Origin of the sequence: Reyranella sp., assembly GCF_017305915.1 — a bacterium.
Taxonomy (GTDB): Bacteria; Pseudomonadota; Alphaproteobacteria; order Reyranellales; family Reyranellaceae; genus Reyranella.
Genome location: NZ_JAFKJN010000018.1, coordinates 1 through 54,194, shown reverse-complemented (window position 1 = coordinate 54,194; position 54,194 = coordinate 1). Strand labels below are relative to the sequence as shown.

Annotated in this window: 62 protein-coding genes and 1 pseudogene (1 of these 63 running past the window's edge); 42 read left to right on the top strand and 21 right to left on the bottom strand. The window is 67.6% G+C overall.

Going from position 1 to position 54,194, the window contains the following annotated elements:
• From metG to J0J01_RS17375, 4 genes are all read right to left on the bottom strand, one after another.
• On the bottom strand, positions 1-294 hold the beginning of the coding sequence (gene metG / locus J0J01_RS17390) for a methionine--tRNA ligase (RefSeq protein WP_296382805.1). 1,323 nt of this gene lie to the left of the window's left edge; 294 of the gene's 1,617 nt are visible here — the first part of the coding sequence; the start codon lies at positions 292-294; its stop codon lies beyond the left edge, outside the window.
• A gap of 424 nt (positions 295-718) precedes the next feature.
• On the bottom strand, positions 719-3,151 hold the full coding sequence (locus J0J01_RS17385; RefSeq protein WP_296382803.1) for a penicillin acylase family protein: 2,433 nt from the start codon (positions 3,149-3,151) through the stop codon (positions 719-721).
• A gap of 3 nt (positions 3,152-3,154) precedes the next feature.
• Positions 3,155-4,312, bottom strand: coding sequence for a CaiB/BaiF CoA-transferase family protein (locus J0J01_RS17380; protein WP_296382802.1), 1,158 nt, complete (start codon positions 4,310-4,312; stop codon positions 3,155-3,157).
• A 9-nt stretch (positions 4,313-4,321) separates the two neighbouring features.
• Positions 4,322-5,104, bottom strand: a complete 783-nt coding sequence (locus J0J01_RS17375; protein ID WP_296382799.1) for a DMT family transporter — start codon at positions 5,102-5,104, stop codon at positions 4,322-4,324.
• Here J0J01_RS17375 and J0J01_RS17370 point away from each other — a divergent pair.
• The gene (locus J0J01_RS17370) at positions 5,103-6,236 is read left to right on the top strand and encodes an alpha/beta fold hydrolase (protein WP_296382797.1); all 1,134 of its coding nucleotides are present in this window, start codon (positions 5,103-5,105) and stop codon (positions 6,234-6,236) included. The two genes, J0J01_RS17375 and J0J01_RS17370, sit on opposite strands and share 2 nt — an antisense overlap.
• Complete coding sequence (locus tag J0J01_RS17365; protein ID WP_296382795.1) at positions 6,233-7,255, top strand: alpha/beta fold hydrolase; 1,023 nt, start codon at positions 6,233-6,235, stop codon at positions 7,253-7,255. The genes J0J01_RS17370 and J0J01_RS17365 overlap by 4 nt, the downstream gene beginning before the upstream one ends.
• Here the strand turns inward: J0J01_RS17365 and J0J01_RS17360 are convergent.
• Entirely contained in the window at positions 7,174-8,094 is a 921-nt protein-coding gene (locus tag J0J01_RS17360; protein ID WP_296382793.1) for a LysR family transcriptional regulator, read from the bottom strand. The genes J0J01_RS17365 and J0J01_RS17360 overlap by 82 nt on opposite strands.
• Before the next feature lie 74 nt (positions 8,095-8,168).
• On the opposite strand from J0J01_RS17360, the gene J0J01_RS17355 reads away from it, so the two are divergent.
• Complete coding sequence (locus tag J0J01_RS17355) at positions 8,169-9,005, top strand: isocitrate lyase/phosphoenolpyruvate mutase family protein (protein WP_296382791.1); 837 nt, start codon at positions 8,169-8,171, stop codon at positions 9,003-9,005.
• Here the strand turns inward: J0J01_RS17355 and J0J01_RS17350 are convergent.
• From J0J01_RS17350 to J0J01_RS17335, 4 genes are read right to left on the bottom strand one after another with little or no spacing between them, the layout of a single operon-like run.
• On the bottom strand, positions 8,992-9,492 hold the full coding sequence (locus tag J0J01_RS17350) for an NUDIX domain-containing protein (RefSeq protein WP_296382789.1): 501 nt from the start codon (positions 9,490-9,492) through the stop codon (positions 8,992-8,994). The two genes, J0J01_RS17355 and J0J01_RS17350, sit on opposite strands and share 14 nt — an antisense overlap.
• A complete protein-coding gene (hemB, locus tag J0J01_RS17345) occupies positions 9,493-10,503 on the bottom strand; it encodes a porphobilinogen synthase (protein WP_296382787.1) in 1,011 nt (336 codons plus the stop codon).
• Between the two features lie 19 nt (positions 10,504-10,522).
• Positions 10,523-10,768: a hypothetical protein gene (locus J0J01_RS17340; protein WP_296382785.1), complete on the bottom strand. Its 246-nt coding sequence runs from the start codon at positions 10,766-10,768 to the stop codon at positions 10,523-10,525.
• A 3-nt stretch (positions 10,769-10,771) separates the two neighbouring features.
• Complete coding sequence (locus J0J01_RS17335; protein WP_296382783.1) at positions 10,772-11,155, bottom strand: hypothetical protein; 384 nt, start codon at positions 11,153-11,155, stop codon at positions 10,772-10,774.
• A gap of 59 nt (positions 11,156-11,214) precedes the next feature.
• Between J0J01_RS17335 and J0J01_RS17330 the strand changes: the two genes are divergently transcribed.
• The 5 genes from J0J01_RS17330 to J0J01_RS17310 are packed head-to-tail and all read left to right on the top strand — an operon-like array spanning position 11,215 to position 15,609.
• Positions 11,215-12,354 (top strand): acyl-CoA dehydrogenase family protein, encoded by a 1,140-nt coding sequence (locus tag J0J01_RS17330; RefSeq protein WP_296382781.1) that lies wholly within the window; start codon positions 11,215-11,217, stop codon positions 12,352-12,354.
• Between the two features lie 3 nt (positions 12,355-12,357).
• Entirely contained in the window at positions 12,358-13,425 is a 1,068-nt protein-coding gene (locus J0J01_RS17325) for an enoyl-CoA hydratase/isomerase family protein (RefSeq protein WP_296382779.1), read from the top strand.
• Positions 13,426-13,436: 11 nt separating this feature from the next.
• The gene (gene mmsB, locus J0J01_RS17320; RefSeq protein WP_296382776.1) at positions 13,437-14,318 is read left to right on the top strand and encodes a 3-hydroxyisobutyrate dehydrogenase; all 882 of its coding nucleotides are present in this window, start codon (positions 13,437-13,439) and stop codon (positions 14,316-14,318) included.
• Positions 14,315-14,995, top strand: coding sequence for a glutathione S-transferase N-terminal domain-containing protein (locus J0J01_RS17315; RefSeq protein WP_296382774.1), 681 nt, complete (start codon positions 14,315-14,317; stop codon positions 14,993-14,995). The genes mmsB and J0J01_RS17315 overlap by 4 nt, the downstream gene beginning before the upstream one ends.
• The gene (locus J0J01_RS17310) at positions 14,992-15,609 is read left to right on the top strand and encodes an HAD-IA family hydrolase (RefSeq protein WP_296382773.1); all 618 of its coding nucleotides are present in this window, start codon (positions 14,992-14,994) and stop codon (positions 15,607-15,609) included. Before J0J01_RS17315 ends, J0J01_RS17310 begins: the two co-directional genes overlap by 4 nt.
• Here the strand turns inward: J0J01_RS17310 and J0J01_RS17305 are convergent.
• The gene (locus tag J0J01_RS17305) at positions 15,593-16,357 is read right to left on the bottom strand and encodes an outer membrane beta-barrel protein (protein ID WP_296382771.1); all 765 of its coding nucleotides are present in this window, start codon (positions 16,355-16,357) and stop codon (positions 15,593-15,595) included. The genes J0J01_RS17310 and J0J01_RS17305 overlap by 17 nt on opposite strands.
• Before the next feature lie 138 nt (positions 16,358-16,495).
• Between J0J01_RS17305 and J0J01_RS17300 the strand changes: the two genes are divergently transcribed.
• The 4 genes from J0J01_RS17300 to J0J01_RS17285 are packed head-to-tail and all read left to right on the top strand — an operon-like array spanning position 16,496 to position 19,339.
• Positions 16,496-16,978 carry a MaoC family dehydratase gene (locus J0J01_RS17300; RefSeq protein ID WP_296382769.1) on the top strand — a complete coding sequence of 161 codons (483 nt, stop codon included), beginning with the start codon at positions 16,496-16,498 and terminating at the stop codon, positions 16,976-16,978.
• An 11-nt stretch (positions 16,979-16,989) separates the two neighbouring features.
• Positions 16,990-17,274 (top strand): putative quinol monooxygenase, encoded by a 285-nt coding sequence (locus J0J01_RS17295; protein ID WP_296382768.1) that lies wholly within the window; start codon positions 16,990-16,992, stop codon positions 17,272-17,274.
• 11 nt (positions 17,275-17,285) lie between these two features.
• A complete protein-coding gene (gene corA, locus J0J01_RS17290) occupies positions 17,286-18,353 on the top strand; it encodes a magnesium/cobalt transporter CorA (protein ID WP_296382766.1) in 1,068 nt (355 codons plus the stop codon).
• Positions 18,350-19,339: a glutathione S-transferase family protein gene (locus tag J0J01_RS17285; protein ID WP_296382764.1), complete on the top strand. Its 990-nt coding sequence runs from the start codon at positions 18,350-18,352 to the stop codon at positions 19,337-19,339. The genes corA and J0J01_RS17285 overlap by 4 nt, the downstream gene beginning before the upstream one ends.
• Here J0J01_RS17285 and J0J01_RS17280 read toward each other — a convergent pair.
• From J0J01_RS17280 to J0J01_RS17255, 6 genes are read right to left on the bottom strand one after another with little or no spacing between them, the layout of a single operon-like run.
• Positions 19,314-20,066, bottom strand: a complete 753-nt coding sequence (locus tag J0J01_RS17280) for a c-type cytochrome (RefSeq protein ID WP_296382762.1) — start codon at positions 20,064-20,066, stop codon at positions 19,314-19,316. The genes J0J01_RS17285 and J0J01_RS17280 overlap by 26 nt on opposite strands.
• Entirely contained in the window at positions 20,063-20,809 is a 747-nt protein-coding gene (locus tag J0J01_RS17275) for a sulfite exporter TauE/SafE family protein (RefSeq protein ID WP_296382760.1), read from the bottom strand. Before J0J01_RS17275 ends, J0J01_RS17280 begins: the two co-directional genes overlap by 4 nt.
• A 3-nt stretch (positions 20,810-20,812) precedes the next feature.
• A complete protein-coding gene (locus J0J01_RS17270) occupies positions 20,813-22,045 on the bottom strand; it encodes an acyl-CoA dehydrogenase (RefSeq protein ID WP_296382758.1) in 1,233 nt (410 codons plus the stop codon).
• A gap of 32 nt (positions 22,046-22,077) precedes the next feature.
• Entirely contained in the window at positions 22,078-22,881 is an 804-nt protein-coding gene (locus J0J01_RS17265; protein ID WP_296382756.1) for an ABC transporter ATP-binding protein, read from the bottom strand.
• 2 nt (positions 22,882-22,883) lie between these two features.
• On the bottom strand, positions 22,884-23,870 hold the full coding sequence (locus J0J01_RS17260; protein ID WP_296382754.1) for an ABC transporter substrate-binding protein: 987 nt from the start codon (positions 23,868-23,870) through the stop codon (positions 22,884-22,886).
• An 18-nt stretch (positions 23,871-23,888) separates the two neighbouring features.
• Positions 23,889-24,653, bottom strand: a complete 765-nt coding sequence (locus J0J01_RS17255; RefSeq protein WP_296382752.1) for an ABC transporter permease — start codon at positions 24,651-24,653, stop codon at positions 23,889-23,891.
• A 67-nt stretch (positions 24,654-24,720) separates the two neighbouring features.
• Here J0J01_RS17255 and J0J01_RS17250 point away from each other — a divergent pair, with 67 nt between their 5' ends.
• From J0J01_RS17250 to J0J01_RS17205, 10 genes are all read left to right on the top strand, one after another.
• A complete protein-coding gene (locus J0J01_RS17250) occupies positions 24,721-25,536 on the top strand; it encodes a sugar phosphate isomerase/epimerase family protein (RefSeq protein WP_296382750.1) in 816 nt (271 codons plus the stop codon).
• A complete protein-coding gene (locus tag J0J01_RS17245) occupies positions 25,533-26,960 on the top strand; it encodes a mandelate racemase (RefSeq protein WP_296382749.1) in 1,428 nt (475 codons plus the stop codon). Before J0J01_RS17250 ends, J0J01_RS17245 begins: the two co-directional genes overlap by 4 nt.
• Positions 26,957-27,985, top strand: a complete 1,029-nt coding sequence (locus J0J01_RS17240) for an NAD-dependent epimerase/dehydratase family protein (RefSeq protein WP_296382747.1) — start codon at positions 26,957-26,959, stop codon at positions 27,983-27,985. The genes J0J01_RS17245 and J0J01_RS17240 overlap by 4 nt, the downstream gene beginning before the upstream one ends.
• Complete coding sequence (locus J0J01_RS17235) at positions 27,972-28,814, top strand: hypothetical protein (RefSeq protein ID WP_296382745.1); 843 nt, start codon at positions 27,972-27,974, stop codon at positions 28,812-28,814. The genes J0J01_RS17240 and J0J01_RS17235 overlap by 14 nt, the downstream gene beginning before the upstream one ends.
• A gap of 9 nt (positions 28,815-28,823) precedes the next feature.
• Complete coding sequence (locus J0J01_RS17230; RefSeq protein ID WP_296382744.1) at positions 28,824-29,879, top strand: dihydrodipicolinate synthase family protein; 1,056 nt, start codon at positions 28,824-28,826, stop codon at positions 29,877-29,879.
• Between the two features lie 92 nt (positions 29,880-29,971).
• Complete coding sequence (locus J0J01_RS17225; RefSeq protein ID WP_296382741.1) at positions 29,972-31,057, top strand: amidase; 1,086 nt, start codon at positions 29,972-29,974, stop codon at positions 31,055-31,057.
• A complete protein-coding gene (locus J0J01_RS17220; RefSeq protein ID WP_296382739.1) occupies positions 31,054-31,890 on the top strand; it encodes an amidohydrolase family protein in 837 nt (278 codons plus the stop codon). Before J0J01_RS17225 ends, J0J01_RS17220 begins: the two co-directional genes overlap by 4 nt.
• A gap of 45 nt (positions 31,891-31,935) precedes the next feature.
• Positions 31,936-32,196 carry a type II toxin-antitoxin system ParD family antitoxin gene (locus J0J01_RS17215; RefSeq protein ID WP_296382738.1) on the top strand — a complete coding sequence of 87 codons (261 nt, stop codon included), beginning with the start codon at positions 31,936-31,938 and terminating at the stop codon, positions 32,194-32,196.
• Positions 32,193-32,399: a hypothetical protein gene (locus J0J01_RS17210; RefSeq protein ID WP_296382736.1), complete on the top strand. Its 207-nt coding sequence runs from the start codon at positions 32,193-32,195 to the stop codon at positions 32,397-32,399. Before J0J01_RS17215 ends, J0J01_RS17210 begins: the two co-directional genes overlap by 4 nt.
• Before the next feature lie 77 nt (positions 32,400-32,476).
• Positions 32,477-32,668 (top strand): hypothetical protein, encoded by a 192-nt coding sequence (locus J0J01_RS17205; protein ID WP_296382734.1) that lies wholly within the window; start codon positions 32,477-32,479, stop codon positions 32,666-32,668.
• A 6-nt stretch (positions 32,669-32,674) separates the two neighbouring features.
• On the opposite strand, the gene J0J01_RS17200 is transcribed toward J0J01_RS17205, so the two are convergent.
• The 5 genes from J0J01_RS17200 to J0J01_RS17180 all read right to left on the bottom strand — a co-directional run bounded on the left by J0J01_RS17200 (position 32,675) and on the right by J0J01_RS17180 (position 36,103).
• Positions 32,675-33,646, bottom strand: a complete 972-nt coding sequence (locus J0J01_RS17200) for a hypothetical protein (protein ID WP_296382731.1) — start codon at positions 33,644-33,646, stop codon at positions 32,675-32,677.
• Positions 33,647-33,656: 10 nt separating this feature from the next.
• Positions 33,657-34,697 (bottom strand): hypothetical protein, encoded by a 1,041-nt coding sequence (locus tag J0J01_RS17195; protein WP_296382730.1) that lies wholly within the window; start codon positions 34,695-34,697, stop codon positions 33,657-33,659.
• Positions 34,694-34,864: a hypothetical protein gene (locus tag J0J01_RS17190; protein WP_296382728.1), complete on the bottom strand. Its 171-nt coding sequence runs from the start codon at positions 34,862-34,864 to the stop codon at positions 34,694-34,696. Before J0J01_RS17190 ends, J0J01_RS17195 begins: the two co-directional genes overlap by 4 nt.
• A gap of 66 nt (positions 34,865-34,930) precedes the next feature.
• Positions 34,931-35,212 (bottom strand): hypothetical protein, encoded by a 282-nt coding sequence (locus J0J01_RS17185; protein ID WP_296382725.1) that lies wholly within the window; start codon positions 35,210-35,212, stop codon positions 34,931-34,933.
• Between the two features lie 12 nt (positions 35,213-35,224).
• The gene (locus J0J01_RS17180) at positions 35,225-36,103 is read right to left on the bottom strand and encodes an NAD(P)/FAD-dependent oxidoreductase (protein ID WP_296382724.1); all 879 of its coding nucleotides are present in this window, start codon (positions 36,101-36,103) and stop codon (positions 35,225-35,227) included.
• Between the two features lie 61 nt (positions 36,104-36,164).
• On the opposite strand from J0J01_RS17180, the gene J0J01_RS17175 reads away from it, so the two are divergent.
• The 20 genes and pseudogenes from J0J01_RS17175 (at position 36,165) to J0J01_RS17080 (ending at position 53,959) form a co-directional block, all read left to right on the top strand.
• On the top strand, positions 36,165-36,491 hold the full coding sequence (locus tag J0J01_RS17175) for a helix-turn-helix transcriptional regulator (protein ID WP_296382722.1): 327 nt from the start codon (positions 36,165-36,167) through the stop codon (positions 36,489-36,491).
• Positions 36,479-37,096, top strand: coding sequence for a hypothetical protein (locus J0J01_RS17170; RefSeq protein ID WP_296382720.1), 618 nt, complete (start codon positions 36,479-36,481; stop codon positions 37,094-37,096). Before J0J01_RS17175 ends, J0J01_RS17170 begins: the two co-directional genes overlap by 13 nt.
• Positions 37,093-37,686 carry a hypothetical protein gene (locus tag J0J01_RS17165; protein ID WP_296382719.1) on the top strand — a complete coding sequence of 198 codons (594 nt, stop codon included), beginning with the start codon at positions 37,093-37,095 and terminating at the stop codon, positions 37,684-37,686. Before J0J01_RS17170 ends, J0J01_RS17165 begins: the two co-directional genes overlap by 4 nt.
• A gap of 79 nt (positions 37,687-37,765) precedes the next feature.
• Positions 37,766-38,680 carry a branched-chain amino acid ABC transporter permease LivH gene (locus J0J01_RS17160; protein ID WP_296382717.1) on the top strand — a complete coding sequence of 305 codons (915 nt, stop codon included), beginning with the start codon at positions 37,766-37,768 and terminating at the stop codon, positions 38,678-38,680.
• The gene (livM, locus tag J0J01_RS17155; protein WP_296382714.1) at positions 38,680-40,089 is read left to right on the top strand and encodes a high-affinity branched-chain amino acid ABC transporter permease LivM; all 1,410 of its coding nucleotides are present in this window, start codon (positions 38,680-38,682) and stop codon (positions 40,087-40,089) included. The genes J0J01_RS17160 and livM overlap by 1 nt, the downstream gene beginning before the upstream one ends.
• A pseudogene (locus J0J01_RS17150) lies at positions 40,086-40,877 on the top strand (ABC transporter ATP-binding protein); the annotation flags it as partial. The gene livM and the pseudogene J0J01_RS17150, both read left to right, overlap by 4 nt.
• Positions 40,878-40,896: 19 nt before the next feature.
• On the top strand, positions 40,897-41,610 hold the full coding sequence (locus J0J01_RS17145; protein ID WP_296382710.1) for an ABC transporter ATP-binding protein: 714 nt from the start codon (positions 40,897-40,899) through the stop codon (positions 41,608-41,610).
• Positions 41,607-41,975 carry a DUF6867 family protein gene (locus J0J01_RS17140; RefSeq protein ID WP_296382708.1) on the top strand — a complete coding sequence of 123 codons (369 nt, stop codon included), beginning with the start codon at positions 41,607-41,609 and terminating at the stop codon, positions 41,973-41,975. The genes J0J01_RS17145 and J0J01_RS17140 overlap by 4 nt, the downstream gene beginning before the upstream one ends.
• A 50-nt stretch (positions 41,976-42,025) precedes the next feature.
• A complete protein-coding gene (locus J0J01_RS17135) occupies positions 42,026-43,138 on the top strand; it encodes a branched-chain amino acid ABC transporter substrate-binding protein (protein WP_296382705.1) in 1,113 nt (370 codons plus the stop codon).
• 238 nt (positions 43,139-43,376) lie between these two features.
• A complete protein-coding gene (rpiB, locus tag J0J01_RS17130) occupies positions 43,377-43,826 on the top strand; it encodes a ribose 5-phosphate isomerase B (RefSeq protein ID WP_296382703.1) in 450 nt (149 codons plus the stop codon).
• Positions 43,823-45,127: a serine hydroxymethyltransferase gene (gene glyA, locus J0J01_RS17125; RefSeq protein WP_296382701.1), complete on the top strand. Its 1,305-nt coding sequence runs from the start codon at positions 43,823-43,825 to the stop codon at positions 45,125-45,127. Before rpiB ends, glyA begins: the two co-directional genes overlap by 4 nt.
• A 30-nt stretch (positions 45,128-45,157) precedes the next feature.
• Positions 45,158-45,622, top strand: coding sequence for a transcriptional regulator NrdR (gene nrdR / locus J0J01_RS17120; RefSeq protein WP_296382699.1), 465 nt, complete (start codon positions 45,158-45,160; stop codon positions 45,620-45,622).
• Between the two features lie 4 nt (positions 45,623-45,626).
• Positions 45,627-46,709 (top strand): bifunctional diaminohydroxyphosphoribosylaminopyrimidine deaminase/5-amino-6-(5-phosphoribosylamino)uracil reductase RibD, encoded by a 1,083-nt coding sequence (gene ribD, locus J0J01_RS17115; protein WP_296382697.1) that lies wholly within the window; start codon positions 45,627-45,629, stop codon positions 46,707-46,709.
• A 9-nt stretch (positions 46,710-46,718) separates the two neighbouring features.
• Positions 46,719-47,318: a riboflavin synthase gene (locus J0J01_RS17110; protein ID WP_296382695.1), complete on the top strand. Its 600-nt coding sequence runs from the start codon at positions 46,719-46,721 to the stop codon at positions 47,316-47,318.
• Positions 47,315-48,469 (top strand): 3,4-dihydroxy-2-butanone-4-phosphate synthase, encoded by a 1,155-nt coding sequence (gene ribB, locus J0J01_RS17105; protein WP_296382693.1) that lies wholly within the window; start codon positions 47,315-47,317, stop codon positions 48,467-48,469. The genes J0J01_RS17110 and ribB overlap by 4 nt, the downstream gene beginning before the upstream one ends.
• A 7-nt stretch (positions 48,470-48,476) precedes the next feature.
• Positions 48,477-48,953, top strand: coding sequence for a 6,7-dimethyl-8-ribityllumazine synthase (locus tag J0J01_RS17100; protein ID WP_296382691.1), 477 nt, complete (start codon positions 48,477-48,479; stop codon positions 48,951-48,953).
• Positions 48,950-49,420: a transcription antitermination factor NusB gene (nusB, locus tag J0J01_RS17095; RefSeq protein WP_296382689.1), complete on the top strand. Its 471-nt coding sequence runs from the start codon at positions 48,950-48,952 to the stop codon at positions 49,418-49,420. The genes J0J01_RS17100 and nusB overlap by 4 nt, the downstream gene beginning before the upstream one ends.
• Before the next feature lie 5 nt (positions 49,421-49,425).
• A complete protein-coding gene (thiL, locus tag J0J01_RS17090; RefSeq protein WP_296382686.1) occupies positions 49,426-50,391 on the top strand; it encodes a thiamine-phosphate kinase in 966 nt (321 codons plus the stop codon).
• A gap of 40 nt (positions 50,392-50,431) precedes the next feature.
• Positions 50,432-51,661 carry an MFS transporter gene (locus J0J01_RS17085; protein WP_296382684.1) on the top strand — a complete coding sequence of 410 codons (1,230 nt, stop codon included), beginning with the start codon at positions 50,432-50,434 and terminating at the stop codon, positions 51,659-51,661.
• 189 nt (positions 51,662-51,850) lie between these two features.
• Positions 51,851-53,959, top strand: coding sequence for a sodium-translocating pyrophosphatase (locus J0J01_RS17080; RefSeq protein WP_296382682.1), 2,109 nt, complete (start codon positions 51,851-51,853; stop codon positions 53,957-53,959).
• Positions 53,960-54,194: the final 235 nt, after the last annotated feature.

Sequence of the window (54,194 nt, the reverse complement as noted above, 5' to 3'; positions counted from 1 at the left end):
CTCGCCCGAGGTCCGCGAGAAGTGGTCGAAGCTGAGGCCGAAGCGCCGGTAGATGTCGGCCTGGACCGCGTGCTGGCGCACGCAGTAATCGGCGACCGGCAGGCCGGCCGCCTGGGCGGCGAGCTCGACCGGCGTGCCGTGCTCGTCGGTGCCGCACAGGAACAGCACCTCGTGGCCGGTCTGGCGGCGGAAGCGGGCGTGGATGTCGGCAGGCAGCAGCGAGCCCGCCAGGTTGCCGAGATGCTTGACCCCGTTGACGTAGGGCAGCGCGCTGGTGATCAGGAACTTGCTCATGGCTCTCTCCAGCTCCTTACGGAGCTATTCGTGTCGTTCGGACATGAAAAAGCCCTTCGCGCGGGAAGGGCCGGAGAGAGCGTGGCGTTCAGCGCCCGCGCGTCAGCATTCCGTGCCTTCCTGCCGAAGGGCACGGCGCATTCGAATGGCGAGGGCGCGGGTGAACGCGGTCATGAGGTCAATATTGTCCACAGGTACCTGTGCGTCAATGCGGCGGCGCGAACTCATTATGGGCAATGGACCGCGATTCTTGCCCCGGTTTATGGGCCTTTTGGGGCCGGCCAATGCCCAAAATAGGTGCTGCGCCGCAGCTATGCCAATGATGATGCATGAACCCGTGTCGCCCCTGTCTCGAGCTGTGTCGATTGCCGGCGTGTTCGCCGGCAATAACCGCGGGTTTGGCTAAAAACGGCGAAAACGGTGTTCAACGCGCGGGGCTGAGCGTGATCACGCCGACCGCGCTGCGCACCACCTCGGCGCGCGTGCCGGCGATCTCGACGTAGCGCAGCGCCCGCCAGTTGTCGACGAAGCTGGTCGACCAGCGCGACAGCATGTTGCCCGACTGGCCGAGTGGAATCGCGAAGCGGCTGTTGTCGAGGTCACTGAAATCGTAGACCCCGCGATACCCCGCGCCGTGCACTGCCTCGAACGGCCGCGGCCCGCGGAAGGAGGGCGTGGCGCGGTTCAGCGTGTGCCCGCCGCCGTCGAACGGGAAGCGCACCGAGGCGACGTCGCGCAGCAGCGGGATGGCGTCGAAGAACGGATGGCGATGCGCCGCCGGATGCTCGATGCCCCATTGCCAGGCGTCGATGTCGTTGCCCTGCCGGCGGGCGATCCAGTCGAGCGCGCGGTCGAGCGCGGCGGCGATCGCGTCGTCGCAGGTCTCCGCCGCCGGCGTCTTCGGGTTGTCGCACCAGTCCGGCTTGTCGCGCAGGATGCGCATCAGCAACGTCACCCGGGGCGCGGTCATGTCGAAGAACAGCTCGTCGCCCAGCCGGTCGGCCAGCAGGCCGCGCTGCAGTTCCCAGAGCCAGGCCTCGTAGATCAACGGCTCCGGCCGGCGCGCCAGCATGAAGCGGTTCCAGCGGCCCATCAGCTCGCGCACCCGGGTGGCGCGGGCGTTGCGCGGTTCGGGTTTCAGCAGCAGCGGCAGCATGTCGGCGGCGTCGGGCGTCAGGATGTCTCCCTGGATGATGGTCATGCCGAACACCGGATGGCGCTCGACCTCGCGCAGCAGCTGGTTGGCGCGGCGCTGGCGGTAGGGCTCGGCCCAGTCGTTGGTGATGAAGTAGCGATAGTCGTCGGGCACCAGCCGGGCGTTGGCGTTGACGATGATGCCGCTCGGCGGATTGTAGGTGCGCGGCAGGTCGTCGAACGGCACGAAGCCCGCCCAGTCGTACTCGCCGGTCCAGCCGGGCGAGGGGATCGAGCCGTCGCCCTTGCGCCGGATCGGCACCCGCGCCGGGGCGACCAGGCCGATGTTCCCCGCGGTGTCGGCATAGACCACGTTCTGCATCGGCGAGAGCACCTTGCGCGCGGCGTTGAGGAAGTCGTTCCAGTTCTGCGCCTGGCTGATGCGCAGCAGGCCTTCGAGCGAGGTGTCGCCGCCGTCGAGCGCCGTCGCCTGCAGGGCGAGCACGTGGCCGGACGCCGAGTACTGCTCGGGCTTGCGGACGAAGTCGTCGATCACCACGCCGTGGCGGGTGCTGCGGACCTTGAGCCGCACCGGCTCGCCCCACAGCACGCTGATGGTCTCGTCGCGCACGGTGAAGGGGCGCGCGCCGTCGGGCGTGACGTAGCGGCTGGGATCGGTCGTATCGATCCGCTCGATGAACAGGTCCTGGCTGTCGAGGTTGGTGGTGGTGAAGCCCCAGCCGATGCTGCCGTTGTGGCCGAGCACGACGCCGGGCGAGCCGGGCGAGGTGGCGCCGCGGATGTCGAAGCCCGGCCCGACCAGCCGCGCGAGATACCAGGTGCCGGGGAAGGCGAGACCGAGATGCGGGTCGTTGGCCAGCAACGGTTTGCCCGAGACCGAGTGGGCGCCCGACAGCGCCCATTCGTTGGAGGCCTCGCGCTTGCGCGTCGCCTCGTTGTCGGTCTCGCGGTAGAGGCGGTCGAGATCGAGGCCGTTCAGCGCCTCGTTGGCGAGAGCGAGCGTCGCGTCTCGGCTTTCGCTCGGCCGGTCCATCAGGAACTTGGTCGCGTCCTCGCCGATCTTCTTGGCCAGCCGCAGGCGCAGGAGCTCGCCGCGCCAGTTGCCGTCGAGCTGCAGCGCCATGAGCTTGGCCCACACCATCGAATCGGCCGGTTGCCAGGGCTCGGGCTTGTAGCGGCCGCCCGTCAGCAGCTTGATCAGCGTGAGCTCGAGCCCGTACTGCTGGTCGTCATCGGCCAGCCAGGCGTTCACGCCGGCGGCATAGGCGTCGAGGATCGAGCGGATGGCGGGCGACAGCGCGCCGACACTGTCCGAGGCGGCGCGATAGACGCCGAGGCCGCGCATGGTGCGGTCGGTCTCGACGATGCCGCTGCCGACGATGGCGGGCGGCAGGATCTCCGACAGCCGGCCCTGGCCCAGCCGGCGCATCAGCTCCATCTGCCAGAAACGGTCCTGGGCATGGACGAAGCCCAGCCCGAAGGCGGCGTCCTCGACCGAGCCTGCGATGATGTGCGGCACGGCATGGCTGTCGCGCAGGATCTCGACCGGTGCCTTCAGCCCCTTGGCTTCGAAGCGGCCGGCATAGGGCGGCAGCGCGCCGCGCGCCTGGAACCAGGTGCCGGCGCCGAACACCAGCAGGGCGAGCACCAGGCCGGCGAGCAGCTTGGCGAGGCCCGCGGCGAGGCGGACAAGCGTCCGCAACGCTCAGCCGCCGACGTAGGCCAGGATGGCGGCGCGATCGGCGTCAAGATCGGGCGCGGCGCGTCGCGTCTTGGGATCGGCGAAGGCCGACATCTTGAGCGGGTTGCCGGCGAGCTTCAGCGTGCCGCCGCTGCCGTCCGGCACCTCGACGATCATGTTGCGGGCGGCGACCTGCGGATGGGAGATCGCCTGCTCGACGTTGTTGATCGGGCCGCAGGGGACACCGGCCTTGCCCAGCACCTCGAGCCAGTGATTGGTCGGCGCACCCTTGAGCACCGATTCGATCGAGTGCTCGAGCTGCTTGTGATGCTTCTGGCGCAGTGCGTTGGACTTGTAGTCGGGGCTGGTGGCGAGACCCGAGAGGCCGAGCGCCTCGCACATCTTGACGAACAGGCCGTCGTTGCCGGCGGCGATGATGATCGCGCCGGTCTGCGTCTTGAAGGCCTGGAAGGGCGTGATGGTCGGATGGCGGGCGCCGAGCGGGCCGGGGATCTCGCCCTCGACCGTGTAACGCATGATCGCGTTCTCGAGCAGCGCGAGCTGGCAGTCGAACATGGCGATGTCGATCTTGGTGCTCTCGCCGGTCTTCAGGCGATGGACCAGCGCGGCATTGACCGCGACCGCGGTGTAGAGACCTGCGCCGATGTCGCCGATCGACATGCCGACGCGGCTCGGCGGCTGACCCTCGTTGCCGGTGATGCTCATGATGCCGCCCATGCCCTGCATGACCATGTCGTAGGCAGGATCCTTCGAGTTCGGGCCGGTGTGGCCGAAGCCGGAGGCCGAGGCGTAGATCAGCTTCGGGAACTTCTTGTGCAGCGTCTCCCAGCCGAAGCCCAGCTTCTCCATGGTGCCCGGACGGAAATTCTCGACCACGACGTCGGCCTTCTCCAGCAGCTTCTCGAAGATGCGCTTGTCCTCGTCCTTCTTGAGGTCGAGCGCGATCGATTCCTTGCCGCGATTGACCGAAGCGAAATAGGTCGACTTGCCGTTGACGTAGGGGCCGTAGGCGCGGGCGTCGTCGCCGCCCTTGGGCGGCTCCACCTTGATCACCCGGGCACCCATCTCGGCCATCAGGAACGTGCAGTAGGGGCCGGCCAGGATGCGCGACAGATCGATGACGGTAATGCCCGAAAGCGGGCCGGAAGCGTGCTGGGTCATCCTCTTGTCTTAGCCAGCAGGCCGCCGCGAATCCAGCCACACATTGGCCGCAGCGGAACCGATCACGACCACGCCACCGACGAGGGTCAGCGTGCCCGGCCGCTCGCCATCGACCAGCCAGACCCAGATCGGCCCGAGCACCAGCTCCAGCAGCCCGAGCAGCGCCGCGCGGCCGGCCGGGATGCGCTTCAGTGCGGCCATGTAGAGCAGCAGGCCGACCGCGAGTTGGCCCGGTCCGAGGGCCAGCAACCAGGGCAGGTCGCCGACGGCAATCGTCGGCGGATGGGCGAAGGGCAGCGAGACCAGCGCCGCCAGGATGCCGGCAAGGGCCAGGGAAGGCGTCATGCCGATCGTGCGGTGGCGTCGCACGATCACATAGTTGGCACTGATGCACAGCGACACGACGGCCGCGAGCGCCATGCCGGCGGCGGCACCCGCCTGCAGCGAGCTTGCAACCGAGAGCACGAGGCCCGCTGCACCCGCAGCCATGGCCAGCATCGTGTGACGATGCAGGGGCTCGGCGAGGAACAGCCGCGCCAGCAGCGCCGTAATGAAGGGCGTCACGCCGAACACGATCAGCACGTTGGCGACCGGGGCGAGTCCCAGCGCCAGGATGAAGGCGATCATGCTGCCGGCCAGCGCGGCGGCGCTGGCGAACAGCGCGCCGCCGCCGTTGCGGATGTCGATCCTGGTGGCACGCCATTGCCACAGCATCAGCGGAACCACGGCGAGCAGCATCAAAATCGATCGCCAGAACGACACGTCCCATGCGGGAAGCTCGACGCGCCGCATGATCACACCGGCCGTGCTGAAAGCGGCGGCGGCGCTGATGGCGCAGAGTGCACCGACCGCGCCGGAACTCTCCCCGGGATTCCGCGTTTTCATGGGCAAAGAAGAAGTGAAATACGGAGTCGACGTGCCCCCGTCCATCGATTCTCTCGATCTGCCGCCGTTTCGCCCGCGCTTTCCCTGGTGGGGGCCCGACCTGCAGACCTTGGCCGTCCTCCTGCAGTCGTCGGCGTCCGACATGGCGCCGCATACGAGCGAGCGGATCTGCTTCCCGATGGCCGATCGCACCGGCGACATCCTGCTCGGCATGCTCGACCGTCCCGAGGAGCCGATGGCCGGGCGGCCCTTCGTCATCCTGACCCACGGCCTGACCGGCTGCGAGGACAGCGTCTACATGCTGAGCGCGGCGCGTCACCTGCTCAATCTCGGCTACACGGTGCTGCGGTTGAACGTCCGCGGGGCGGGGCCGTCGCGCGCCTATTGCGGCGAGCACTACCATGTCGGCCGCACCGCGGACTTCCGCCGCGTGCTGTTGCAGTTGCCGGAGGAGCTGACGCGCGATGGCATCGTCGCGATCGGCTACTCGGCGGGCGGCACGATGCTGCTGAAGTATCTCGGCGAGGAAGGCTCGTTCTCGCCCCTGCGCGCTGCGGCGACGATCTGCGCGCCGATCGACCTGGTGCGCAATGCGCGGCACATGGAGAAGCCGCGCAACTGGGTCTATCACAACTACATCCTGAACGGCCTGCGCGCCGAATCGCTGGGCGAGGGCGCGCGCCTGTCGGACGAGGAGAGGTCGGTCATCCGCTCGGCACGCAGCGTGTTCGACCTCGACGAGCGCTTCATCGCGCCGCGCCACGGCTTCAAGAACGCCGAGGACTATTACAGCCTGTGCGCGCCGCTGCACTTCATGCCGGAGATCCGGGTGCCGACCATGCTGCTGGCCGCTTGCGACGATCCGTGGATCCCGATCGAGCACTATCGCGAATTCAAGTGGAGCGACAATCCGTGGCTGCTGCCGGTGATGCCGTCGACCGGCGGCCATGTCGGCTTCCACGGCCATTCCAGCAACCGGCCGTGGTGCGACTTGGCGGTGGAGAAGTTCCTGGCGAAAGTCACTACCATCGAGGGGTGATCCTCGATCTTCCCGACTTCGAACAGCGCTTCCCTTGGTGGGGCGGCGACCTCCAAACCCTCCGCGACACCGTCATGCAGGCTCTCCATCGCCTGCCGACCGACCTCGCGCCGCACAGCAGCCAGCGTCAGCGCTTCGACGTGCGCGACGGCAGCGGCGACGTGTTGCTCGGCATGCTCGACACCCCGGTGGCGCCGCAGCCCGGCACGCCGCTCGTGCTGCTGATCCACGGCGCACCGGGCAACGAGGACGGCCCCTACATGCTCAGCATGTCGCGCTACATGCTGGATCGCGGCCATCGCGTGCTGCGGATCAACCTGCGCGGCGCCGGCCCATCGCGGGCCACCTGCCGGCGGCAATACTCCGCGGGCTCGAGCGCCGATCTCGGCCTGCTGTTCGACGTCATGCCGGACGAGCTGACGCGCGACGGCATGGTCGCCGTCGGTTACTCGGTCGGCGGCGCGGTGCTGATCAAGTATCTCGGCGAGACCGGTAAGGACACGCCGCTCAAGGCGGCCGCCACGGTGTCGGCGCCGATCGACCTCCGCGGCACCTGCGGGCAGCTCATGCGCTGGCGCAACACCCCCTACCAGCGCTCGGTTCTCGGCAGGATGCGCCAAGAGGCAACAGCTCAGATCGCCGAGCTGACGGCGGTGGAGCGCGCCAACATCGAGAAGGCGCGCACCATCCTGGAGTACGACGACGGCTTCACGGCAGGGCGCAACGGCAAGGCCAATGCGCTCGAGTACTACGCGCAGTGCAGCGCGCTCGATTATCTGGCAGGCATCCGTATCCCGACCCTGTGCCTGGCCGCGCTCGACGACCCTTGGGTGCCGGGCAGCGCCTATGTCGGTTACGACTGGGGCGGCAACCGTTGGCTGACGCCGCTGCTGGTGCCGAACGGCGGCCATGTCGGCTTTCACGGCACGGCCGGCCTTCAGCCCTGGCGCGACCTCGCGGTGGCCGGGTTCTTCGCGGTCAGTAAGGCGAGCAAGGTCCGCGCGGCAGGGGTGAGGTAGCCGTGGCGGCGATGCAAAGCGGTGATGGGAATGGCGGCGCGCAGCGCCGGCACGTCGAGCGCCACCAGCGTGCGCTGGCGCAGCTCGTCGCGCACGCTGCTTTCGGGCACCAGGGCGAGGCCGAAGCCCGCCTGCGCCAGCCGCTTCTGTGCCGTCAGGCTGTCGATCAAAGTCACGTCGGCATCGTCGAGACCGGCACGGACAAGCTGCCGTGCCAGCAGGTGCCCCGAGGAATCGCGGTCGCCCGGCGTCGGTGGAAAGCCGATCCAGCGCTCGCCCGCCAGGTCCTGGGCACGCAGGCGACGGCGACCGGCCAGGCGATGGTCGCGCGTCGCGACCACCCGCATCGCCTCGCTGCCGGCGCCGAGCTCCACGAGGTCGGCGCGGTTGCTGGTGAAGTAGCGCAGGCCGAGCGTGGCTTCGCCGCGGCGCACCAGGTCGGTGACCTCGGCGCTCGACGCGGTGCGCAGCTCGAGCCGCACCTTGCCGGCGCGGCGCGCGAAGCGGCGCAGGCTGTCGACGATTCGCGTGTCGGCCAGGGTGCCGACCAGGGCGAGCGAGATCGCGCCGCTGGGGCCGGCCTGCAGATCGCGCACCGCATCGTGGCCGTCCTTGAGGGCGGCCAGCGCCGCCTCGGCATGGGGCAGGAAGGCGCGGCCGGCCTCGGTCAGGCGGGCGCGGCCGCGCATGCGCTCGAACAGCGTGGCGCCGAGCTCGTGCTCGAGCTGGTCGATGCGGCGGCTGATCGCCGGCTGCGAGCGGTGCAGCCGCTGCCCGGCGCGCGTGAAGCCGCCGGTCTCGGCAATGGCGAGGAAGGTGCGGACCTCGTCGATGTCCATGGATCAGGAATCCTGATGCTGATGGCAGAAACTATGCATTTCCCAAAGCATAGGGTGCCGGCCAGAGTCGCGCCATGACCACTGCAGCCAACAAAGCCGCCACCTTCCGCGCCCTCCACGACCGGCCGGGCGCCTTCATCATTCCCAACCCGTGGGATGCGGGCACCGCCCGTCTGCTTGCCGCACTCGGATTCGAAGCATTGGCGACCACCAGTCTCGGCCTTGCCAACATGCTGGGTCGGCCCAATAGCGCGGTGACCCTTGCCGAGGTGATCGCCAACTGCCGCGAGATCGTCGAGGCGACACCGTTGCCCGTGAACGTCGACCTCGAGAACGGCTTCGCCCAAGACCCGAAGGAAGCAGCGGAGGCGATCCGGCTCGCGGCCGAGGCCGGCGCGGCCGGCGGCTCGATCGAGGACTACACTGGCGACCGCAACGATCCGATCTACGATTTCGATCTCTCGGTCGAGCGTGTGAAAGCAGCGGTGGCCGTCGCCCGGGCGCAGCCGGTGCCGTTTATGCTGACGGCGCGGGCGGAGAACCTGATCCGCGGCCGCAACGACATGGCCGATACGATCCGCCGCCTGCAGGCCTACGAAGCGGCGGGTGCCGACGTGCTCTACGCGCCGGGCCTGCGTACTGTCGCGGAAGTGCGCCAGGTCGTGCAGGCGGTGAAGCGGCCGTTCAACGTGGTCACCGGCTGGCTCGATCCTGGCATCACGGCGTCGCAACTCGCCGAGGCGGGCGCCAAGCGGATCAGCGTCGGCGGCGCGCTGTCACGGCTGGCACTGGCGACATTCGTCGATGCGGCAAAGGCGATGAAGGAGCAGGGCTCGTTCGCCTGGATGCCGCAGATGCTGGGCATCGGTGACCTGCAGCGGATGCTGGGCGATGGCGCTAGCCGATCGTGACCGGCTCGACGGGCGGGCCGTCCTGCAGCAGCCCCTTGAGCAGCCCGGCGAGCTTGACGGGCTCGAAGCGCTCGGCCGAGGCGGCGATCTCGTCGACGCTCCACCAGCGGTGATCGAGGGTCCAGCTCTTCTCCTTCTCGTCGAGCCCGGACGTGTCGACTGTCGCCGAGCCGGCGCGGCCGAGGAAGAACTGCTCGCGATGCCGGACCTGCTTTTCGCGCCACTGCATCACGCGCTCGCGCGACCACACCCAGCGCACATCCTCGATCGCGATCCCGGTCTCCTCGCGCGCCTCGCGCATCGCCGTGTCGGCGAACGACTCGCCTGGGTCGACCATGCCGCCGATCAGGATCCAGAACGGGTCGCGGAACGGATCGGCCGGGTCGTAGACCGTGGGCTGGTGGACCTTGAACAGGAAAACGCGGTCCTGCGGGTCGAGCAGGATCAGCCGCGCCGACGGGCGTTCGATCATGAGCGGGGCGATCATCTACTTGGCTTTGAGCAGTTTCGCCGCGTCGACCGCGCCGTAAGTCAGGATGCCGTCGCAGCCGGCGCGCTTGAAGCTGGTCAGCGTCTCGATCAGCACCTTGTTCCAGTCGAGCCAGCCGCGCTCGCAGGCGCCGCGCAGCATCGCGTACTCGCCGCTCACCTGGTAGGCGTAGGTCGGCACGCCGAAGGCGTCCTTCACGCGGCGCACGATGTCGAGATAGGGCAGGCCGGGCTTGACCATCACCATGTCGGCGCCTTCCTCGATGTCGAAGCCGACCTCGCGCAGCGCCTCGTCGGAGTTGGCGTAGTCCATCTGGTAGGTCTTCTTGTCGCCCTTGAGCGCGCCCGAGCTGCCGATGGCGTCTCGGAACGGGTTGTAGAAGCCCGACGCGTACTTGGCGGCGTAGGACATGATCTGCGCGTTCTCGTAGCCCTTGGCGTCGAGCGCCTTGCGGATCGCGCCGATGCGGCCATCCATCATGTCCGACGGTGCCTGGATGTCGGCGCCGGCCTCGGTCTGCACGATCGCCTGCTTGATCAGGGCCTCGACCGATTCGTCGTTGAGGATGATGCCGTCGCGCACGATGCCGTCATGGCCGTCGCTGTTGAACGGATCGAGCGCGACGTCGCAGACGACGCCGATACCGTCGACCGACTTCTTCACCGCCTGGATGGCGCGACAGACCAGGTTGCCCGGGTTGTAGGCCTCGCGGGCGTCGGGCGTCTTGGCCGCCGGATCGGTCTCCGGGAAGATCGCGATCGCCGGGATGCCGAGGTCGCGCGCCTCCTTGGCGGCCTCGACGAACAGGTCGACGCTGAGGCGATCGACGCCCGGCATCGAGGCGACCTGGGTGCGCGCGTTGGTGCCCTCCTGCACGAACACCGGCCAGATCAGGTCGTCGGCCGAGAGTTTGGTTTCGGCGACCAGCCGGCGCGACCAGTCGCTCTGCCGATTGCGGCGCAGCCGGGTGGTCGGGAAGCGACCCAGAGTGGAAAAGCGTGTTGCCATGAGCCGGATTTATAGCGGCTCAGGCCGTGGGAAGGCGACGCCGATAATAGGCATTCGGCCGCACACCTGCCGCCATATAGCCGCAGAACCCGGCCGCCAGGGCGGTTTCGGCCAGGACGGCGGCCGGATTGGCATGGACGCCGCCGGTGTAGAGCACGAGTATCGCCAGCAGCATGCTGACGGTCGGCGCGATGAACAGCGCACCGCCCAGCCGCAGCTCCGGCCGGCTGGCGATCTCCTCCGCGGTCATGTCGCGCCAGGCCATAGGTCAGGGCCGCCGGCGGTAGAACGCGGCGGGAGCCGTGCCCGTCAGCATGTAGCCGCAGAAGCCCGCGGCAAGGATGGCCTCGCCGAGAAGGTCGACGACCAGCGGCCAGCCGCCGGAGGCGACGGCGACGCAGAAGCGGTAGGCGATCCACAGCACGAGGCCGGCGCTGGCGACGATGGGCGTCGCCGGGGCGTGCATTATGGTCATCGCGAGAAAGACCATCGACCACACGGTCACGAACAGGACGGCGATCATGTAGCGGCTGCCGATCGCGCGCAGTTGGTCGAAGCCGAAGAGCAGGCCGCCGAGGCCGACGACTGCCACCAGGGCGGCCGCCAAGACCATCGCCAGCAGCGCGCCGCCCGGTCGGGTTTCGGTTGCCATGCTGCAAGCATAGGCGTTTCGTTGACAGGGGGGGACCCCCCGATATGATCCGCCGCGCCATGGATTTCACCCTCACCGAGGACCAGCAGGCCTTCCGCGACACGGCGCGCCAGTTCGCGACCGAACGCATGCTGCCCGAGGCCGCGCGGTGGGATGCCGAGAAGATCTTCCCCGAGGCGGTGCTGCGCGAGGCGGCGGCGCTGGGCTTCGGCGGCATCTATGTGGGCGACGATGTCGGCGGCTCGGGCCTGTCGCGGTTCGATGCGGCGCTGATCATGGAGGAGCTGGCGGCGGCGTGCCCGAGCACCGCGGCCTACATCTCGATCCACAACATGGCCGCCTGGATGATCGACGGCTTCGGCGACGACGAGCAGCGCCGGCGCTTTCTGCCCAAGCTTTGCTCGATGGAGCATTTCGCCAGCTACTGCCTGACCGAGCCGGGCGCCGGCTCCGACGCGGCAGCGCTGGCAACGCGCGCCGAGTTGAACGGCGACCACTATGTCGTGAATGGCACCAAAGCGTTCATCTCCGGCGGCGGGCGCAGCAACATCTATGTCGTGATGCTGCGGACTGGCGGGCCGGGAGCAGGGGGCGTTTCAACGCTGGTGGTCGAGGCGGGCACGCCCGGACTGTCGTTCGGCAAGCAGGAGCAGAAGCTCGGCTGGAACAGCCAGCCGACCGCGGCGGTGATCTTCGAGAATTGCCGGGTGCCGGCCGCCAATCGGCTGGGGCCCGAAGGTCACGGCTTCAAGATCGCGATGATGGGGCTCGACGGCGGCCGCATCAACATCGGCGCCTGCTCGCTGGGCGGCGCACGGGCCTGCCTCGAGACGGCGTCGCGCTACGTCGTCGAGCGCAAGCAGTTCGGCAAGCCGCTGGCCGACTTCCAGGCGACGCAGTTCAAGCTCGCCGACATGGCGACCGAGCTCGATGCGGCGCGGCTGATGATCTGGCGCGCCGCCTCGCTGCTCGATGCCAAGTCGCCGGAGGCGACGCAGGCGGCGGCGATGGGCAAGCGCTTTGCGACCGATGTCGGCTTCCGGGTCGTCAACGAGGCGCTGCAACTGCATGGCGGCTACGGCTACTTGAAGGACTTTCCCATCGAGCGGTATCTGCGAGACCTGCGCGTGCATCAGATCCTCGAAGGCACCAACGAGATCATGCGCGTGATCATTGCCCGGCGACTCTTAGTGGGATGAGGAATGTCTGACGCAGAGATTTTGTTCGAGGTGAAGGACGGGCTGGGGCTGATCACGCTCAACCGGCCCAAGGCGCTGAACGCGCTGACGCATGGCATGATCCTCGAGCTCGAGAAGGTCATCCCCGGCTGGGAGAAGGACCCCAGGATCAAGGCGGTGGTGCTGCGCGGCGCCGGCGACCGCGCCTTCTGCGCCGGCGGCGACGTCACCAACCTCTATCGCGAGAGCAAGGACCCCAAGGGCGGCACCCTGCGGCGCGACTTCTTCTATGACGAGTACATCGTCAACCGCCGCATCTACCGCTACGCCAAGCCGTGGATCTCGCTGATCGACGGCATCGACATGGGCGGCGGCGTCGGCCTGTCGGTCCACGGCAGCCATTCGGTGGCGAGCGAGAAGTTCCTGTTCGCCATGCCGGAGACGACCATCGGCCTGTTCCCCGATGTCGGCGGCGGCTACTTCCTGACGCGCCTGCAGGGCGCGCTGGGCACCTTCCTGGCGCTGACCAGCCATCGCCTGAAGATCGCCGACGGCGTGTGGGCCGGCATCGTCGACGCGCACGTGCCGAGCGCCAGGATGAACGACCTGCAGGCGGCACTGGGCGCGGCCGATCTGTCGGGCCCCGGCGCGAACCGGAAGGTCCATGCGGTCATCGATCGCTTCAAGGCCGACCCCGGCCTGCCGACCCTGCCGGCAATGATGCCGAAGATCGACCGCTGCTTCTCGGCGGAGTCGGTTGCCGAGATCGAGGCCAAGCTGAAGAAGCACGGCGGCGAATGGGCCGACAAGCAGCTCGCGGCGCTGCTCAAGCTGTCGCCGCTCGCCATGGCGATCACGCTCGAGCAGCTCAGGCGCTGCGCCAACCGCTCGTTCGAGGATTCGATGACCATCGAATATCGCATGAGCCAGGCCTGCATGCGGCCGGACCATGACTTCTTCGAGGGCGTGCGCGCCCTGCTGATCGACAAGGACCAGAAGCCCCAGTGGAACCCGCCGACCCTCTCCGGTGTGACCCGGGAGATGGTCGACGCTCATTTCAAGCCGGTGTCGAACGACCTGGTCTTCGGCTAGAGGAGGACGCCATGGCGAAAATCGCCTTCATCGGTCTCGGCAACATGGGTGGCCCGATGGCCGCCAACCTTGCCAAGGCCCAGCATCACGTCAAAGCCTTCGACCTCTCCGACGCTGCCGTCGCGGCAGCGGTCGCGAAGGGCGCCCACAAGGCGGCCAGCGCCGCCGAGGCGGTGAAGGACGCCGAGATCGTCGTCACCATGCTGCCGGCCGGCAAGCATGTGCGCGATGTCTACGAGAAGGACGTGCTGCCCAACGTCGCCAAGGGGGCGCTGCTGATCGACTGCTCGACGATCGACGTCGAGAGCGCGCGGCATGTCTCGTCGGCGGCCAAGGCGAAGGGTTTCGAGATGATCGATGCGCCGGTGTCCGGCGGCGTCGGCGGCGCCACGGCCGGCACGCTCACCTTCATGGTCGGAGGGCCCGAGGCGGCTTTCGGCAAGGCCAGGCCGATCCTCGAGAAGATGGGCAAGAACATCGTCCATGCCGGCGACAGCGGCAACGGCCAGGCCGCCAAGATCTGCAACAACATGATCCTGGGCGTGTCGATGGTCGCGGTGTGCGAGGGCTTCATGCTCGGCAAGCGGCTCGGCCTCGACGCGCAGAAGCTGTTCAACGTGGTCTCGACCGCGTCGGGCTCGTGCTGGTCGCTGGTCAATTACTGCCCGGTGCCGGGCCCGGTGCCGACCTCGCCGGCGAACCGCGACTACCAGGCCGGCTTCACCGCGGCGATGATGCTGAAGGATCTCCTGCTGGCGCAGCAGGCTTCCGCCGCGGCCGGCGCGGCGACGCCGCTCGGCGCGGAGGCCGCGCAGCTCTTCAGCCTGTTCGTCAACGCGGGCAACGCGGGCAAGGACTTCTCCGGCATCATCAAGATGCTTGATGGCAAATGATCACCCTCTACGACCTCGCCTTCGACAAGGACCTGCGGCCGAGCCCGTTCTGCTGGCGCGCCAAGCTGGCGCTCAAGCACAAGGGCCTGAGCTGGCGCGACGAGCCCTGCGGCTTCAGCGAGAAGCACAAGATCGCCTTTGCCCAGTCGCAGACCTATCCGGTGATCCATGACGGCCCCGAGGTCGTGAAGGACAGCTGGCTCATCGCCCAGCACCTCGACGCGGCCTATCCCGACAAGCCGCTGATGCCCAACCCGGCGCTGGCGAAGTTCGTCAACGGCTGGGCCGACGGCGCGGTGCACATCGTGCTGTTCCCGAACGTGGTGTCGGACCTGGTCGACCGGGTGCGGCCGCTGGACAAGCCCTACATCGTCGAATCGCGCGGCAAGCGGCTGGGCACGACGGACTTTGCGGCCTTCCAGGCAAACGCCCGTGGAAAAGGTGTCGCTGCCTTCCGCGCCGCACTCGAGCCGGCGCGTCGCATGCTGAACGATCAGAAATTTCTATCGGGTGATAGTCCAGCCTACCCTGACTACATCCTGCTCGGCACGTTCCTGTGGCCGCGCACCATCAGCCCGCTCGAGCTGCTGGAGAAGGACGACGTCATTTATGCCTGGCGCGAGCGCATGCTCGACCAGTTCGACGGCTTTGGCCGCAAGGCCCCGGCGGCCGTGTGAAATACGACGCCGTCGTCTTCGACCTGCTGACGGCGCTGCTCGATTCCTGGACTTTGTGGAATGCCGTCGCCGGCTCCGAGGCCGACGGCCTGAAATGGCGGCGGCGCTACCTCGAAATCACCTACGGCTGCGGGGCTTATCGGCCTTATGAGACGCTGGTGCGCGAGGCGGCGCGCGATGTCGGCCTGCCGGAGCGGTTCGGCAGCGAGCTCGAGCGGCGCTGGCCGGAGCTGCAGCCGTGGCCCGAAGCGCCGCAGGTCCTGAAGCAGATCGGCCTGCCGCTCGCCGTCGCCACCAACTGCTCGATTCGCCTCGGCCAGCAGGCGGCGGCTCGCGTCGGCGTGCCGTTCGCCTCGATCGAGACGGCGGAGAGCGTCGGCTTCTACAAGCCGCGGCCGGAGGTCTATCGCGCAGCGCTGCGAAGACTTGGAACGAAGCCCGCGCGAACGCTGTTCGTCGCGGGCTCCGCATCCGATGTGCCCGGCGCGAAGGCCGTCGGCATGCCGGTCTACTGGCACAATCGCATCGGCCTGGCGCCGCGTGACGATACCAGGCCTGACTATCTGGAAGGCACCCTCGACCGTCTGTCGGCGTGCGTCAGAAGCGATAGTTGATTCCGGCACGGAAAATATGGCCGTTCTCGAGCACCGTCGTGGTCGCGCTGCTGGCGCCGAAGATGTAGGAATTGCTCACCGAGCTCGATCCGAGATCGTAGTACAGCCACTCCCCCTTGATCGACAGCGGCCCCCAGACGCTGGCTTCGAAGCCGGCGCCGACGGTGAAGCCGAGGCGCGTCTGGACTGACGTCTGCGCGGAGGCGAGCGGCGGGCTGACGTTCGCGCTGCCCATCGAGACGCTGAGGCGCGTGTCGCCGTAGGCGAGGCCGCCGGTTCCATAGAGCAGCAGATAGCTCATCGGCGTGAAGCCGAGCTTGGCACGGGTCGTACCCAGCCAGGTCTGGTTGCGCTGGATCCAGGTGGACAACTGCTGGCCGCCGATAACCGGGCTGCTGGCCGTGGCGGTCGTGGCGTTCAGCCATTGGAAGTCGGTCTCGGCGCCGACATAGACCCCGTCGAGGAAGATGCGGCCGTAGCCGGCCTGCACGCCGCCGATGAAGCCGCTGTTGGGCGCCGTCTTGAGGGGAAAGAAGCCGAGATTTTGTCCCGTGGCCAGACCGCCGGGCGCGCTTTCGCGCGTCGAGACCCTCAGGCCATCATTGGCGGTGCTCACACCGGCATTGATGCCGGCATAGAAGCCGTCCCATCGATTGGATTGAGCTTGGGAAGCGGAAGCAAAGGCAAGCGCAGACAGCGCGAACGCAGTGCCGGCCGCGACGAGGCGGCCCGGCTTGAATACCAGCACGATCGGGGACTCCTATATGCGGAACAGACGCGCTCCCTCCCCGGAGCGCGCGGGCTACCTATCACGAACAAGCTTCGGGGTGAAAGCTGGCGCGCGCATTGCTAAGCTGTCTCCAACAAAAAGGCAGGGAGACACACAATGGAAGAGAGGCCCTTCGACCCGGGAGAACATCGTCTTGGGCCGACCCACTGGTTCGAGGATCTCAGGGTCGGCCAGCGCTTCTACATCAACTCGCGGACCCAGACCGAAGCGCTGTTCGGCGCCTTCCAGCTGGCCAGTGGCGACAATCATCCGATCCACTACGACCGCGAGTACTGCAAGGTGCGCGGCCATCGCGATATGCTGGCGCACGGGCTGCAAGTCGCCATCCAGGGGGCGGCCGGCGCCGGCATCTTCCCGCATATCATCGGCGATTCGCTGATCGCCTTCCTCGAGCAGTCGTCGCGTTTCCTGAAGCCGGTCTATTGCGGTGACACGCTCTATCCGATGCTGGAAGTGAGCGAGGTCAAGGAGGGGCGGACCACCGGGACCGTCACCCTGCGGCTTACCATTCACAACCAGGCGGGCTTGCTGGTGTGCGACGGCGAACACAAGTACCTTGTGAAGAAGCGTCCGATATAGGGAGACCGAGCATGCTCGGCGTCATTGCCAAACTGACCATCAAGCCCGGCACCAACGCCGAGTTCGAGGCGGCCATGAAGGCGCTGCAGGCCAAGGTCCGGTCCGACGAGCCGGGCAACAAGCTCTACGCCCTGCACAAGACCGCCGATCCCAACGTTTATGTCATGCTGGAGCGTTATGACGACCAGGCGGCGCTCGACGCCCACCGGGCGGCGCCGCACTTCAAGGAACTCGGGCGCAAGCTTGGCGACTATCTTGCCGGGCGGCCCGACGTCCAGGTGATGCACGAGGTCTGAAGCGATCGATCATGGATGGAGTTCTTCCCCGCCATACCAAGCCGGGTACTGCGCCGGGCACGCTCGCGGGCCGGGCGCCCGTGCCCGACGAGGCGCTCGATTTCACCCTGGTCGAGTACACCCAGGAGGACGTCCAGGTCGTCCAAAATGTCGAGGTCGACGAGTGCCGCTTCCACCTCGGCACGCCCGGCCGGACCTGGATTGACGTCGCGGGCCGGCCTTCGTCGGAAATGCTGCGCGACCTCGGCATGGCCTTCAACCTGCATCCGCTGGCGCTCGAGGACGTGTTCCACGGCAACCAGCGGGCCAAGCTCGACCTCTATGAGGGCCAGGGCTTCATCGTGCTCGCCGACCCGTCCTACGAGGGCGGCGAGCTGCAGATGCGCCAGGTCAGCATCTTCTTCGGCGACAACTACGTCGTCTCGTTCCATGACCACAAGCAGGACATCTTCAAGCCGGTGCGCGACCGGGTGCAGACCGCGGGCAGCCGGTTGCGCATGTTCGGCGTCGACTATCTCGTCTATGCGCTGATCGACTTGGTCGTCGACCGCAAGTTCCCCCTGATCGAGACCCTGGCCAGCCATCTCGAGGCGCTGGAGGACGAGGCGCTCGGCCATCCGACCAACGAGACGCTGGGCCATATCCACCAGGCGCGGCGCGCCCTGGTGACCTTCCATCGCCTCGAATGGGCCGAGCGCGAGACCATACTGTCGGTGATGCGGCCGGAGACGCCGTTCATCATGCCTGAGACGCGCACCTATCTGCGCGACTGCTTCGACCACTCGGTCGGCCTGCTCGACCTGATCGAAAGCTACCGGGAAATGTGCAACGGCCTGATGGAAATCTATCTGCTGCAGTCGTCGAACCGCATGTCCGAGGTGATGAAGACCATGGCGGTGATCACGGTCTTCTTCCTGCCGCTGACCTTCCTGACCGGCCTCTACGGCATGAACTTCGACCGCGAGAAGGGCAACATGCCCGAGCTCGGCTGGCAGTTCGGCTACGTCTGGTTCTGGGTGTGGGTCGCCGCGATCGTGACCGGCATCTTCGTCTGGGTGAAGCGGAAGCGCTGGCTGTGAGCTACCGGATCTTCGGCTCGGAGCTGTCGCCCTATTCGGTGAAGGTGCGGTCGTACTTCCGCTACAAGAACCTCGACCACGAATGGCTGCTGCGTTCGCCGGCCAACCAGGCCGAGTTCCAGAAATACGCCAAGCTGCCGCTGGTTCCGCTGGTGGTGACGCCCGAAGGCGAGGGCCTCCAGGATTCGACGCCGATCATCGAGCGCTTCGAGGCCGCGGCGCCGTCGCTGCGGCCCGACGATCCCACGCTCGCCTTCCTCTCGGCGCTGCTCGAGGAGTACGGCGACGAGTGGGGCAACAAGTGGATGTTCCACTATCGCTGGGCTTACGTGCCGGACACCTGGGCGACGGCGGAGCGCATCGCGCAGGTGTCGGCGGGCGAGCAGGGCACGGTCGCGGTGGCGCAGGCCCGCGCAGCGGTCGCCGAGCGGATGACGGGGCGGCTGGGCTTCGTCGGCTCCAACCCGACGACGCGACCGGTGATCGAGGCCTCGTTCAAGCACGCGCTCGCGATCCTCGACCGGCATCTGGCGGCGCGGCCGTACGTGCTCGGCGGGTGCCCGGCGATGGCCGACTTCGGCCTATGGGGCCAGTTCTACGAGGCCGCGACCGACCCAACGCCCGGCGCGATCATGCGGGCCTCGGCGCCCAACGTGATGAAGTGGGTGCAGCGCATGGTGTCGCCGAAGGACGAGGGGCCGTTCGAGACCTGGTCGTCGCTGTCGGCCGGGTTGATGCCGCTGCTGACCGAAGAGGTCGGCCGGCTGTTCCTGCCGTGGTCGGCGGCCAACGCCGAAGCCATCGCCAAGGGCGAGAAGAGCTTCACCATGACCCTGGCTGGTGCCGAGTGGACGCAGGAGCCGCAGAAGTACCACGCGCGCTCGCTGCAGGAGATCCGCCGCAAGTACGCCGCCGCGAGGACGGCGGAGCTCGACGAGATCCTGGAAAAAGTACGCTGCCTCAACGTCCTGCGTAGCGGGGCCTAGGCTTCGACTGCAGCAAGGCGGCGACGTCCCAGGCTTCCTGCAGGGTGAGTTGCGGATGCGCCGGATCGATGCCGCGCGGCATGTTGCGCTGGATGAAGCCGACCGCACGCTCGAAGCGGTCCATGCCGGCGCCGTCGTTGAAGCTGTCGGGGCCCCAGAGCGGCGGGAACTCGTAGCCCCTGCCGGCGCGGCGGCCGAGGCCGTCCGGTTGATGGCAGGCGGCGCAGACGCGGGTATGGACCTCGGCGCCGCGGGCCGCGTCCGGCGGTGTCGATGGCGTGGGGGCGGGAGGCGCCTGCACGACGGCCGGGCCGTCGAGTGAGCGGATGTAGGCGATGAACGCGGCCATCTCGCGCGAGTCCTGCGGCAGCGTCGTGCCGTTCATCGACCGTGTCATGCATTCGTCGATGCGCTCGGCGAGCGAGATCACACGGCCGCTGCGGGCCGAGAACTTCGGATAGGCCTTGGCGACGCCGACCAGCGGCACGCCTGAAGGTCTGGTGCCGGCGTCGAGATGGCGGCTCTGGCAGGCGAGGCGGTTGCCGGCGAAGGGCTTGCCGGTGTCAGGGCCGATTTCGGCGAAGGTCTCAGTCACCAGCCGCTTGCCGTAGCCGACGAGATCGTCGGCGGCCGTTGCCACGGCCGCCGGCCGATAGGTGGCCAGCGTACCTGCCGCAATCGCGCAGCAGACCGCCAGGAAGGCGGCGGCGAATCCCTTCAGGGTCATGACAGCGACGTACCGATCAAGGTCAGACCGGAAAGGCCGAGCAGGACGAGGATGATGCGGCGGAACTGAACGTCGTTGACGCGTCGGTAGAGACGCAGGCCGACATGCGCGCCGATGATGGTGACCGGCAGCACGATCGCCACCCACATGAAGAAGGTGCGGTCGAGGAAGCCTGCGACCGCTGCGGTGACGATGGAGAAGGCGAGGATGCTCATGTTGAACGGCTGGTTGACGCCGCGCTGCTCCTGCATGGTCCAGCCGCGCAATTGGGTCCAGATCACCGGGATCGGACCGCTGATGCTCGCCATGCCGCCCAGCACGCCGCCCCCAAAGCCGGCCGTGCCGTCGGCCAGCCGGCCGCCGAACAGCACCACCGGCGGGCGGCGCACCAGGACCATCCAGAAGACGTAGAAGATCAGCAGCAGGCCGACGCCCAGCTTGAGCGGCTTGACCTCGACATGGCTCAGCAGGGCAGTGCCGAGCGGAACGCCGATCAGGCCGCCGAGCAGGAACGGCCAGACCCGGGACCAGACCACGCCATGCCAGATCTTGGGCAGCGACTGGAGGTGGCCCGCGACCGAGCAGAAGGCGACCAGCGGCGCCGCCGTCTGCGGCGGCATGGCGTGGAGCCAGAAGCCCAGCGACACCAGCGCATAGCCGGTGCCGCTCAGGCCGTTGACGAAGCCCGCCACCGCCGCGCCGGCGACGACCAGCGCGATGTCGCCGGCCGGCGGCAGGTCCATGCCTCAGCCTTGCGCGGTGAAGGCCTGGATGCCGGTGATGGCGCGGCCGAGGATCAGGGCGTGCACGTCGTGCGTGCCCTCGTAGGTGTTGACCGCCTCGAGGTTCATGGCGTGGCGGATCACGTGATACTCGTCCGACACGCCGTTGCCGCCGTGCATGTCGCGGGCGACGCGGGCGATGTCGAGTGCCTTGCCGCAGTTGTTGCGCTTGATCAGCGAGATCATCTCCGGCTGGGCGTGGCCGGCATCCTTGAGCCGGCCGACGCGCAGGCAGGCCTGCAGGCCGAGCGTGATCTCGGTCTGCATGTCGGCGAGCTTCTTCTGGATGAGCTGGTTGGCGGCGAGCGGCCGGCCGAACTGCTTGCGGTCGAGCGTGTAGTTGCGCGCCCGCTTCCAGCAGAACTCGGCGGCGCCCATGGCGCCCCAGGCGATGCCGTAGCGGGCGTTATTGAGGCAGCCGAACGGGCCGCCGAGGCCCGAGACGTTGGGCAGCATGTTCTCGACCGGCACGAACACCTCGTCGAGCATGATGGCGCCGGTCACCGAGGCGCGCAGGCTGAACTTGCCCTCGATCTTCGGCGTCTCGATGCCCTTCCAGCCGCGCTCCAGGATGAAGCCGCGGATCGCGCCGCCGTCGAGCTTGGCCCAGATCACCAGCACGTCGGCGATCGGCGAGTTGGTGATCCACATCTTCGAGCCCGAGAGGCTGTAGCCGCCGGGCACGGTCACGGCGCGGGTCTTCATGCTGCCGGGGTCGGAGCCGTGGTCGGGCTCGGTCAGGCCGAAGCAGCCGACCCATTCGCCCGAGGCGAGCTTGGGAAGGTACTTCATGCGCTGCTCTTCCGAGCCGTAGGCGTAGATCGGATGCATGACCAGCGAGGACTGCACGCTCATCGCCGAGCGGTAGCCCGAGTCGACCGCCTCGACCTCGCGCGCCACCAGGCCGTAGACGGTGTAGTTGGTGGCGGCGCAGCCGTACTTCTCGGGCAGGGTGGAGCCGAGCAGGCCGAGCGCGCCCATCTCGTTCATGATCTCGCGGTCGAACTTCTCGTGGCGGTTGGCCTCGATCACCCGCGGCATCAGCTTGTCCTGGCAGTAGTCGCGCGCGACGTCGCGGATCGCGATCTCCTCCTCGGTGAGCTGGTCGTCGAGGAAGAACGGGTCCTCCCAGTCGAACGGCTTGGCGTCGGCGCTGATGCCGCGCGCGGCGCTCTTCATCGGGGTGGCGGTTGCCATGGCTGCTCCTGTCGATCTTTCGGCGCGTCTTATCAGGCAGCGCCGGTTGCGCCAACTGCCCTCCCGGTGAGGGTGCGGAAGATCTCCAGAGAGAGTTGGCCGAAGGCCTCGGAAGCCCGTAATTCCACCGTTCTGGGCCGGGGCAGGTCGATCCGGAGGTCTGCCGCGATGCGGCCGGGGCGGGGGCTCATGACCACCACGCGGTCGGACAGGAACACCGCCTCGCCGATCGAATGGGTGACGAACAGGACGGTCTTGCGCTGGTCGCGGGCGAGGTCGCGCTCGCCCCAGATGCGCAGCAGCTCGAGCGCCATGTCGTCGCGCGTCATGGCGTCGAGGGCGCCGAACGGCTCGTCCATCAGCAGCAGCGGCGGGTCGAGCAGCAGGGCGCGGCACAGCGAGGCGCGCTGCTGCATGCCGCCCGACAGCTCGCGCGGCAGCTTCTCGGCGAAGCCGTGCAGCCCGGCCATCTCCAGCAGCTCGTGGGCGCGCGCCCAGTAGGCGCGCTTCTCCTTTCCCGCCAGCTCGGCGGGCAGCAGGACGTTGTCCAGGATCGACCGCCACTTCAGCAGGATCGGCGCCTGGAACACCATGCCGATGTCGGGGATCGGCTGGGCCACCGTGCGGCCGCCGACCGTGACCGTGCCGACGGTCGCCGGCCGCAAGCCCGCCACGATGCGCAGCAAGGTCGACTTGCCGCAGCCGCTCGGGCCGACCAGGGACACGAACTCGCCCTGGCCGACCTCGAGCGAGATGCCGGCGAGCGCCTCGACCGGGCCGCTCGCCGCCTGATAGGTCATGCCGACCCCGGAGAGGTCGATCAGAGAGTCGGCCACTGCTACTTCGGCACCGCGACCTTGGTGTAGAAGTCCTTGGTGTAGACGTCCTTGCACTCGACCTTCTTGGGCAGGCCCATGTAGCTGTTGACCAGGTCGACCGAGGCGCACATCCGCTTGTCGTCGATCGAGCCGATGCCGCCCTCGGCGTACTGGTTGGTCTTCATCAGCTCGAGGCCCATCATCATGTTGGCGGTGAGCGCCTCGACGTCGATCTCCGGCACGCGCTTCTTGAAGATCTCCATGGCGGCCTTCGGGTCGGCCATGACGTCGCGCCAGCCCATGTAGGAGGCCTCGAGGAAGGCTTTGAGCTGCTTGGGCTTGTCCTTCATGGTCTTCTCGCTCGCCATGATCGACATCGAGTAGAGGTCGAAGCCGAAGTTGGCCCACGGCATCATCACGACGTTGCCCTTGCCGGCGGCCTTCTCGTAGAGCGGCAGGCCGGTGGTGTAGTCGCTGACGCCGTCCATGCGCTTCTCGGCGACGGCGGCGATCTTGGCGGCGGGCTCGATGTTGACCCAAGTGACCTTGCTGGCGTCGATGCCGTTGGCCTTGGCGAAGGCCGGGAACATCTGGCGCTGCGCGTCGCCCGGCGGTGAGCCCAGCGAGGCGCCCTCGAGGTCCTTGGGCTTGGCGAGCGGCTTGCTCTTGAGGCTGAAGATGTTGAGCGGCGTCTTGTCGAACACCATGCCGATCGTCTTGACCGTGGTGCCGCGTGCCTTCGAGGCGATCAGCACCGCGGCGTCGGCGAGGCCGGCATCGGCGCGGCCGGTGTCGACCTTGGCGATGGTGTCGCCCGAGCCCTTGGAGTTCTCGAGCGTGACGTCGAGACCCTTGGCCTTGTAGTAGCCCTTCTCCAGCGCCACCCAGTAGGCAGCGTGGTCGCCGACCGGGAACCAGTTCAGCGCGAAGGTCCATTTCTCCTGCGCCGAGGCGCTGCCGGTCGCGGCCAGCAGGGCCGCGACCGCGAGTGACAGTGTGCGATTCATCCCTATTCTCCCTTCAAATCAATCGACGCCCTCGGCCCACGGCGCCCACAGATGCGCCAGCACGACGACCAGGCCGTACAGCACCAGGCCGACGATCGAGATCCAGACCAATGCTGCAAAAGCCACGCCGGTGTTCATGCTGCTCTGCGTGGTGACGATGACGTAGCCGAGGCCCTTCTGCGACGCGACGAACTCGCCGACGATCGCGCCGACCACGGCGGCTGTCGCGGTGATCTTGAGCGCGCTCAGGATGTAGGGCAGGGCGTTCGGAATGCGGATCTTGACGAAGATCTTCCATTTCGGCGCGTGGAAGACGCGGCCCAGGTCGAGCATGTCGGCTTCGACCTGGCTGAGGCCGACCGCGGTGTTGATCACCACCGGGAAGAAGCCGATCAGCGCCCCCATCAGCATGTTGGGGAAGATGCCGTAGCCCATCCAGATCAGGAACAGCGGTGCCACCGCGACCTTGGGCAGGGTGTTCACGAACACCAGGAACGGCACCAGCGCATTGGCCAGCAAAGGCGACCAGGCGATGGCGACGCCCAGCGCGACGCCGACGATCGCGGCCATGAAGAAGGCGCCGACGATCTCCCAGCTCGTCACCCAGAGATGCTGGGCCCAGGTGATCTCGCCGTCCCACATTGCGTTCCAGACAGAGAGCGGCGCGGGCAGCAGGTATTCTCGGATGCCGGTGAGGCTGACGGCAAGCTGCCAGATCGCGATCAGGGCGACGAACAGCGCCGCCGTCGGCCAGTACTGCCGAATCGACGCCTGAATTTTCATGCTGACGTGTGACGCATTTCAGTCACACTGACGAAGCCATTTTCTGGCGTCAAGGCGAGGATCATCGGTGAAGCTTTCCCTGTGCAACGAGGTGATTCGGGAGCTTCCCTTCGATCGCCAATGCGCGCTCGCCGCCGGTCTCGGCTATCGCGGACTGGAAGTCGCACCCTTCACCTTCGGCGACGACGGCTGGCGCATGCCGGCGCACCAGCGCGCCGAAATCCGGAACGCGTGCCGCAATGCCGGTATCGAAGTGAGCGGCCTGCATTGGCTGCTGGCGGCGCCGGCGGGCCTGTCGATCACGACCGCAGACCGCATGGTCTGGCAGAGGAGCGTCGATGTCCTGCGCGGCTCGATCGACCTCTGCGCCGAGCTGGGCGGCGCCTATCTGGTGCACGGCTCGCCCGCCCAGCGGCGCGTCGGCGATCCGTCGGACGCCCGGCGCGCCGAGGAGGCGTGGGCTCTGGCGGCCGAGGCGGCGCAGAAGGCCGGCGTCGTCTACTGCCTCGAGGCGCTGGCCAAGCCCGATTGCAACTTCGTCAACACGCTGGCCGAGGCCATGGCGATGGTGCGGTGCATCGGCAACCCGGCCTTCCGCACGATGGTCGATACCCTGGCGGCGGGCCTGATGGAGGCCGAGCCGGTGGCCGATGCGATCCATCGCCTGTACGCGACCGGCTTCATGGCGCATATCCAGCTCAACGACCGCAACAGGCGCGGGCCGGGGCAGGGCGAAGACAAGTTCGCGCCCGTCGTGCGCGCGCTGCGCGAAACCGGCTATGACGGCTGGATCGCGATGGAGCCTTTCGTCTATGAGCCTGACGGCGTCACCTGTGCGGCGCGCATGATCGGATACGTCGCGGGTCTTCTGGAGCAGCCATGAAAGTCAAACTCGAGGAGGTCGAGCGCTACGAGCGACCGATGAAGAACCGGCTGGCCTTCCGCTTCGGCGTCATCACCGTGACCGGCGGCATCCAGGCGGTGATCCGAGTGCGCATTTCGCTGCCCGACGGCCGCACCGCCCAGGGCGTCGCCGCCGAAGCGCTCGCCGCCAAGTGGTTCGAGAAGAGCCCCGACTACACCGACGAGCAGAATCTCGACCAGCTCCGCCAGTCGCTCGACCTGGCGATCGAGCACTACAAGGCCTTTGGCGCGGCGACGCCGTTCGGGCTGTTCACCGGCACCTATCGCGAGCAGCAGAAGAAGGGCGCGGCATTGAAGCTCAACCCGCTGGTCGCCTCGTACGGTCCGGCGTTGCTCGATCGCGCGATCCTCGACGCCCTGGGCAAGGCGACGGGCAACTCCTTCGCCCAGATGATCCACAACAACCTGCCGGGCATCGTCACGTCCGACCTGACGCCGGACATCGAGCGGGTGGCGCTGCAGCGCTTCCTCGCTGGCCTCAAGCCCGCTTCTTCGATCGAGATCCGCCACACGGTCGGCCTGGTCGATCCGCTGACTGCCGGCGACCGCACGCCGATGGAGCGCATCAACGACGGCCTGCCCGAGACCCTGGAGGAGGTCGTCTCCTACTATCGCGGCCGCTACTACAAGCTGAAGGTTGCGGGCGACATCAAGGCCGACCTCGAGCGCCTGACCAAGATCGCCTTCGTCCTCGACCACCGCCTGCCCGATTACATGACCACGCTCGACGGCAACGAGCAGTACGACGACGTCGAAGGCATCGTCGAGCTGTGGCGCAAGGCCGCCGAGACGCCGGCGCTGGCGCGGCTGGTGCAGTCGACCCTGTTCATCGAGCAGCCGATCAAGCGCAGCGTCGCCCTCAGCCGCTCGGTCGAGCCGCTGGCCAGGTTGCGGCCGGTGATCATCGACGAATCCGACGGCGAGCTCTCGTCCTTCCCGACGGCGCTCAGGCTCGGCTATGCCGGCGTCTCGAGCAAGAACTGCAAGGGCTTCTACAAGTCCATCCTCAACGCCTCGCGCGTGGCGTGGCTGGGCGACGGCCATTTCATGTCGGCCGAGGACCTCACGACCCTGCCGGGCGTCAGCCTGCAGCAGGACCTGGCGCTGGTCTCGCTGCTCGGCATGACCCATGTCGAGCGCAACGCCCATCATTTCGTCGACGGTATGTCCTTCGCCTCGGACGCCGAGCAGAAGGCATTCGTCGGCGTGCACCGCGATCTCTACGAGAAGATCGACGGCCATCCGGCGCGGCTCAAGGCGCCGGGCGGCAAGCTGGCGCTCGGCTCGCTCGACGTGCCGGGCTTCGCGGTCGGCGCGGAGATGGATTTCCGCGCGATGACGCGCAGGGCTTCGGGCCCAGGACTCGGGGGAGCAACGCCATGACCCTGCCGGATCGCTTCGAGTCAGTCGCGGCACTCGAGGACTTCATGACCGTGCCGCCGCCCGAGCTGGTCGCCGACTTCAAGAGCATCAAGGGCGACGTCCTGGTGCTGGGCGTCGGCGGCAAGATGGGCCCGACGCTCGCGCGCATGGCCAAGCGTTCGCTGCCGATGGGGCGGCGGGTGATCGGCGTGGCGCGCTTCAGCGAGCGCGGCCTGCGCGAGACGCTGAGCCGCTATGGTGTCGAGAGCATCGAGGCCGACCTGCTCGACCAGAAGGCGCTCGATCGCCTGCCCAAGGCGCCGAACGTCGTCTTCATGGCCGGCCGCAAGTTCGGCGCGACCGGCGACGTGCCGCTCACCTGGGCGATGAACGTCCAGGTGCCGGCGATGGTCGCCGAGACTTTCAAAGGCTCGCGCATCGTCGCCTTCTCGACCGGCTGCGTATACCCGTTCGTGCCGGTCGAGAGCGGCGGCGCGACCGAGGATACGCCGCCGGTACCGCCGCCCGGCGACTACGCCAACTCCTGCGCCGGCCGTGAGCGCATGTTCGAGTACTTCTCGGCCAAGCACGGCACGCCAGGCCGGCTGTTCCGCCTCAACTACGCGATCGACATGCGCTACGGCGTGCTGCACGACGTCGGCCGCAAGGTGCTGGAGGGCGAGACCATCGATCTCGCGATGGGCCATGTGAACGTGATCTGGCAGGGCGATGCCAATGCGGTCGCGCTGCGCTGCCTGGTCCACGCCACGACGCCGACGACGCCGATCAACGTCACCGGGCCGGAAACCGTCGAGGTGCGCTGGCTCGCGGCCGAGTTCGGCAAGCTGATGGGCAAGACGCCGAAGTTCAGCGGCACGCCGGCACCGACCGGCTGGCTCAACAATTCGGCCCGCATGGTCAAGGAGTTCGGTGCACCGAAGGTGCCGCTCGCCAAGATGATCGAATGGACCGCCGACTGGCTGTCGCGCGACATGGCCACCCTCAACAAGCCGACGCACTACGAGGTGCGCGATGGCAAGTACTGAGGCGCTCGCGATCGCGCCGATCGGCGTCGGCGAATGCGAGGCGGTCTGGCCGTTGTCGATCGAAGCCGGCTGGAACCAGAACGTTGCCGACTGGCGCTTCATGCTCGGCGCCGGCCGCGGCTTCGGCCTGCGTGGCGCCGACGGCACCTGGGAAGCAAGCTCGCTGGTTCTGCCGCTGGGCGACAAGCTCGCCTGGATCAGCATGGTGCTGGTGACCAAGACGCGCCGCCGCGGCGGCGTCGGCACCGGCCTCCTCAAGCGCTGCATCGCCGAGGTGCAGGCAAGCGGTGCCGTCGCGGGGCTCGATGCGACGGAGCAGGGGCGGCCGATCTACCTGCCGCTCGGTTTCCGCGACCTCTACAAGATCGCGCGCTGGCACTTCGATGGTGCGAAGAACATGCCGTGGATAGGGGCCGTGCGGCCGATGGCGATGGCCGATCTGCCGGCCGTGCTGGCCTACGATCGCGCGCGGAGCGGCATGGAGCGGCCACAGTTGCTGACGCATCTCGCCGCGCGCCAGCCCGCTCTGGCGTTCGTGGCCGAAGGCGGCGGGTTCGTACTCGGCCGGGAAGGCCGGACGGCCTATTCGATCGGGCCGGTGATCGCCGATGACGAGGCGACGGGGCTGGCGCTGATCGCCAAGGCAGCCGCTTCCGCACCTGGACCATTCATCATCGACGTGCCGGACGCGCATGCCGAAATCCGTACCTGGCTGGAGCGGCAAGGCGCGGTGAGCCCGCGCGGCTACATGCGCATGACCCTGGGCACCACGCCCGGCCTCGACGATCCGAGCCATGTCTTTGCCCTTGCCGGACCCGAACTGGGATAGAGTGGCGCCATGCAGTGGAACGATCTCCCCAAGCCGGTCCTCGACCAGCTCCGCCACGGCGCGGTGATCCCCGCGCATCCCCTGGCGCTCGGGCCCGACCGGCAGTTCGACAAGCAGTCGCAACGCGCGATCGGCCGCTACTACGTCGATGCCGGTTCGGGCGGCCTGGCGGTCGGCGTGCACTCGACGCAGTTCGCCATCCGCGAGGTCGGCCTCTACAAGCCCGTGCTCGAGCTCGCGATCGAGACGGCCAAGGACTGGACCGACCGGCCGCTGGTCATGATCGCCGGCGCCGTCGGCAAGACCGCGCAGGCCGTCGAGGAAGCGAAGACCGCACGCGCCATTGGCTATCACGCCGTGCTATTGTCGCTCGCGGCGCTCAAGGGCGCGAGCGAGGACGAGCTGATCGAGCACTGCACGGCGGTCGCCAAGGAGATGCCGCTGGTCGGCTTCTACCTGCAGACGGCGGTCGGCGGCATCCCGCTGTCGCGCGGTTTCTGGGGCCGGTTCGCAGCCATCGAGAACGTGGTCGCGATCAAGGTCGCGCCGTTCAACCGCTATCGCACGCTCGATGTCGCCTTCGGCATCGCCCAGGCGCACGCTGAGGACCGCATCACGCTCTATACCGGCAACGACGACCACATCGTCGCCGATCTCGTGACGCCTCTGGTGGTGCGCACCGGCAACCGCGAGGTGACCTTGCGCTTCCAGGGCGGCCTGCTCGGCCACTGGAGCGTCTGGACGCGCGGCGCGGTCAAGCTGCTGGAGCGGCTGAAGCTCTCGGTCTCGGCCGGCGCCATCCCGCCCGAGGTGCTGGCGCTCGATTCGTTCGTGACGGATTGCAACGCCGTGGTGTTCGACGTCGATCACGACTTCGCCGGCTGCATTCCAGGCTGCCACGAGATTTTGCGTCGGCAGGGGTTGATGACGACGATCGAATGCCTCGATCCGCACGAGACGCTGAGCCCGGGCCAGAGCGCGGGCATCGACCGGCTCTACGCCACCTATCCGGAGCTGCACGACGACGCTTTCGTCGCCGCCAACCTCGATCGCTGGCGGAATTAGGCGCAGGTGGACGACCTGTTCGCGACGCACGATGCGCTCGCCGTCGCCGACCTGATCCGCACGCGGCTGCCGACAGCGCCGCGGTCACCCGGATGCGCCGCGCCGGCCTGGTGATCGTCGGCCGCACCAATACCAGCGAGTTCGGCCTCGCGCCGACGACCGAGCCGGCCTTCGGCGGTCCGACCATCAATCCGTGGCGCAAGGATCTTTCGCCGGGCGGCTCGTCCGGCGGTTCGGCGGCGATCGTCGCAGCGCGCAGCCTGCCGATGGGGCACGCGACCGACGGCGGCGGCTCGATCCGCATTCCGGCCAGCCTGTGCGGCCTGTTCGGGCTGAAGCCGTCGCGCGGCCGCATCAGCCTGGCGCCGATCGGTGAGACCCTGGCCGGGGCGAGCGCGCAGCATTGCGTGTCGATCTCGGTGCGCGACAGCGCAGCGCTGCTCGATGCGACAGCCGGCGGCGAGCCCGGCGATCCCTATGCCGCGCCGCCACTCTCGGGCACTTTCCTCGAAGCAACCAGGCGTACCCCCGGGAAGCTGCGAGTCGCCTTCATGCGCAAGCCCGTCAATGGCGAGGCCCTCGATCCGGTGCTGGTGCGGGCGATCGAGCGCACGGCCAAGCTCCTCGAGGAACTGGGACATCAGGTCGAGGAGGCATCGCCGCAATACGATGCGGCGGCGTTGGATGCCGCCTTCTGGCGCATCATGAGCGCCAGCACCTGGACCAACATCCAGTTGCGCGCCGCCGGGCGCGTACCGGGGCCAGACGATCTCGAGCCGGTGACGCGGCTCTATGCCGAGCTTGGCCGCGCGGTGACGGCGGACGAGTACATCCGCAGCGTCCAGACTTTCCATCGCACCGGCCGCGCGCTCGGCGCCTTCTTCGAGAAGCACGACGTGCTGCTGTCGACCACGATCGCACGAACCAGCCTGCCGCTCGGCACGGTGCGCATGGACGGCTCGGCCGAAGAGTTCGAGCGCTCCGTCGCGCCGATGACGCCATTCACCGCCATCTGTAACGCCACCGGCGTGCCGGCGATGTCGGTACCGATCGAATGGACCGATGACGGCCTGCCGATCGGCATGCATTTCGTCGCCCGTTATGGCGCCGAGGAGACGCTGTACGCATTAGCCGCGCAATTGGAACAAGCAAGACCCTGGAGGAATCGCCGGCCATGATGATCTGCGACGCACAGGTCCACATCTGGGCCGCCAACACGGCGGAGCGGCCGTGGCCTGCCCGAGCCGAGCCTCATCGCGCGCCGCTCGGCAAGGAAGAGCTGCGGGCCGAGATGGACGAGGCCGGCGTCAGCCGCGTCGTGATCGTGCCTCCATCGTGGGAGGGCGACCGCAACGATCTGGCAATCGATGCGGCGAACAGCCATCCCGATCGCTTCGCCACCATGGGACGCTTCGATCCCGACGCGCCCGACGCGCGCGAGACGATCAAGAACTGGAAGAAGCAGCCGGGCATGCTCGGCGTGCGCTTCACCTTCCACACGCCGGTGCTGCGCCAGCCGCTGCTCGACGGCAAGTTCGACTGGGTGTGGGGCGAGATGGAGAAGCTCGGCATCCCGGCGATGGTGCTGTTCCATCACGAATACATGCATCTCGCCGACAAGGTTGCCGAACGCTACCCGGGCCTGCGGCTGATCCTCGACCATCTCGGCCTGAAGAGCGCCAAGGACGTGCGCCAAGCCACCAACTTCGCGACCCTCGACAACGTCCTGGCGCTGGCCAGGCGGCCGAACGTGGCGGCCAAGGTCTCGGCGATGCCGTGCTACGCCGACGACAAGACCTATCCGTTCGAGTCGGTGCATCCCTACATCCGGCGGGTGTTCGACGCTTTCGGACCGAAACGGACTTTCTGGGGCACCGACTGGTCGCGCCTGCCGTGCAGCTATCGCCAGGGCGTCACCATGTTCACCGAGGAGCTGCCGTGGCTGAAGGGCGAGGACCTCGAAGGGGTGATGGGCCGCGGCGTCTGCGCGTGGATCGGCTGGAAACTTTGAGGCGTTGATAATAGTTATAAAAGGGCCCGCTGATGGGAGCGATCTGTGGCCAGTAGCGTCGATCTCGGCCGTCAACTGGAAAAGTTCGTATCTTCGCTGGTTTCCAGTGGCCGATATAACTCGAAAAGCGAAGTGCTGCGCGACGGCCTCCGCCTCCTGGTGGAGCGCGAGAAGCGTTTGGCCGCACTCGACACGGCCATCGTCCGCGGGCGCGCCGATATTCGGGCGGGCCGTGCGAAGCCGGCCGAGGAAGTTTTCGACCGGCTGGAAGCCCAATATCGGGCGATGACCAAGCCGAGGCCGTGAAGGTCATCCTTTCGCACAATGCTGAACGAGATCCGCGCGCCCATCCCTTCGTTGACCGGGCACGTGATCCGACGCTGCGACGCAGAGTCCATGGCAATTGTCTGATCTTCGACGATGTCAGCGCCAATGCCGTCGATGTCTTGCATGCACTTCACGGCGCGCGCGACTTTGCACAGATCGTCTTTCCCGGCGAACCCGAGTGACGGCCGGTCCGCAGCGGCAAATTGGTGGAAACCCCGAGGGCTGAAGATCGTAGAATCCTTGTAACCAAGGAGGAACCATGCTCGGAGAGAAAAAGACCTTGCCATTCTGGCGCAAGCGCCGGCCGAATTTTCTGGGACTTGAGCGCGCCCTGAAACCGGAAGGCGTCCGCGAGGAGCGTCACACCGACGCCGAGCACGCCGTGATCGAGCGCAAAATCGCCAAGGATCGCTTCGAGGTCTCGAAGGGCAGGATCCATCCGCCGACCTGACGGTCGTCAGAGCTTGCGCATCACCGTCTGCGAGCCGCCGCCCCAGATCGGCAGGTAGCTCATCTTGTAGCCGGCGCCGCCGGTGACGATCGGATGGATCGCCTCGGGCGCGCGGGCGATGCCGTCGCCGGCCGCGAACATGTAGGCCTGGATGCGCGGGATGTCCCAGCCATCGTGGCACGCGATCTTCTCGGCCATCTCGAGCGGCAGCAGGAAGACCTGCTCGCCGCGCTCGTTGCGGCGGCTCATGCTCGACATCACCAGCGCAGCCTTCATGCCGGCGACGATCGGCGACAGGATCGCCTCGGGCGTCGCACCTTCGCCGTCGCCCGGCAGCACCTCGGCGGTGCCGGAGATCCCCATCACCGTGATGGCGCTCACGTCCTTGCCGAGTCCTTGGCGCTCGGTGAGCGTGGGGAAGGGGCCGTCGTTGCGCTCGGCGAAGCACAGCGTGTACTTGCCCGGCTGGCCCATGGTCGCCATGTCGCCGGTGTCCGAGCGCGCGCCGCCGATGTTGCGGATGCAGAGCTGCAGGGCGCGGCCGATGCTGGCATTGGCACGGTTGCCCGGCCCCAGGCAATTGGTGCCGGCGTTGACGCCGAGCTGGCGCGCGATCGGGCCATGCACGCAGAGCGCCACGCAGGCGGTGCCGGTCGTGGTCGCGATGCCCAGCAAGTTGAAGTCGGGTTCGAGCGTGGCCTCCACGGCCGCCAGCACGACCGGCAGTTCGGCCGGACGCACGCCCGCGATCACGCACTGATAGGCGACGGATTCCGGCGTGATGTCGCCGAACAGCGGCGGCATCATGCCTTTGGAGTCGGTCCGATCGTCGATCCCGGCGACCATCGCCTCGAGGCGCCGCCGGGTCGGCGGCACCAGGGGAAGGCCGTCGCTCAATTCGGCGTCGGTCAGGATCTGCTGCACGGCCTCCCAGGCGGTCGTCTCGTCGACGACCGGCCAGCCGCACCATTCCGTCATGAAGGGTCGCTCATCGCGCGATGCGCACCGAGGCGACGGTCGTGCCGCCAAACGACGGGATAAAGGCCGAATGCTTGCCCGGCCCGCCGGCCACGGTGATGTGGATGTCCTTCGGCGAACGGCCGATGTGCAGGTAGTCGCCCACTGGCTTGTGGCCGGTGCTGGAGTAGGTGTCGAGGTTCTCCTTCGAGACCCGCGACAGATGCACCTTCGAGCGGTTCCACAGCTCCTCGCGGATGCTGTCGATCGTGTAGCCGTCGCGCTTGAGCGTCGCAGCATGCTCGGGGCCGATGACGATGAACATCGGGCCCTTGCCATAGATCGTGTTGGCGCCCGGGTTCGACATGCCGCCCGCGAAGGTGGTCAGCAGACCGTCGCCCGTGGTCGAGCCGTGGTCATTGAGATTGTGCGGGCCTTCACCCGACATCACCGTCACCACGTTGTCGGTCGCAGCGAAGCCGCGTTGCACGTGGTAGGGCACCCAGGGGTTCTCCTCCTCGTTCTCGCCGAAGCAGAAGGTGAACTTGGCGGGATTGCCCTGGGTCGAGCGGTCCATCTCGCCCGGCTTGGCGCCGGCGACGTTGAGCAGCATGAGCCCGAGCGCCCGGCCGATCGTGGCATTGGCCTGCCAGCCCTGGCCGAAGCAGTTGGAGCCGCAGTTGACGTTGATCTCCTTGCGGATCGGGCCGCTGATCATGACCATCGGCGCACAGGAATGCGTGGTCGCCAGCGTGCCGTGCAGATTGTACTCGGGGTCGAGCACGCCGCGCAGCGCGGCGGTTGCGACCGGGAAGTACTCCGGCTTGCAGCCCGCCATCACGGCGTTGGCCGCCAGCGCCTGGATCGTCGGGATGACCTGGCGCGGCGGCACCGGGGCGTAGGGGCGGTTGTCGCCGCGCACAGTCTCGACGAACTTCGCGACCTTCTGCTCGGTCGGAACGAACAGCGGCATGCCGTCGCTCCAGCCCTGCTCGCGCGCGAACTCGTTGAACGCCTCGACGTCCATGCTGTCGTCGAGGTCAATCACTTCCTGATCGGCGATGTCCTTCATTTGTCGGTCGCCTCGGTCAGTCCCTTGGTGGCGGCTTCGATGCGCTCCCGCAGCTCGTCGGCATTGAGGCCGCCGACGGGATGCTTCACCACGATCAACCGCGGCTCGACCTTGCGGGCTTTCGCCTGGGCCAGGACCAGCGGCTTGAATGTCTCAGTGGCGATCACGTAGGCCGTGATGCCGAGCTTCTCGAGTTCGAGGCTGTCGTGGAAACTCCACGATGAACAGCTTCCTCAATCACCTAGGGCGAGCAACGCGGCCCTGTAGTTCGCTGCGACTTCCTGGAGCAGCTCCTTCGGTGCCGGCTGGCTGGCGCTGTTCTTGGCCAGGAACTTGATGTTCTCGACCTGGCGGTGCGCGCTGAGCTTATCGCGAACGCCCCACAGCAGCTCGCGGGCGTTCGGCTTGGAATTGGAGATCAGAGCGATGGCGTCGGTCTGCCAGTTGACCGGTTTCAGCACCACCTTTTCGGCGGTGGTCGCCGACTGGCCGAAGGTTGGATTGTAGATGCGCACGGAGGTTCCTCCTTAACTCTTCTTGAGCATCGCCACGACGGACTGGGCTACGCGCTGGCCGTCGGCAATCGCGTCGGCGAGATAATAGCGTGCACCGGCGCGGACGTCGCCTGCCGCGAACAGGCTCGGTATCGATGTGCGGCCCTCGGCGTCGATCACGACGTGGCCCTTCGCATCGCGCGCGACCGAGGCCGGCAGACACTCGGCGGCAGGGCGCTGGTCGGTGTAGACGAACACCGCGCTCGCCGGAACGTCCTTCCGCCGTCCGGCCGCCTCGACGGTGACGGACTGCAGGCCGTCATTGCCCGCGAGGCCGACGATGCGGCCCTGCAGATGTTTCACCTCGGCCAGGCCGCTGCCCGGCGCGGTGTCGACCGTGGTGATCTCGCTGGCCACGCCGATCAGTTCCTTGGCTTCGTGGTCGGCCCAGCGCCCGGAGCCGGCAACGATCACCGGCAGGCCGGCATAGAGCGGCGCATCGCAATGGGCGCAGTGGGAGATGCCGCGGCCTTCGTACTCGTCTTCATTGGGCACGCCGAGGCGGCCCTTGTTCAGGCCGGTGGCGATGACGACGGCATGCGCGGTGTGCGTTACGCCCTCGGCGGTTTCTATCGTCCAGGGACCGGAGCCGGAAACGGCCGTGACCTCGGCGAAGCCGATCTCGACACCGGCCACTGCCGCGTCGTCGGTCAGGCGCGAGGCCATGTCGGGGCCACTCCAGATCTCGTCGAAGTCGTGGAGCTCGCCGAGATTGATCAGCACGCCGCCGGGGGCGAGCTTGTCGAGGCAGCAGGCCTTGAGGCCGGCGCGGGCGGCCTCGGTGGCAGCGGTGAGGCCGGCGGGGCCGGCACCGATGACGATGACGTCGTAAGCAGGTGTTTCCATCGCCATCCTCATTGCCGATTGACAGCAAAGGCTTCCATACCTAGTGTTACTAGGTATGGAAGCCGAAATGCTCAAGGGTCACCTCGACGCGATCGTGCTTGCCGTGCTGGAGAGCGGCCCGGCGCACGGCTACGCGATCATCGAGGCGATCAGGAGCAGGAGCGGCGGCACCTTCGATCTGCCGGAAGGCACCATCTATCCGGCGTTGCACCGGCTCGAGCAGGCAGCTCTGCTGTCGAGCACCTGGACCACGCCGCCGAACGGCCGCCGCCGTCGCGTGTACGCGCTGACCAGGAACGGTTCGGCGCGGCTCGCCGAAGGGCGCAAGGCCTGGAGCCGCTTCGCCAAGGCCGTCGACTCGTCGCTGGGAGGAGGGCGCGCATGGCCGGCGTGATCGACCGCTACGTCGCAACGCTGACGCGCGACCTCGATTTCGACCCGGCGCTGGCGCGGCGCATGGCCGACGAGGTCGCGGCGCATCTCTGGGACGCCGCTGAAGCCGATCCGGCCGGGCCGTCGCCCGAGGCGGAGCAGCGCGCCGTCGCGCGCTTCGGCCTCGCCCGCGAGATCGCCGCGCAATTTGCGGCCGACGCGGTGAATCGCCAGGCCAAGCGCACCTGGATCGCCTTGCTGGCCACCGTGGCGGTGACCTTCGTCGCCATGCGGTTGCGGGTGATGTGGCTCAGCGACGTCGGCGACAGCCTGTCGATGCTGGCACCGCTGATCGATCGCTATGCCTTCATTGCCGCGATGGCAGTTGGCGCGATCGGCTGGTTCGCGTTCCGCCGCTCCGTGCTGCCGCTCGCGATCTGCCTCGGCACGCTCGCGGGGTCGATTGCCGCCGGGATCGTGCGCGCCGGGCTGTTCGTCGAGGGCGCGCCGCTGCACGTGCTGCTGGCCGCGGCGGGCGAGATCGCCCTGATCGGGTTGCTGCTTTGCCATGTCGTCGGTCTTGGCCGCTTCCTGCGGCGGACGGCGCTGCTGCGGAGGCCGGGATGAACGGTTGGCGGCTCACGGGTCTGCTCTCGCTCCTGCTGCTGGCGATGGCGGCGATGTTCCTGGCGCTGCATCCCGATATCGAAGGCCTGCGGCTGGCGATCCGCGCGACCGCACGCACCTCACTGGTGCTGTTCGCGCTCGCCTTCAGTGCCGGGGCGCTGGTGCAACTTGTCGCCTCCGACGCGACGCGCTGGCAGCGGCGGAACCGCCGCTATCTCGGCGTCTCCTTCGCGGTGTCGCATGCCATTCATCTCGCGGCGCTGATCGCATTGGCGCGCACCGACTCGGCGCTGTTCTGGACCCTGACCAACCCCGCCAACATCGTCCTGGCCGGCACGGCCTATCTGTTCATCGCGGCGATGACGGCGACCTCGTTCGACCGTACGGCCGCCTGGCTGGGTGCGCGCAAGTGGCGGCTGCTGCACCTGGTCGGCGGCTGGTACATCTGGCTGAGCTTCGCCGTGTCGATCGGCAAACGCCTGCCACAGGGGCCGATCTACTGGGCGATGATGGCCGCGGCGATCGCCGTCGGCATCGTCCGGCTGATCGCCATGTCGCGCCGTGCGAAGGCTGTGCCCGCTATCCCCTGAATTGGTCCACGATTTGCACCCTCCTGATCCTCGGGTAGTGTCGTAGGATAAGAAAAGTGGAGGGAGGCAGACTCGCCGGATGGCGTATTTTTCGCAGCAGCTGATCAACGCCATCACGCTTGGGGCCATCTACGGCCTGATCGCCATCGGCTACACGATGGTCTACGGCATCATCGGCATGATCAACTTCGCGCATGGCGAAGTCTTCATGATCGGTGCGTTCATCTCGCTGATCGGCTTCATGATCTGTGCGGGTCTGGGCATCAGCTCGGCGCCGGTCGCCATCTTGCTGGTGCTGCTGACCGCGATGGCCTTCACCGCGGTCTATGGCTGGACGATCGAGCGAACGGCGTACCGGCCTTTGCGCGGCTCCTTCAAATTGGCGCCGCTGATCTCGGCGATCGGCATGTCGATCCTGCTGCAGAACTACGTGCAGCTCGCCCAGGGCGCCCGGCCCAAGCCGGCCGCGTCGGTAGTGCAGGGCGGCTACACCCTGTTCAGCGCCGACGGCTTCGACGTCCGCGTGACCTGGCTGCAGATCATCATCGTCGTGGTGACGGTGGCGCTGATGGCGGGCTTCTCCTGGCTGATCGCCAAGACGCCGCTTGGCCGCCAGCAGCGCGCCTGCGAGCAGGACATGAAGATGGCGTCGCTGCTCGGCGTCGATGTCGACCGCACCATCTCGCTCACTTTCGTGATGGGCGCCGCGCTCGCCGCCGTCGCCGGCATGATGTTCATGATGTACTACGGCGTCGTCGACTTCTTCATCGGCTTCCTGGCCGGCATCAAGGCCTTCACCGCAGCCGTGCTGGGCGGCATCGGCTCGCTGCCGGGCGCCATGCTGGGCGGGCTGCTGATCGGGTTGATCGAGGTCTTCTGGGCCGGCTATTTCACGAGCGAGTACAAGGACGTCGCGGTCTTCGCCATCCTGGTCCTGGTGCTGATCTTCCGGCCGACCGGCCTGCTCGGCAAACCCGAGATCGAGAAGGTCTGATGGCCGGCCGGCTTCCCGCGCTGCTCAAGGATGCGGCGCTGACGGCCCTGGTGGCGGCGGCGCTCGGCCTGTTCATCGTCGGCTTCAAGACCCGCGACATCGGGCAGGGGCTGTTCTTCGACTACCAGCTCGTCGACCTGGCGATCGCCGTGGCCGTCATCTTCTTCGGCCGGCTCGGGTTGCAGTTCGCGTCGATGGGGCTGAAATGGCCGTCCTTCGCGCTGGGCACGGTGCTCGGCGCGGTCGGCGTGTCGCCGATCCAGATGCCGTCGACCTTCCTGCACTGGTTCGTCGTGATCGCCGGCGTCCTGATCATCCTGCGCACCATCTGGCCGTGGGCCAATACAGCGATCGCGACGGTGCGGCATTCCGAGCGCGGCAAGGCGTTCGGCCGGCGCGGCGCCAAATGGTTCGGCGCGGTCCTGCTGGTCGCTGCCGTGGCCATGCCGTTCGCGCCCTTCGCCGACCAGAAGACGATGGATCTTGCGGTCCTGATCCTGACCTACGTCATGCTGGGCTGGGGCCTGAACATCGTGGTCGGGCTCGCGGGCCTGCTCGACCTGGGCTACGTCGCCTTCTACGCGGTCGGCGCCTATGCCTATGCGCTGCTCAGCACCCAGTACGGCCTCGGCTTCTGGGCCGTCCTGCCGCTCGCCGGCATGTTTGCCGCGAGCTTCGGCCTGCTGCTCGGCTTCCCGGTGCTGCGGTTGCGCGGCGACTATCTCGCCATCGTCACCATGGGCTTCGGCGAGATCATCCGGCTGGTGCTGCTGAACTGGGTCGATCTCAGCAACGGCCCGGCCGGCATCGGCGGCATCCCGGGCCCGACCTTCTTCGGCGCGGTGTTCGCCGAGACGGCGCCGACCGGCCGGCAGACCTTCGCCGAGATGATGAACATTCCGTTCAGCAGCAATCAGCGGCTGATCTACCTCTATTACATCATCCTGCTGCTGGCGCTGATCACCAACTTCTTCACCCAGCGCATCCGCCGCCTGCCGGTGGGCCGTGCCTGGGAGGCGCTGCGCGAGGACGAGACGGCCTGCAAGGCGCTCGGCATCAACCCGACCAACACCAAGCTGACCGCCTTCGCCGTCGGCGCCATGTTCGCGGGCTTCGCCGGCTCATTCTTCGCCGCCAAGCAGCGTTTCATCAGCCCCGAGAGCTTCAGCTTCATCGAATCGGCGATCATCCTGTCGATCGTCGTGCTGGGCGGCATGGGCAGCCAGATCGGCGTGGTGCTGGCGGCGGTGCTGCTGATCGGCCTGCCGGAATGGTTCCGCGATCTCGGTGCCTACCGCATGATCGTGTTCGGGTTGGCCATGGTGCTGATCATGGCGTTCCGCCCGCGCGGCCTGATCGCCCATCGCGAGCCGTCGGTGCGGCTGCATCCGGTGCGGGCCGGTCCATGACGCTTCAGGAATCCGGGACCCTGATCGAGGTCGAGCATCTCAGCATGCGCTTCGGCGGCCTGGTGGCGGTCGACGACGTCTCCTTCGCCGCGAGGCCACGCGAGATCACCGCCATCATCGGCCCCAACGGCGCGGGCAAGACGACGGTCTTCAATTGCATCACCGGCTTCTACAAGCCAACCGCCGGCCGGCTCACCCTGCGCGGCGAGCAGGAATTCCTGCTCGAGCGCATGCTGGGCCACGAGATCGGCCAGAAGGCCAAGGTCGCGCGGACATTCCAGAACATTCGCCTGTTCCCGGGCATGACCGTGCTCGAGAACCTGCTGGTGGCGCAGCACAACAAGCTGATGCGCGCCTCGGGCATGAGCATCTTCGGCCTGCTCGGCCTCAAGCGCTTCCGCGATGCCGAGCGGGCGGCTATCGACAAGGCGCGCGGTTGGCTGGAGCGCATCCGCCTGGTCGTCGATGCCGACCGTCCGGCCGGCGAGCTGCCTTACGGCGCGCAGCGCCGGCTGGAGATCGCGCGGGCGATGTGCACCGACCCGCGGCTGCTCTGCCTCGACGAGCCGGCGGCGGGACTGAATCCGCGCGAATCGGCGGAGCTCAACGAGCTGCTGGTCTCGATCCGCGACCGCGACGGCGTCGGCGTGCTGCTGATCGAGCATGACATGAGCGTGGTGATGCGCATCTCCGACCACGTCGTCGTGCTCGACTATGGGCGCAAGATCGCCGACGGCCCGCCGGATGCGGTGCGCAACGATCCGGCGGTGATCCGCGCCTATCTCGGCACGGCCGTGGACGGTCCCGATGCTTGAAGTCAGAGGCATCGCCACCTTCTACGGCGCCATCCAGGCACTGCACGGCGTCGACCTCGACGTCGCCAAGGGCGAGATCGTCACCCTGATCGGCGCCAATGGCGCGGGCAAGTCGACCCTGCTGATGACGGTGTGCGGCAGCCCGCGCGCTCGCTCGGGCTCGATCAGGCTCGAAGGCGAGGACATCACGCAGCTGCCGACGCACGAGATCGTGCGCCGCGGCGTGGCGCAAGTGCCCGAGGGCCGCCGCATCTTCCCGCGCATGACGGTGTTCGAGAACCTGCAGATGGGCGCGACGCTCGGCGACCCGGCGCACTTCCCGCAGGATATCGAGCGCGTGTTCGCGATGTTCCCGCGGCTCGCCGAGCGGCGCGAGCAGCGCGGCGGCACGCTGTCGGGCGGCGAGCAGCAGATGCTGGCGATCGGCCGCGCCCTGATGAGCCGTCCGCGGTTGCTGCTGCTCGACGAGCCGTCGCTCGGTCTGGCCCCGCTGATCGTGCGACAGATTTTCGAGGCGATAGGGCGGATCGCGCGGGAGGAGGGGGTGACGATCTTCCTGGTCGAGCAGAACGCCTTCCATGCGCTGCGGCTCGCCGACCGCGGTTACGTGCTGGTCAACGGCCGCGTGCGGCTCGCCGGCACCGGCCGCGAGCTGCTGGCCAACCAGGAGGTGCGCGCGGCCTATCTCGAGGGGGGCCACGGATGACGCTCAGCCCCTTCGACATGGTCATGTTCGACTGGTTCGGCGACACCCTGGCGATGGTGCTGCTGTTCAACCTGGTGCTGGTCGGACCGGCCTCGTTCGCGTCGGGGCAGGGCGTTGCCACGACCTGGCGGCGGTGGCGGCAGGTGGTGCTCTACAGCGCGCTTCTTTCGGCCGGACTGCGTTTTTTCGACTACGCCCTGGCCAATGGCGAGCTGTGGTCGATCGGCGGCTTTCTCCTGGGCTGGCTCGTGCAATTCGCGATCGCCGGCCTCGCCTATCGCCTCACGCGCGCGCGCCAGATGGTTCGGCAATATCCGTGGCTCTACCAGCGCAAAGGCTTGCTGGGCTGGGAGGAGCGGCACTAAGCTTTGCAACCGGGCTCCACCGCTGGTGGAGGCTAATCAGGGAGACATAGATGAAGAGGATTTACGGCAGCCTTGCGGTCGCGGCGCTGGCGCTCGCGGCCACGCCCGCCTTCGCGCAGATCAAGATCGCCTCGGTCGGCCCGATGACCGGCCAGTACGCCGCGTTCGGCGAGCAGCTGCGCAAGGGCGCCGAGATGGCGGTCGCCGACATCAACGCTGCCGGCGGCGTCAACGGCCAGAAGCTCGAATTGCAGATCGGCGACGATGCCTGCGATCCCAAGCAGGCGACCGCGGTCGCCAACAAGCTGGTCGCCGACAAGGTGGCGTTCGTCGCCGGCCACTACTGCTCGGGCAGCTCGATCCCGGCGTCGGACATCTACAAGGAGGCCAAGATCCTGCAGATTACCCCGGCCTCGACCAACATCAAGCTGACCGACGACGCCTTCGCCAAGGGCAATACCACGGTGTTCCGCACCTGCGGCCGCGACGACGTGCAGGGCCTCACCGTCGGCACCTACATCCTGAAGCACCACAAGGACAAGAAGGTCGCGATCCTCCACGACAAGTCGCCGTACGGCAAAGGCGTCGCCGACGAGACCAAGAAGGCCTTGAACAAGGGCGGCCTGCGCGAGGCGATGTACGAGTCCTACAACGACACCGACAAGGACTTCACCGCGCTGATCAACAAGATGAAGCAGGCCAAGATCGACATCATCGTGCTCGGCGGCTACCACACCGCCGGCGCGCTGCTGATCAAGCAGTCGCGTGAGCAGGGCTTCGGTGCGCAGATGGTCGGCTTCGACGCGCTCGAGGATGCCGAGTTCGGCAAGCTGGGCGGTGCCGCCACCGACGGCGTGCTGATGTCCTTCCCGCCCAAGGCCGAGGACGACCCCAAGAATGCCGCCCTGGTGAAGAAGTTCCGCGACGCCAAGTACGAGCCCGCGGGCTACACCCTGTTCACCTACGCCGCGGTGAAGGTGTGGGCCGACGCCGCCAAGAAGGCGAACTCGATCGAAGCCGCCAAGGTCGCCGCCGCGCTGCGCCAGGGCACCTATGACTCCGCGGTTGGCCCTCTGACCTACGATCAGAAGGGTGACATCAAGGATCCGGTCTACGACATTTACATCTGGAAGGGTGGCAAGTCGCAGCCGGCCGCCAAGTAGGCGCATTCATCGCGCGGAAAGGGCCCGGTTCGCCAGGCCCTTTTTGCTGCCGACAAATCAGTTGCGGGATGGGCATTCATGCTGGCCCAAAGCGACCCGTCGGCCCCGCGGGTCGGCGCCGCTTTTCTCAGACGAATCAATGCCTTGTGTCCGGCTTCCATGATGTGGGGGCCAACGTGACACAGCGGCCCCCGATATGGTATCGGGGGACTCAATCTGTAGAGGGGCATTGAAGTCGATGGCGGGGGCCACCATCGCGGTCGCGTCGGATCACGCCGGCTTCGACCTGAAGGAGATTCTCAAGAGCGACCTGCAAGCCGCAGGATACGCGGTGCTCGACCTCGGCACCAACTCGACCGCTTCGGTCGACTATCCGGACTACGGCATGGCCATGGGTGACGCGATCGCCAGTGGCAAGGCCGAGCGCGGCGTGCTCGTCTGCGGCTCGGGCATCGGCATCTCGATCGCCGCCAACCGCAATCCCAGGGTCCGCGCGGTGCTTGCCCATGACGCGACGTCGGCGCGGCTGTCACGCGAACATAACGATGCCAATGTCGTGGCATTCGGTCAGCGTCTGATCGGCGTCGAGGTGGCGCGCGAGGCGCTGAAGGTTTTCCTTAATACGCCCTTCGAGGGCGGCCGCCATGCCGGCCGCGTGGCCAAGCTTTCCGGAGTGTCCAAATCATGAGTCAGCCAGCGTACCGTCACGACACGCCGCTGCCGATGTTCACCCAGGGCCTCGCCGAGGCCGATCCCGCGATCGATGCGGTGCTGAAGGGCGAACTGCATCGCCAGCAGGAACAGATCGAGCTGATCGCGTCGGAGAACATCGTCTCGCGTGCCGTGCTCGAGGCCGCAGGCTCGGTGCTGACCAACAAGTATGCCGAGGGCTATCCCGGCCGCCGCTACTACGGCGGCTGCGAGGAGGTCGACAAGGCCGAGCAGCTGGCGATCGACCGCGCCTGCAAGCTGTTCGATTGCAGCTTCGCCAACGTCCAGCCGCACTCCGGCGCGCAGGCGAACCAGGCCGTGTTCATGGCGCTGCTCAAGCCGGGCGACACCTTCCTCGGCATGGCGCTCGACCAGGGCGGTCATCTCACCCACGGATCGCCGGCCAACCAGTCGGGCAAGTGGTTCAAGGTCGTGTCGTACGGCCTGAAGCCGGACACGCACCTGATCGACTACGAGCAGATGGAAGAGGCGGCGCGGCGCGAGAAGCCGAAGCTGATCATCGCCGGCGCATCGGCCTATTCGCGCCAGATCGACTGGGCGCGCTTCCGCAAGGTGGCGGATGAGATCGGCGCCTTCTTCATGGTCGATATGGCCCACTATGCCGGCCTGGTCGCCGCTGGCGCCTATCCGAGCCCGCTGCCGCATGCGCACGTCGTCACCACGACGACGCACAAGACGCTGCGCGGCCCGCGCGGCGGCATGATCCTTTCGACCGACGCGGAGATCGGCAAGAAGATCAACTCGGCGGTGTTCCCCGGCCTGCAGGGCGGTCCGCTGATGCACATCATCGCTGCCAAGGCGGTGGCGCTGGGCGAGGCGCTGCGGCCCGACTTCAAGACCTATGCCCATCAGGTCGTCGACAATGCGCGCGCGCTTGCCGCGTCGCTGACCGAGCGCGGCCTCATGATCGTCTCGGGCGGCACCGACAGCCACGTCATGCTGGTCGACCTGCGGCCGAAGAAGGCGACCGGTATCGCTGCGGAGAAGGTGCTCGATCGCGCCGGCATCACCGTCAACAAGAACAGCATCCCGGGCGATCCTGAGAAGTTCACCGTCACCTCGGGCGTGCGTTTGGGGTCGCCCGCGGGCACGACGCGCGGCTTCGGCGTCGCCGAGTTCCGTCAGGTCGGCCATCTGATCGCCGACGTGCTCGACGGCATCGCCAAGAACGGCCCGGACGGCGACGCCCAGGTCGAGGCGCAGGTCCGCGGCAAGGTCCGCGAGCTTTGCGCCCAATTCCCGATCTATCGCGACTGACAACGCACAAAACAAAACAGGGGGACCTAGATGCGCTGTCCATTCTGCGGTCACGAAGACACCCAGGTTAAGGACTCGCGACCGACCGACGACAATTCGGCGATCCGCCGGCGGCGCTACTGCCCGTCGTGCGGCTCGCGCTTCACCACCTTCGAGCGCGTGCAGTTGCGCGAGCTCACCGTGGTGAAGAAGAACGGCCAGCGGGTCGCGTTCGATCGCGACAAGCTGCAGCGCTCGATCTCGGTGGCGGTGCGCAAGCGCCCGGTCGATCCCGAGCGGGTCGAGCGGGTGGTCAACGGCATCGTGCGCCGCCTCGAAAGCTCCGGCGAGAGCGAGATCCCCTCGACGCAGATCGGCGAATTGGTGATGGACGCGCTGCGCGCGCTCGATCCGGTCGCCTATGTGCGCTTCGCCTCGGTCTATCGCAATTTCCGCGAGGCCAAGGACTTCGAGGAGTTCATCTCCGACCTCGCCGAGACCAACCTCAAGGACTGACCAGATGATGCGCGCAGCGCTCGCGCTGGCGCGCCGGTCGGTCGGGCGCACCTGGCCCAATCCGGCCGTGGGCTGCGTCATCGTGAAGGACGGCGTCGTCGTCGGCCGCGGCCGCACCCGCGACGGCGGCCGCCCGCACGCCGAGGTCGATGCGCTCGCCCAGGCCGGCGAGGCGGCGCGCGGCGCCACCGTCTACGTGACGCTCGAGCCATGCTCTCATCACGGCAAATCGCCGCCCTGCGCCGACGCGCTGGTCGGTGCGGGCGTCACCAAGGTTGTATCGGCGCTGCAGGATCCCAATCCGCAGGTGAACGGCGCGGGGCACGAGCGCCTGCGCCGCGCCGGCATCGCGGTCGAAGTGGGCGAAGGCGCGACGGCGGCGGCGGAAATCAATGCCGGCTTCCTGATGCGCGAAGTCGAGGGACGTCCGCTCTTCCATCTCAAGACGGCGACGTCGCTCGACGGGCGCATCGCGACGGTGTCCGGCGAGAGCAAGTGGATCACCGGCCCGGCGGCCCGCGCCGACGGCCAGCGGCTGCGCGCCCTGCACGATGCCATCGTCGTCGGCGCCAACACCGTCGCTGCCGACGATCCGGAACTGACCTGCCGTCTGCCGGGCCTGGAGGCCTATTCGCCGATCCGCGTCGTGCTCGATTCGCAGGCGCGGATGTCGCCCGACTCGAAGCTCGCGCTGACCGCCAACAGGACTCCGGTGTGGTTGATCTGCACGCGGCAGGCGCCGGCGGCGGCGCGCGATGCCTTGCAGGCAAAGGGCGTCGAGGTGATCGAGGTTGCGTCCAATGCGCAGGGCCGCGTAGATGTCGCCGCGGTGGCGCAGGAACTCGGGCATCGCAAGCTCATGTGTGTCCTGATCGAGGGCGGTGGCGAGGTGGCGGCAGCCTTCCTCGGCTCCGGCTTGATCGACCGGGTGACCTCATATCGGGCAGGGCTATTGCTGGGAGCGGACAGCCGCTCTGCGGTGGGACCTTTGGGCCTCGAAAAGCTGGGTTTCGCGCCCCGGTTCCACCTGGTTTCGTCCCGGCAACTGGCCGGTGACGTGGTGGAAACCTGGCATCGGGCGGCGTAAGGAGCGGCCATGTTCACGGGGATCGTCACCGACGTCGGCGAGATCACGTCCCTCACGCCGGGCGGCCAGACGGGCGACCGGCGCTTCGTCGTCCGGACGAAACACGATATGGCACCGGTGCCGATGGGTGCCTCGATCGCCTGCTCGGGCTGCTGCCTGACGGTGATCGAGAAGGGGCCCGACTGGTTCGCCGTCGAAGCCTCGGGCGAGACCCTGGAGAAGACCCACCTCGGCGACTGGCAGCGCGGGCAACGCATCAATCTCGAGCTGTCGCTCAGGCTCGGTGACGAGCTTGGCGGCCATCTGGTCTACGGCCATGTCGACGGCGTCGGGAAGATCGCGTCGATGACTCCCGAGGGCGGCAGCGTGCGCTTCGTGTTCGAGGCGCCGGGCGAGCTTGCACGCTTCATCGCCTCCAAGGGCTCGATCGCTGTGGATGGAATCTCGCTGACCGTGAACGAGGTCGAGGGCAATCGCTTCGGAGTGAACATCATTTCACATACCCAGGCGGCGACGACCCTGGGGGCCGCCAAGGTTGGCCAGCGGGTCAACCTTGAGGTCGATATGCTCGCGCGATACGTTCAGCGACTGTTGGAGCACAGACCATGAGTGCGCTCGAAAAGGATGCCTGGCGGATCACCTTCAGCGAGGTGAAGGCCGCAGCCGAGGACATCATCGAGGAAGCCCGCAAGGGCCGGATGTTCATCCTTGTCGACGACGAGGATCGCGAGAACGAGGGCGACCTCGTCATCCCGGCGCAATGGGCGACGCCCGAGGCGATCAACTTCATGGCCAAGCATGCGCGCGGCCTGATCTGCCTGGCGCTGACCCGCGAGCGGGTCGAGCAGCTCGGCCTGTCGCTGATGGCGCAGAACAACGGCACCCGTCATCAGACCGCCTTCACCGTCTCGATCGAGGCGCGCGAGGGTGTGACCACCGGCATCTCCGCCGCCGACCGCGCCCGTACCGTCGCGGTGGCGATCGACCCGAGCTGCGGGCAGCAGGACATCGTGACGCCCGGCCACGTCTTCCCGCTGGTGGCGCGCGACGGCGGCACGCTCGAGCGCACCGGCCACACCGAGGCGGCGGTCGACCTGGCGCGGCTCGCGGGACTGACGCCGGCCGGCGTGATCTGCGAGATCATGAACGACGACGGAACGATGGCCCGTCGCAACGACCTGATCAGCTTCGCGCAGCGCCACAATCTCAAGATCGGTACCATCGCCGACCTGATCGCCTATCGCCGGCGCTACGATTCCATCGTTAAGCGCATCAGCGAGACCAAGCTCGACAGCATCTATGGCGGCGACTTCCGCTGCGTCGTCTACATCAACAAGGTGACGATGGCGCAGCACGTCGCGCTGGTGAAAGGCGACCCGGCGGCGCCCGGCCCGATCACCGTGCGCATGCATGCGGTCAACCTGTTCAGCGACACGCTGGGACAGAGGAGCGGCGGGCGGGGCGGCGAGATCGAGGCGTCGATGCGCTACATTGCCGAGGAAGGCCGTGGCGTGATCGTGCTGATCCGCGAGCCGCTCACCGTCGTGCTGGCCGAGCAGCGCCGCCGCGCCGGCGAGCCGATCGCCCCGGCGGGTGTCGAACTGCGCGACTACGGCGTCGGCGCCCAGATCCTGATCGATCTCGGGGTCAAGGAAATGGTCCTGCTGACCAACAGCAGGAAGAGCATCGTCGGCATCGAAGGCTTCGGCCTCAAGGTCGTCGGTCAGAAGCCGGTGCCCGGCCGCCCGCGTCGGGGCTGAAGGGAAAATGTCGACTCGCACTGAAAATCCGACGACCCGGCCGGCCGTCGACGGCGTCAAGGGTGCGCGCATCCTGATCGTGGAATCGCGCTTTTACCCCGAAATCGCCGACGCGCTGATTTCCGGAGCCGACGCCGAGATCAAGAAGAACGGCGCCCTGTACGAGCGCGTGGTCGTGCCGGGTGCCTTCGAGATCCCGGGCGCGATCGCGCTGGCCGCTGACCGCTACGATGGCTTCCTCGCGCTGGGCTGCGTCATCCGCGGCGAGACCACGCACTACGACTATGTCTGCGGCGAGAGCGCGCGCGGGCTGATGGACCTGTCGGTTCGCAACAAGCTTGCGATCGGCTATGGCATCGTCACCGTGAACACCATGGAGCAGGCCAAGGCGCGCGCCGAGACGCATCGCGGCAACAAGGGCGGCGATGCCGCCCATGCCTGCCTCGCCATGGTCGCCCTGCAGCGGCGCTGGCGGAACGCATGAGCACGCCCGCCAAACCGCCGAGCCGCCGTCAGGCCGCGCGGCTCGCCGCCGTGCAGGCGCTCTACCAGTGGCAGGAGGGCCAGGACGAGCCTGCGGCCATCATCGGGCAGTTTCTCGACGTGCGCACCGGCGAGGCGGGCGAGGGCGGCATGCGCCGCGACGCCGACAAGCCCCTGTTCAAGGACGTCGTCGAGGGCACGGCGAGCCACAAGGACGAGCTCGAGAAGACGGTGTCGGCGGCGCTGGCCGAGAATTGGAGCTGGGGCCGCATCGACCGGCTGGTGCGGGCGATCCTGCTGGCCGGCGCCTACGAGCTGGTGCATCGCCGCGACGTGCCGCCCAAGGTGGCGATCAACGAGTATGTCGACATCGCGCATGCCTTCTACGGCCCGGGCGAGTCGACCTTCGTGAACTCGGTGCTCGATCGCGTCGCGCGCCAGGAACGCGCGGCCGAGCTGGCGGGATAGCGTCGATGGCGCGCCGGCGGATCGGCGAGTTCGAGCTGATCGCCCGCTACTTCGCGCCGCTCGCCAAAGGCTTTGCCGGCGCGCGCGGGCTCGAGAGCGACAACGCCTTCCTCGCCGCCGATCCGCGCCATGACCTCGTGGTGAAGACCGACACCATCGTCGCCGGTGTCCACTTCCTCGCCGACGAGACGCCCGAGCTGGTGGCACAGCGTGCCTTGCGCGTCTGCCTGTCCGATCTCGCGGCGGGCGGCGCCACGCCCTACGTCTACCAGCTCTCCCTGTCGCTGACGCACGGCTGGACCGAGCGCTGGGTTGCCGGCTTCGCGCGCGGCCTCGGAGCCGACCAGCGCCGCTTCGGCATCGTGCTGTGCGGCGGCGACACGACGGGCACGCCGGGGCCGACGACGATCGCCATCAGCGCGTTCGGCCGCGTGCCGCGCGGCAAGGGACTCGGCCGCGACGGCGCACGGGCAGGGGACGAGCTCTGGGTGAGCGGCACGATCGGCGACGCAGCCCTCGGCCTCCTGGCCGCGCGCGGCACGCTGAAGAGCGCGACCCTGGAAAGACGGTATCGCCAGCCTCAGCCACGCACGACCTTGGGGCCGAGGCTCCTCGGTGTTGCCCGCGCGACGGCCGATATCTCGGACGGCCTGCTGGCCGATGCCGGCCATATCGCAGCGGCGTCGCGGCTCGCGGTTCATATCGAGCGCGATCTCGTGCCGCTGTCGGCGGATGCACGGCGCGCGCTGACGGTCAAGCCGGCGCTCTGGGCGAACGTGCTTGGCGGCGGCGACGATTACGAGCTCGCGATTGCCGTGCCGCCGCGCCGTCGGTCGGCGCTGCTAACGGCGGCGCGTGCCGCCAAGGTGAAGGTCACGCAGATCGGTGCCTTCGCAACGGGCAAGGGCGTCGTGCTGAACGTTTCCGGGCAGCCGAGCCGGATTGCGCAGAGCGGCTATGTCCACTTCTAGCCGTGGCATGCCCGGTTGAGGGGGCTATGGTGCGCGCCCAATGGACGGATCTATCAAGGTCGAGGCAGCGCCCACCGAGACCACGCGGTTGCCGCGCCGCGCGGTGCGCAACATCGCCCTGCTCGGTATCTGCCAGGCGCTGACCCAGAGCTGCAACACGCTGATGTTCGCCTCCTCGGCGCTGGCGGTGCTGACCATCATCCCGCCGGATCTGCGCATGTGGGCCAACATGCCGGTCACCATGCAGCATCTCGGCGTCATGCTGTCGGTCTTCCCGGCTTCGCTGTTGATGATGCGGCGCGGCCGCAAGTTCGGTTTCCGCACCGGCTCGCTGTTCGGCATGATCGGCGCGTCCTTCGCCGCGCTCGGGCTGCAGCTCGCAAGCTTCCCGGTGATGTGCCTGGGCGGCCTGCTGCTGGGCTACGCCGTCGCCAACATGCAGCTCTACCGCTTCGCCGCGGTCGAGCTGGCGCCGGCCTCGTTCCGCGCGCAAGCGATCTCTTACGTCACCTCGGGCGGCGTGATCGCCGGCATCATCGGGCCGGGCCTGGCGCGCTGGACGCCGGACCTTTGGGTGCCGGTGTTCCAGGCGAGCTTCGTCACGGTGATCGTGATCCACGCCATCGTCTTCATCGTCCTGGGCTTCATCGAGTTTCCGGTGGTCAAGGCCGAGGACAGCGCCGGCCCGCAGCGGCCGCTGCTGCAGATCGTGAGCCAGCCGGCCTATATGGTCGCCGCGGCGGGTGCCATGATCGCCTTCGGCGTGATGTCGTTCGTCATGGCGGCGTCGCCGCTCGCGATCGTGCAGTGCGGCCTCGACAAGAGCGAGGCGCCGGTCACCATCTTCGTGCACGTGATGGGAATGTTCGTGCCGGCCTTTTTCACCGGCCATCTCATCCAGCGCTTCGGCGTGTTCAACATGATGACGACCGGCATCGCGCTGCTGATCGCCGGCGTGGCGATCGCGCTGCTCGGGACGACCGAATGGCACTTCCGCGCGGCGCTCGGCATGAACGGTGTCGGCTGGAACTTCCTGTTCGTCGGCGCCACCACCTTGCTGACCACGACCTACCGGCCGGCCGAGCGCGGCAAGGCGCAGGCCTTCAACGACTTCATGGTGTTCGGTACCACGGCGACCTCGAGCTTGATGGCGTCGATGGTGCTTGAGCTCAAGGGCTGGGCGTTCTTGAACTACCTCGCCTTCGCCCTGGTCTGCGTCGCGCTCGCCGTGATCGGCATCTACCGCCTGCGTAACCCCGCCCGAGTCTGAGAGCGTCGTTCCGAGCTAAGCTCGGAACGACGGGCTCAACCCCTTGACCGGACGGGGAAGTCGCCCACCACCGGCTGTTGCGCCTTTCCGGCCGTTCTGTCATTTTCCGGCCGCTCCGCGCCGGGGGAGAGCGATTTCATCGGCGCGATTCGGGTTGAGAATACCTTAAGAAACAACAGGTTACCCATTATGTCATCTGTCCTCTGGGCCGTCATAGCGTGCGGCGTGATTGCCGTGCTGTACGGCGTCATCACCGCACAGCGGGTCATGGCCGCCGATGCCGGCACGCCGCGCATGCAGGAGATCGCCCAAGCCGTGCAGGAAGGCGCGGCCGCCTATCTCCGCCGCCAGTACACCACCATCGCCATCGTCGGCATCGTCGTGCTGCTGCTGCTCCTGATCTTCCTCGGCAAGTACGCCGCGGGCGGCTTCCTGATCGGTGCCGTGCTGTCGGGCGCCACCGGCTTCATCGGCATGAACGTGTCGGTCCGCGCCAACGTGCGCACCGCCGTCGCTGCGCAGAAGAGCCTGGGGCAGGGCCTCGACCTCGCCTTCAAGTCGGGCGCCGTCACCGGCATGCTGGTGGCCGGCCTCGCGCTGCTGGGTGTCGTCGGTTACTATATGCTGCTGAGGGGCATGGGGCTCGCTGCGGGCGGCCGCGAGATGATCGATGCGCTGGTCGCGCTCGGCTTCGGCGCCTCGCTGATCTCGATCTTCGCCCGTCTCGGCGGCGGCATCTTCACCAAGGGTGCGGACGTCGGCGGCGACATGGTCGGCAAGGTCGAAGCCGGCATCCCGGAAGATGACCCCCGCAACCCGGCCACCATCGCCGACAACGTCGGCGACAACGTCGGCGACTGCGCCGGCATGGCCGCCGACCTGTTCGAGACCTATGCGGTGACCACGGTCGCCACCATGGTGCTGGCGTCGATTTTCTTCGCCGGCAACGCGGATCTGGTCGACAAGCTGATGGCCTATCCGCTGGCGATCGGCGGCGCCTGCATCATCACCTCGATCATCGGCACCTACTTCGTGAAGCTCGGCCAGGACGGCGGCATCATGTGGGCGATGTACAAGGGCGTGATCGCCGCCGCCGTGCTGTCGATCCCGGCGATCTGGCTGGTCACCAGCCATATCGTCGGCATGGACACGGTGATGACGGTGAGCGGCAAGTCGTTCACCGGCATGTCGCTGTTCTGGTGCTCGCTGGTCGGCCTCGCGATCACCGGCCTGATCGTGTGGATCACCGAGTACTACACCGGCACCGACTACCGCCCCGTGAAGGCCGTTGCCCAGGCTTCGGTCACCGGTCACGGCACCAACGTCATCGCGGGCCTCGCGATGTCGATGGAAGCGACCGCGATGCCGGCGCTGCTGATCTGCGCCGGCATCGTGGTCTGCTACGTGCTGGCGGGCCTGTTCGGCATCGCCATCGCGACCACCGCGATGCTGGCGCTGGCCGGCATGGTGGTGGCGCTCGACGCCTACGGCCCGGTCACCGACAACGCCGGCGGCATCGCCGAGATGGCGGGCCTGCCCAAGGACGTGCGCAAGAACACCGACGCGCTCGACGCGGTCGGCAACACCACCAAGGCGGTCACCAAGGGCTATGCCATCGCTTCGGCGGGCCTCGGCGCGCTGGTGCTGTTCGCGGCCTACACCTCGGACCTCGACTACTTCATCGCGCAGGGCAAACTCGGCATCAAAGCCGTCAGCTTCTCGCTGACCAATCCCTACGTCGTGGTCGGCCTGCTGATCGGTGGCCTGCTGCCGTATCTGTTCGGCGGCATGTCGATGCTGGCCGTCGGCCGCGCCGCCCAGGCGGTGGTCGAGGAAGTGCGCCGCCAGTTCAAGGAGAAGCCCGGCATCATGCAGGGCACCGACCGGCCGGACTACGGCCGCGCCGTCGACATGCTCACCAAGGCCGCGATCAAAGAGATGATGATCCCGTCGCTGCTGCCGGTGCTGTCGCCGATCGTGGTCTACTTCGTGATCAGCGCGATCGCGGGCAAGGCCGACGCCTTCGCCGCGGTCGGCGCCATGCTGCTCGGCGTGATCGTCACCGGCATCTTCGTCGCCATCTCGATGACGGCGGGCGGCGGTGCCTGGGACAACGCCAAGAAGTACATCGAGGAAGGCCACTTCGGCGGCAAGGGCTCGGAAGCCCACAAGGCCGCGGTGACCGGCGACACGGTCGGCGATCCGTACAAGGACACCGCCGGGCCGGCCGTCAACCCGATGATCAAGATCACCAACATCGTGGCCCTGCTGCTGCTGGCCGTGCTCGCGCACGGCTGACCGCAGGCCCCAGAGGTCAACCTGCCCAAAAGGAAAAGCCCCGGTCGCGAGACCGGGGCCTTTTCTTTGAGGAGCGAGAAGGGGGCCTTATACCATCGGCCCTAAGTTCTGACCGATGCCCATTCGCGGGTAGTGATCGAAGCGAGGCGGACAGTGTCGGCGATGAGCCAGTTCCAAGCGTCGCAACAACCCTGGACGATGTCGTCATAGGTTTGCCAGACGCGTCTGCTGAGCT

Bases quoted from the DNA above. Each gene is read 5' to 3' on its own strand.
- J0J01_RS17325 (WP_296382779.1), top strand. From the start codon at position 12,358: ATGTCTGACGCAGAGATTTTGTTCGAGGTGAAGGACGGGCTGGGGCTG.
- J0J01_RS17330 (WP_296382781.1), top strand. From the start codon at position 11,215: ATGGATTTCACCCTCACCGAGGACCAGCAGGCCTTCCGCGACACGGCG.
- J0J01_RS17165 (WP_296382719.1), top strand. From the start codon at position 37,093: ATGAACGGTTGGCGGCTCACGGGTCTGCTCTCGCTCCTGCTGCTGGCG.
- J0J01_RS17245 (WP_296382749.1), top strand. From the start codon at position 25,533: ATGAAAGTCAAACTCGAGGAGGTCGAGCGCTACGAGCGACCGATGAAG.
- J0J01_RS17240 (WP_296382747.1), top strand. From the start codon at position 26,957: ATGACCCTGCCGGATCGCTTCGAGTCAGTCGCGGCACTCGAGGACTTC.
- glyA (WP_296382701.1), top strand. From the start codon at position 43,823: ATGAGTCAGCCAGCGTACCGTCACGACACGCCGCTGCCGATGTTCACC.
- J0J01_RS17260 (WP_296382754.1), bottom strand. From the start codon at position 23,870: ATGAATCGCACACTGTCACTCGCGGTCGCGGCCCTGCTGGCCGCGACC.
- J0J01_RS17205 (WP_296382734.1), top strand. From the start codon at position 32,477: ATGCTCGGAGAGAAAAAGACCTTGCCATTCTGGCGCAAGCGCCGGCCG.
- J0J01_RS17135 (WP_296382705.1), top strand. From the start codon at position 42,026: ATGAAGAGGATTTACGGCAGCCTTGCGGTCGCGGCGCTGGCGCTCGCG.
- rpiB (WP_296382703.1), top strand. From the start codon at position 43,377: ATGGCGGGGGCCACCATCGCGGTCGCGTCGGATCACGCCGGCTTCGAC.
- hemB (WP_296382787.1), bottom strand. From the start codon at position 10,503: ATGGCAACACGCTTTTCCACTCTGGGTCGCTTCCCGACCACCCGGCTG.
- J0J01_RS17140 (WP_296382708.1), top strand. From the start codon at position 41,607: ATGACGCTCAGCCCCTTCGACATGGTCATGTTCGACTGGTTCGGCGAC.
- ribB (WP_296382693.1), top strand. From the start codon at position 47,315: ATGAGTGCGCTCGAAAAGGATGCCTGGCGGATCACCTTCAGCGAGGTG.
- J0J01_RS17235 (WP_296382745.1), top strand. From the start codon at position 27,972: ATGGCAAGTACTGAGGCGCTCGCGATCGCGCCGATCGGCGTCGGCGAA.
- mmsB (WP_296382776.1), top strand. From the start codon at position 13,437: ATGGCGAAAATCGCCTTCATCGGTCTCGGCAACATGGGTGGCCCGATG.
- J0J01_RS17380 (WP_296382802.1), bottom strand. From the start codon at position 4,312: ATGACCCAGCACGCTTCCGGCCCGCTTTCGGGCATTACCGTCATCGAT.
- thiL (WP_296382686.1), top strand. From the start codon at position 49,426: ATGGCGCGCCGGCGGATCGGCGAGTTCGAGCTGATCGCCCGCTACTTC.
- J0J01_RS17255 (WP_296382752.1), bottom strand. From the start codon at position 24,653: ATGAAAATTCAGGCGTCGATTCGGCAGTACTGGCCGACGGCGGCGCTG.
- J0J01_RS17300 (WP_296382769.1), top strand. From the start codon at position 16,496: ATGGAAGAGAGGCCCTTCGACCCGGGAGAACATCGTCTTGGGCCGACC.
- J0J01_RS17225 (WP_296382741.1), top strand. From the start codon at position 29,972: ATGCGCCGCGCCGGCCTGGTGATCGTCGGCCGCACCAATACCAGCGAG.
- J0J01_RS17145 (WP_296382710.1), top strand. From the start codon at position 40,897: ATGCTTGAAGTCAGAGGCATCGCCACCTTCTACGGCGCCATCCAGGCA.
- J0J01_RS17270 (WP_296382758.1), bottom strand. From the start codon at position 22,045: ATGGCAACCGCCACCCCGATGAAGAGCGCCGCGCGCGGCATCAGCGCC.
- corA (WP_296382766.1), top strand. From the start codon at position 17,286: ATGGATGGAGTTCTTCCCCGCCATACCAAGCCGGGTACTGCGCCGGGC.
- J0J01_RS17230 (WP_296382744.1), top strand. From the start codon at position 28,824: ATGCAGTGGAACGATCTCCCCAAGCCGGTCCTCGACCAGCTCCGCCAC.
- J0J01_RS17160 (WP_296382717.1), top strand. From the start codon at position 37,766: ATGGCGTATTTTTCGCAGCAGCTGATCAACGCCATCACGCTTGGGGCC.
- J0J01_RS17180 (WP_296382724.1), bottom strand. From the start codon at position 36,103: ATGGCGATGGAAACACCTGCTTACGACGTCATCGTCATCGGTGCCGGC.
- livM (WP_296382714.1), top strand. From the start codon at position 38,680: ATGGCCGGCCGGCTTCCCGCGCTGCTCAAGGATGCGGCGCTGACGGCC.
- J0J01_RS17100 (WP_296382691.1), top strand. From the start codon at position 48,477: ATGTCGACTCGCACTGAAAATCCGACGACCCGGCCGGCCGTCGACGGC.
- J0J01_RS17375 (WP_296382799.1), bottom strand. From the start codon at position 5,104: ATGCGGCGCGTCGAGCTTCCCGCATGGGACGTGTCGTTCTGGCGATCG.
- J0J01_RS17360 (WP_296382793.1), bottom strand. From the start codon at position 8,094: ATGGACATCGACGAGGTCCGCACCTTCCTCGCCATTGCCGAGACCGGC.
- J0J01_RS17110 (WP_296382695.1), top strand. From the start codon at position 46,719: ATGTTCACGGGGATCGTCACCGACGTCGGCGAGATCACGTCCCTCACG.
- J0J01_RS17275 (WP_296382760.1), bottom strand. From the start codon at position 20,809: ATGGACCTGCCGCCGGCCGGCGACATCGCGCTGGTCGTCGCCGGCGCG.
- J0J01_RS17085 (WP_296382684.1), top strand. From the start codon at position 50,432: ATGGACGGATCTATCAAGGTCGAGGCAGCGCCCACCGAGACCACGCGG.
- J0J01_RS17370 (WP_296382797.1), top strand. From the start codon at position 5,103: ATGATCACACCGGCCGTGCTGAAAGCGGCGGCGGCGCTGATGGCGCAG.
- J0J01_RS17170 (WP_296382720.1), top strand. From the start codon at position 36,479: ATGGCCGGCGTGATCGACCGCTACGTCGCAACGCTGACGCGCGACCTC.
- J0J01_RS17350 (WP_296382789.1), bottom strand. From the start codon at position 9,492: ATGATCGCCCCGCTCATGATCGAACGCCCGTCGGCGCGGCTGATCCTG.
- J0J01_RS17335 (WP_296382783.1), bottom strand. From the start codon at position 11,155: ATGGCAACCGAAACCCGACCGGGCGGCGCGCTGCTGGCGATGGTCTTG.
- J0J01_RS17295 (WP_296382768.1), top strand. From the start codon at position 16,990: ATGCTCGGCGTCATTGCCAAACTGACCATCAAGCCCGGCACCAACGCC.
- J0J01_RS17200 (WP_296382731.1), bottom strand. From the start codon at position 33,646: ATGACGGAATGGTGCGGCTGGCCGGTCGTCGACGAGACGACCGCCTGG.
- J0J01_RS17280 (WP_296382762.1), bottom strand. From the start codon at position 20,066: ATGACCCTGAAGGGATTCGCCGCCGCCTTCCTGGCGGTCTGCTGCGCG.
- J0J01_RS17175 (WP_296382722.1), top strand. From the start codon at position 36,165: ATGCTCAAGGGTCACCTCGACGCGATCGTGCTTGCCGTGCTGGAGAGC.
- nusB (WP_296382689.1), top strand. From the start codon at position 48,950: ATGAGCACGCCCGCCAAACCGCCGAGCCGCCGTCAGGCCGCGCGGCTC.
- J0J01_RS17315 (WP_296382774.1), top strand. From the start codon at position 14,315: ATGATCACCCTCTACGACCTCGCCTTCGACAAGGACCTGCGGCCGAGC.
- J0J01_RS17355 (WP_296382791.1), top strand. From the start codon at position 8,169: ATGACCACTGCAGCCAACAAAGCCGCCACCTTCCGCGCCCTCCACGAC.
- nrdR (WP_296382699.1), top strand. From the start codon at position 45,158: ATGCGCTGTCCATTCTGCGGTCACGAAGACACCCAGGTTAAGGACTCG.
- J0J01_RS17340 (WP_296382785.1), bottom strand. From the start codon at position 10,768: ATGGCCTGGCGCGACATGACCGCGGAGGAGATCGCCAGCCGGCCGGAG.
- J0J01_RS17195 (WP_296382730.1), bottom strand. From the start codon at position 34,697: ATGAAGGACATCGCCGATCAGGAAGTGATTGACCTCGACGACAGCATG.
- ribD (WP_296382697.1), top strand. From the start codon at position 45,627: ATGATGCGCGCAGCGCTCGCGCTGGCGCGCCGGTCGGTCGGGCGCACC.
- J0J01_RS17220 (WP_296382739.1), top strand. From the start codon at position 31,054: ATGATGATCTGCGACGCACAGGTCCACATCTGGGCCGCCAACACGGCG.
- J0J01_RS17080 (WP_296382682.1), top strand. From the start codon at position 51,851: ATGTCATCTGTCCTCTGGGCCGTCATAGCGTGCGGCGTGATTGCCGTG.